This is a genomic window from Paraliomyxa miuraensis (genome assembly GCF_026337845.1).
In the GTDB taxonomy this organism is placed as follows: domain Bacteria; phylum Myxococcota_A; class Polyangia; order Nannocystales; family Nannocystaceae; genus Paraliomyxa; species Paraliomyxa miuraensis.
In genome coordinates this window covers 1-57,671 of sequence record NZ_JAOVZF010000153.1, presented here as the reverse complement: position 1 = coordinate 57,671, position 57,671 = coordinate 1, and the positions used below count along the sequence as shown (strand labels likewise).

The following is a 57,671-nucleotide window of genomic DNA, read 5'->3' as shown; positions in this document are numbered from 1 at the left end:
GCCTGGGCCAGGTGGCCGCGTGGTCGAGCGACTCGGGGCCGCGCTGGTCGGAGGACTGGCTGGCCTGGGAGGGCTACGGCAAGCAGTGGACGCAGATCGCCCGCTGGGCCCTGCGCAGCCGAGCCGGTGACGAGACCGCGATCGAGGTCGACTTCGAGGGCGGGCGCGCCCAGGTCCGCGTGGCACGGCGCGGCAAGGACGGGCTCACCCTCGACGAGGGCGGGCTGCGAGCGCGCATCGACGACGGCACCGACACCACCGAGGTGGCCTTGCGCTCGGGCGAGCCCGGCATGTGGACCTCGCAGATCCGAACGCGCAGCGACCGGACCTATCGCGTGGAGGTGGTCGACGACAAGGGCACGGTGCTGGCGTCGGACACGTTTGCGCCCCCGCCCTCGCCCGAGCGACGCCACCGCACGATCGACGCCGCGTGGCTGGCCGGGCTCACCGAGCAGACCGGAGGGCAGCAGGAGCCGACCGCACTGCACCCCACGCCGAGCGCCAGCCTCACCACCAGCGTGCAGCGACTTTGGCCGTGGCTGTTGCTCCTGGCCCTGTGCCTGCTGCCACTGGACGCATTCCTGCGACGTCCGGGGCGGGTCGTGTGAGGCGAACCGGCCATCGACGATTCCCCATCGCCGGCCCGGGGCGGTATGCTCGGGTGCGGTGATGCACGAGCGCGACTCGAGCCTTCGATGGAGCTCCTCGTGGGTGCTCCTCGTCGCGGTGCTCTGCGGCTGTGCCAGCGGGGTCGAGGGACCCGAGACCACCACCTTCGGACCAGCGCCCCACAGCGGCCCCGGCAGCGCCGCCAATGACGAGAGCGTGGGCGACGACGAGCCCGCGGACGACGACGATCCACCGCCGCCCGATCCCGACACCGGCTCGGTCGACATCACCGGGCCGCCGTGGGACGAGACCACCACCGGCTTCGAGGAGACCACCGGCCCCAGCGACACCAGCGGCGACGACGGCCCGCCTCCGCCCATGGGCAACTGCATGGCCGCCGGAACCTGCCAGGCCGCCATGTCGATCGGGGCGGTCAGCGGCGACTCCGGCTCGCCGAGCGTGGGCGAGAGCGGCACCGATCCCACCTGGCTGCGCTTCCACGTCACCGAGGACGACGACTCGCTGGTCGGCGCGCCGCTCTCGTTCACCGCCACCCTGGTCAGCCCCGCCGGAGCCAACTTCGATCTCTACGTGTATCGCGGGGTCGAGGGCGGTGCGACCGGCTGCAACGGCTTCCTCATGCAGTCGACCAGCGCGGGCACCCAGGACGCGGTCTCCATGCAGTGGGGCGAGGGCCTGGTGCCCAACGGCCTCGACGACAGCGCATGGATCGCGGTGGAGATCCGCGCCAAGGACGACCTGTGCGCGCCGCCGCAGGAGTGGACGCTGACGGTCACCGGGAACTCGTAGGCGCTCACCCGTCGAGGTGCTCGACGGCCACGCTCGGTCGCTGCCCGTCTCGCACGGCCTCGACCAGCTCCGGCCAGGCCCGCAGCAGCCGGCCGTAGCGGGCCACGATCGTGCGCACGAGCTGCCGCGCCCGGGGCAGGGAGTGACGCTCGCGCAGCTCGAGGGGCACACAGAGCGCGTCGCTCTCCAGCGAGCGCCGCAGCAGCTGCAGGTGTCGGCGCACGTCGTCGGCCCACCACCGGGGCCGTCCGTCGTGGCGCCGCAGCAGCTGCTGCAGGTGATCGGCGTAGCGCTGCTTCTGCGTGCGCGTCTCGGCCTCGATCACATCGAACAGCGCCGCCACGGGCAGCTCGCCCAGCGACACCAGGTGCTGGCCCAGCGCCCGCATTCGTGCGGCCCGATCGCCCAAGACCTCGGACGCCGGGGCCCGCAGCAAGAGCCGCACCAGCAGCTCGCCCATGCGGGTCCAGGCCGCCGTCTTCCACACGCTCCCCTCGGCCCACGGCGTCGCCCCCGGGCGGTCGTGCAGCGCCGTCCAGGGGAGGTGCGCGCACATGGCATCGGGCAGGCAGCGGTGCACGACGATGCGGAACACGCCGTCCTCGTAGCGCATCACCGGGATCGTGGGCGGCAGCAATCGGCGGTTGTCCAGGCCGATCATGGTGCCCTGATACCAGCGCCCATCGGTCAGCGTCGGGCACGGGACGCAGCGCAGGAGCTCACGCGAGGCCAGGGCACGGCGATAGCCGTCCTCGGTGGCCACCAGGCGCTGCCGGCTCGCCCCGGTCTTGAGCAGGTGCCAGGTGGGCGCGTACATCCCCGCGTCGCCGCGCAGGCCGAGGAAGGTGATCGGCACGTGGGCCCGCCCCGCCGCGATGTGCTGGCGCAGCGCCGGATCGCGCAGCTCGGTGTCGTCGATCGCCTCGGGCTCGAACTGCGCGAGGATCTCGTCCACCCGGCGGCCCAGCTGGCGCTCGTGCAACCCCAGCAGATCGATCGCGACCGCGGGCTGGCTGGCGAGCACCTGCGCCCGATCGTCGAAGAACCAGTAGTCGTGGGGATCGTAGTTGTCGTAGCCGGGCCCATGACCGGTGAACAACGCGAGGCCCGGACGCTGGTGCGGCGCCGCAGCGATCGAGCACCGCACGTCGTCGTCGACCGAGAGCACCAGCTGGCCCAGCGTGTCGAGCAGCACGCGGTTGCGGGCCGCCCCGTAGGCCTGCCCCGTTCCCATGGGATCGCTGCCCGCGAACCGCACGAGCTCGGGATCGAGCCCGGCCCGCTCCACCCGGGCGGCCAGCGCCTCCCACTGCTCCGGGCCCAGGTAGCGCAGGCGGGCCGTGGTGCGCCGGCGAAGCGCCCGCAGCCCCTCGCGATACGCCCGGCGATCGTCGGGGTCCGCCGACGTGTCGACCAGCACCACCTCGACCCGTCGCCCGAACGCCTCGAACGCCTCGAGGTAGCCGTGCAAGGTCGAGATCGCGAGGCCGGGGCGCCCCCCGCTGGGGATCGCGAGCGTCGAGATCTTCGCCCCCATGCTCACGCGTCGGCCCGGGTCGCGTCGTCGGGAAGGATGTGCTTGGACGAGCGCCCGCTGCTGTCGGGACGCGTCGCACGCAGGGACACCGCGAGCTGCGTGGTCACCATGAGCAGCAGATCCAGCAGGCCCGGGGTGAAGTGGGCATAGCTGTCGCGGCTCTCGAGGTAGAGCAGCCCGAAGCGGCGGCCGTGGGCTCGCAGCGGCAGGCACAGGATCGAGCGCGGGCGATGCCGCTGCAGATAGGTGTCGTTGGCGAAGCGCGCGTTGTCGACGATGTCGTCGACCAGCAGCATCTCACCGGTCCAGAACGCGCGCTTGAGCGGCAGCATCGGTGCATCACCGCTGGCGTCGAGCGGCCACGGCGTGCAGTGCGAGCGATCCGAGTCGCCGGACGCGTAGCTCGCCTCGATGCGGATCATGCCGCCGCGCTCGATGGCCAGCATGCCTCGATCGGTCTTGGTGGCCTTGACCACGTGCTCGAGCAAGCGATGCGCGAGCCGGTCGACGTCGTCCTCGTCGGCGAGCATCCGCGACAGCGCGATCGCTCGCGCGAACAGATCGGCCCCGACCGGGGATCCCGCGGCCTCCTCGCGAGCCTCCGCGGGCCCTTGCTCGGCCCGGGGCCAGCCCGAGCCCTCGATGTGGCCGAGGTAGCGGGCCCGCACCGCGCCCGCCCGGCCGACCGCGCCCCATCGCAGGTAGGCGGCCTCGGCCAGGCCCGCGAACATGCCCGTCATCCCGTCGTACCCCAGCCCCTGGCAGCATGCCGCCGCGCGCTCGGCCGCGAGCGCCTCGGTCGAGGTGAAGCCGTCGGCCCGTGCCCTCACCACCGCGTGGTCGTACAGCCGCAGCGCCTCGTCGGGCCGACCCTCGAGCGCGGCGAGTTCGGCCCGCACCAGCAGCTCCTTGTGCACGTAGCCCTGCGGGCACAGCTCGGCGAGGCGCTGGATCGGCCGCAGCGCCTCCCGCAGCGCGTCCACCTGCTGGGGCCGCCCGGGCGGCTCGGACGAGTCGGCCTCCGCCCGTGCTCGCGCCGCGAGCAGCATGCAGCGATAGAACGACAGCTCGGTCGACAGGAACCACGCGCTGTTGGTCCGGCGGCGCTCGGCTCGCTCGAGGGCCTGGGTGGCGCCCTCGAGGTCCCCTTCGAGGGTGAGGAGCTGGAGCTTGATCACGTCGTACCACAGGCACGAAAACCCCAGGCTGGCGCCCTCGATCTCCTCGACGAACGCGGCCTCGTCGAAGCTCGCATCGGACAGCGAGGCCGGGCCCTCGGTCTCGCCCTGCAGGCACGCCACCACCCGCAGCGCCAGCTTGACCACGGCGGTCGACGAGGCCACGCGCGTCCGCCCCGTCACCTGCAGGTACTGGCGCGCCCGCTCGCGCACGTCGGGCAGCGGGACCCCGAGCCCGATGAGCGCGATCAGGGTGTGACTGCATGCATACGAGGCGAACACGTGGTCGCCCGACTCGAGGCCCACCACCAGCGCGCGCTCGAAGTGCCGCAGCGCCGCGCTCAGGGGCTCGAAGCAGTGCAGGATCGAGCCGAACACGAAGTGCAGGCGGCTGTCCTGGCTGGGATCGCCCAGGCGCTCGTTGAGCGCGAGGGCCAGCTGGCCGAACGCGTGCGCCGTGGGGTCGGGGCGTCGCGTGGCCAGGAAGAACGCGAACAGCACGTAGCCGTAGGCCGAGGCCTCCGAGCTCCCGCGCGAGAGCGACAGCTCCACCAGCGTGCAGATCAGCAGATCGGCCAGCTCGTTCTCGGTCAGGTGCGCCGGCGCGATGAGCTCGGTGAGCAGCCGCAGCAGTGCGCGACTGACCGGGTCGTCGCACGGCGGCTCGTCGACGAGCTCGGCGATCGAGCGCCCCTCGAGCGCCCGCAGGATCCGCTCCAGGGTGCGCTCGCACGCCTCGGCGCGCTCGCGCGGCGAGGCCGGCACCTCCAGCCCGTGACGCGCCAGCGCCCGCAGCCCGATCGCGATGCTCTGCTGCGGCGCGCCGCGGCTGAGGTCGAGCGTGACCCGCTGGATCTCGAGCTCGAGGGCCTCCACCGGCGCGACCACGCGGGATGCGAGCGCCCGGTAGCACGCATCCGCCGCGTCGAAGTCGCCCGCGAGATAGGCATGCTCGGCTTGCTCGAGGTGCAGCGCGAACGCCAGCGGGTGGTCGTCGTGCCAGCACGCCGCGTCGATCAGCGAGACCCCCGCGTCGAGGAAGCGGCGCGCGCCCTCGTAGTCGGTGGTGCTGCGAGCCCGGCGTCCGGCCTCGAGGCACTGGCGAGCGAGCGAGCGACGCTCGTGCTCGTCGTGGACGAGCGGGATCCCGCGGATCATGTGCACCACCGCGGACGACGACGCGGCCCCCGTGCCCTGGGCGGCCAGCCAGCGACCGATGCGAAGGTGCAGCCCGGGCAGCGCCGCGGGGTCGGCCCGCGAGAGCGCCGCATGGCGGATGCGGTCGTGCACGAAGCGATGGCGCCCGTCGGAACGACCGCCGAGCCCGGAGTGCGGCTCGACCAGCTCGAGCGCGACCGCGGGTCGCAGCCGCTCCTCGAGCGTCGCGAGCTCCACCTCCAGGACGGCCGTCAGCAGCGCGGGCTCGAGCTCCGGCCCCACGCACGCGGCCACGGCCAGCAGCGCTCGCGTGGCCTCGGGCAGCCGATCGAGCTGGCTGCCGATGAGCTCGGACACGTCCGCGTAGCGATCGTCGCCGAGCCCCTCGGAGCGCCATCGCCAGCACTGCGCCTGCCCGTCGTAGGCCAGGATCTCGGCGTCGTGCGCCTCCCGCAGCAGCTTGTGCACGAACAGCGGGTTGCCCTCGGTGCGGCGCAGGATCTCGCGGGCCAGGCCCTCGACCTCGCCGGGGCTCGTCCCCAGCGTGTCGGCCACCAGCGTGGCCACGTCCTCGAGGTGCAGCGGACCCACGGGCACCGTCTCCACCGCCGGTGCGCGCTGCAGCTCGTGCAGCGCGAGCCCCAGGCCGCTCGCCGGATCGACGGCGTCGTCGCGAACCGTGGCCACCACCATCAGGTGCTCCAGGTCCGGCTCCCCTGCAGCCGCGGCCAGCAGCTCCACCGAGGCCGGGTTGGCCCACTGCAGATCGTCGAGGAACAGCACCAGCGGTCGCTCGAGCCGAGCGAACACCCGCAGCGCCCGCAATAGCGCCGCGTGCAGGCGATTGCGTGACGCCGTGGGCCCCACCGGAGCGGGCGCGGGCTGGGGCCCCACCACCGCCCGCAGCTCCGGGACCAGCTCGACCAGCACGCGAAGACCCAGACCCAGCTCGGCCTCGAAGTCCTGGCGCAGCGCCATCACGACCTCGCGATCGTGGGTCACCACCCGCGCGGCGAGCTGTCGAAACACGCCCAGCAGCGCCGTCGCGCGTGCGTCGGGATCGTGCTGATCGAACTTGGCGTAGGCCACCCGCGCGCGCGAGCCGATCACATCGGCGACCACGGCCGACTTGCCCACGCCGGCCTCGCCCGTCAGCAGCACGCACGCGCGGCCGCCGGCCACCGCCTTGGCGAACGCCTCGAGTAGGGCCGTGCGCTCGGGGCCACGACCGTAGAGCCGCTCGGGGCGACGAAAGGTGCCCGCGGGAAGCTCGTGGCGACGGGCCTGGCTCAGCACGTCCTGCAGGGCCTCGGCGAGCTCCGCCGCGCGCTCGAAGCGATCTGCGGGGCGCTTGGCCAGCGCCCTGAGCACGATGCGCTCGAGCTCGGGGCTGATGTCGGCCTCGGGCGCGAGCTGTCGCGGTCGCGGCGGCTCCTCGTTGATGTGCCGCGACAGCACTCCCATGGGGCTCGACGACGTGAACGGCACCTGACCCGTGAGCAGCTCGAACAGGATCACGCCGGCCGAGTAGATGTCGGCCCGCGGATCGACCTGGCCTCCCACCGCCTGCTCGGGCGACATGTAGCTGGGCGTGCCGAGCACCGAGCCCGTGCGGGTGAGGTTGGTCTCCGGCGAGTCCTCGCCCGACACCTTGGCGATGCCGAAGTCGAGCAGCTTGATGGTCTCGCTGCCCGGCGTGCCGAGCCGCAGACAGTTGCTGGGCTTGAGGTCGCGATGGATCACCCCACGCTGGTGGGCCGCCTCGAGCGCTTGCAGGATCTGAATGGTGAGTGCGCAGGCGCGTTGGGGCGGCAGCGCACCTTCGCGCGCCACCGTCGCGGCGAGGCTCTCGCCGTCGAGGTACTCCATCACGTAGAACGACATCCCCGCCTTCGTCCGCCCCACGTCGAGGAACTCGACCACGTTGGGGTGTCGGATGCGGGCCGCCGCGCGGACCTCTCGATCGAAGCGCTCGGGCTCCGCATCGGAGCGACCGTTCAGCACCTTGACCGCGACCTTGGCTCCGGTGGACTGCGAGCGTGCGAGCAACACCTCGCCCATGCCGCCGGCCCCGATCTTCTCGAGGATCTCGTAGCCGCCGGGGAGCACGACTCCCGGCTGCAAGAGCATGCTCTGCACGCTCACCGAGCCGCGACCGGAAGGTCGATCACGCTCGTGCACCACCCGGGGAGGGTAACCGATCCGTTCGCCTCCGAGCGCCCATCGCACCGCGAAATTCCTGCGACGAGGGCTCGCCACCCCGCGGCGTTGGGGGTACGCTCCATCACGAGATCGGCGAGCCTGGCCGGTCGGCCCCGGCGGCCCGCGGTCTCCCTCGGTCTGAGGGGGTTGGACATGGGGCTACGCTCGCTTCCCTGGCGCGATCCGGGCTTCACATCCTTCTTCCTGGCCGCGAGCCTCGGACCCATGTGCTCGATGGCCCTGCGCTTCGTGCCCGGGCACCTCCAGGCGCAAGGGGCCTCCCCCGCGGTCATCGGCGACGTGATGGCGCTCTCCACTCTGGGTGGCGTGGTCGCCCTGCCCCTGGCGGGCATCCTGACCGCACGCCGCCCTCGCCTCGTGATGGTGGTGGGCGCACTGCTGCAAGGGGCCGGCCTCGGCCTCGCCAGCCGTGGCGATCCCTCCGCGGGTGCGCTCGCGAGCGCGGTGGCGTTGATGAGCACGGGCACCGCCGCCCTCGACGTGGCGGTGGTGAGCACGATCGTCTCCACCGTCGCCCAGGGGCGCCGCGCCGAGCTGCTCGCCTACTACTTCGCCTTCGTCAACCTCGCCCGCAACGTGCTCGGGTCCACCCTGGCCGAGCAGCTCGTGCTGCACCACGGCTTCTCGACCATGACCCGCTGGCTGGCGCTCGGCGCCCTGGCCCACGCCGGCCTGCGCCTGCTGCTGCCGGTCCCCCACCCCCCCGCCGCTCCCGCCCGCGCGTCGCTGCGCACGTTCGTGCTCACCCTCGCGCGTCCCCGGATCGCCCTGCTGCTGCTGGTGTTCGTGCTCCTGGGCACCAACTTCGCCGCGCAGGAGTCGTTCCTCGGCGCGCTGGCGGTCAGCCGCGAGCTGGGGGCGATCACGCCGTTCTTCGGCGCCTACTTCGTGGTGATCGCGCTCGGCCGCGCGCTCGTCGGCGATCGCATCGACCGCCTCGGTCGCGGGCTCATCGTGGCGATGAGCGGCCTGTTGCTCGCCGGACTGGGCGCGGGCCTGGCCGTGGTGAGCACCCCGGTGCAGCTGTGGGGCCTGGGGCTCGTGTCGGGCCTGGGGCACCTGCTGCTGTGGCCCGCGCTCTACGCCACGTTCTACGATCGCGTGGAGGATCGCGGGCTGGTCAGCGCACTGCTGGCCGGAGCACTGGCGGCCTCGGGCTTTCTCGCCGAGCTGGGGCTCGGCCGGCTGCCGAGCTACGCGGCGATCTACGCGGCCGCGAGTGCGTGCGCGCTCGCGGCCGGCCTGCTGGTCCTGCCCCTGCGCCGCTCCATGGAATCCACGCGACCAACCGAGCCGACATGAGCGCCCCCGATGGCTCGCATCCTGATCCACATGCTGCGCGAGCACGGGCACCTGCTGCCCACGATCCCGCTGGCCCATGCGCTGGTGCGAGCCGGGCACGAGGTCGCGTTCCTGCTGACCCCGTCGTGGGTGGAGTGGGCGCGCGCGCGTGGGCTCGGCGTCTGCGAGTACCTCGGCGACGTGTACCCCCGGGGCACGGAGACGGCATGGGAGCGGATGTCGGCCGACCAGCGACGCACCGACTTCGAGGCTCGAAACCAGCGACGCATCGAGTGGTTGCTCGCGGGCGGCCTGGTCCGGACCTACCGCGCGGCGCAGCCCGATCTGGTGCTCGGCGACGCATTCGACGTGTCGATCCCGCTGGCCGCGCGGCGGGCCGGCGTGGCGGTGGCTCAGCTGTCGACCTCGGTGTACCAGGGACGTGAGCCCGGCGTGCCGCCGCTGACCAGCGCGCTGCCGTGGGGCACGGGCGAGGCCGCACGGCGGGCGGCCGACGAGGCCTGGGCGCGGCTCGGCGCACGGCGGCGCGCACGGGCCGAGCACGACGAGTACCTCGCCTACGTGGAGCGCATGATCGATGCGCACGCCTTCCCTCGCGCGCTGATCACCTGGAACGGAGCCATCGCCCCCGACTTTCCCGCCTTGCCGATGCTCGTGCTCTGCCCGCGCGCATTCGAATTCCCGCGGACCCTGCCCAGCCGCTGCGAGTACGACGTGCCCAGCCTCGCCCCGCGCACCGAGGCGCTCGACGACGCCACGCTCGCATGGCTGGGAGATCACCCCCTGCTCTACGGTGCGTTCGGAACCCAGGTGCAGTGGCGACCGGGGTATCGCCGGCTCTACGACGAGGTGCTCGCGCTCGCCCAACGGCGCCCCGAGCTGCGCGTGCTGCTGGCCACGGGCGCGGCGTGGCAGCCGGAGTATGCCGCCAAGGCCCCCGCCAGCGTACGCGTGGTGGCCTCGGCACCGCAGCACGCCGTGCTCCGCCGCGCTCGCGCGATGCTGTCGGTGGGCGGCCTGGGGACCATCAAGGAGTGCGTGTGGTTTCGCGTGCCGATGGTGCTGCTGCCCAGCCGCGAGGGCTACGATCCGCCGGGGAACGCCGCGCGAGCCCGACACCACGGGATCGCGAGCGTGGTCGCGGTCGAGTCCGAGTCCGAGTCCGAGCTGGTCCTCGAGGAAGCGGTCGACGTCGCGCTCCGCGGTGAGCTCGACGCCGCCGTGGAGCGCATGCACACCGCGTTCGCCGCGGTCGAGAATGACACGGAGAGCGGCGTCGCGCGGGTCGAGCGATTGATCGATCGACCCGCGACGATCTGATCACCTCTCGTGCGCCGACGCGCCCGATCGCGCGACGATCACGGCTACGCTGCGGTCCGATGCTCCCCACGCTCGACGAGCTGCAGGCGCTGCCCCCGGAGCTGCTGCACGAGTTCATCGCGCTGACGCTCAACCCGGCCTCGCTCGCGGTGATCGTGCGGCTGGTGGAGCTGGGAATCATCGAGCAGGCCGTCGCCGACGGAGGCACGAGCCTCGCCGCCCTCGGCGACCGCGATCCCGAGCCGCAGACCGACCGACACGAGCGCGCCGCGGTGAGCCTGGAGATGGCGCTCGAGCTCGGCGCGGGGCTGGGCCTGCTCACGGTGCTCGACGGACGGGTCCACGCCACCGCGCTCTCGGCCACGTTCCTCGCCTCCGGCTCACGCCTGCGGCTGCTCGGGCACGTGGAGCACTACGCCAGCTACCTGCCCGCCGCGGCCGCAATCGGGCGCGCCCTGGTGAGCACCCGCCGCTCGCGACGATCCATGTGGTCGACCGGTCGCCCTCGCGAGGAGCACGACGGCTACTTTGCCGCGCGCCAAGCCTACAACGAGAGCCGTCGCGCGTACTTCTGGGACTCGTCCTACCTGCTGCTGCGCGCGCACCTGCGTCGCACGCTCTGCGGTCACCGTCGCGTCTGCGACGTGGGTGCGGGGCCGGCCGGGTTCGCCGCGCTGCTGGCCAAGTGCTTCCCCTCGCTGCACGTGTGCGCGGTCGAGGCCAACCTGGCCCACGACGACTATCGTCGCCGCACCGAGCAGGCGCTGCGCGCCGAGGGCGTCGAGGTCGAGCTGCTCGGCACCAACGCCCTGCTCGACCCGCTGCCCCCCGGGCTCGATCTGGTCACCTTCAACCGGCTGCTCAGCGGGGTGCCCCGCGACGGCGTGGACGCGTGGCTGCAGCGCGCATACGAGGGCCTGGTCGGCGGCGGGGTGCTGGCCGCGGTCGACTACGCGATGACCGGCGATCCCGCCCACGACCGCGCGGTGGCCCTGGTGGTCGCGCACTGGATGGGCAAGGACTGCCACGTGCTGGCCAAGAGCCCCCCCTCGGACCCGCACGACGACAAGCACCAGTGGGGCTGGTCACGGCCCTGGCACGCCCAGGAGCTGTGCGAGGCGCTGCGTCGCGCGGGATTCCAGCACGTGGGCTTCGCGCCCGCCGATGGTCCGTTCACGCTGATCCACGGCACCCGCCCGTGAGCCGCTTCCCTCAAGGACTCGGCAGCGACCAGCGCCGCCCGAGTTCCTCCACCCATGCGTCGAGTCCCAGCGAGCCGTCGACCTCGATCGGCGGGCGCGGACGAGCCGCGGGGACGCTCGGCACCGATGCCCGCACCCCGCCGGTCAGCAGCGACAGCGCCCGCGCCCCCGGAGCCACGTGGCCGCGCTCGATCGCCTCGAGCAAGCCCACCGCGGCCAGCAGCCCCGCCTTCTCGAGCACCTCGTCGCTCTCCGGCCGCCGCGTGAGCACCACCCCGGCGTCGGCGAGCCACTGCACCACGCGCTCGGCGTGACGCTCGTAGTCCCGGCCATCCACGCCCACCAGCGCGCCGCCGAAGCGCTCGAGGTGAGCGTGCAGCCGCGTGTAGTTGGCCCCGGGATCGGTGTTGTAGAGCCCGGGCTCGAGGTAGGCCGCAGGGCGTGGCCGCCGGTGGCGCTGGCCGATCTCCCGCGATCCCTCGCTCCATGCCCGCACCATCGGCGCGTTGGCCTGCTGCTGGATCCCCAGCAGCTTGGGCACGCGCTCGGCCGCCAACAGGCCCCCATCCACCAGCGCGGCGAAGCAATCGTAGATCCCCACCGGGCCGTAGCCGGCGCACATCGCCTGGGCGATCCACTCGACGGGGGCAGGCCCGCTCTGCACCGCCTCGAGCAGGAACATCGCGCGGGCGGCCGAGGCCGCCAGCCGCCACGGCAGCGCCGGCACGTGCAAGAGGCCGAAGCGCTCGGCGAAGCCCCGTGCCAGCGCCTTGATCTCGGGCTCGGGCAGGTCTGCGCTCGCCACGTGCACCCCGGGGAACGCAAGCGTGCTCGCGTCGAGCTTGTAGCCGGTGCTGCGGGGCTGGAAGCAGAACGTCTCGATCCCTCGCGCGTGGCAGTAGCGGGCCAGCGCGTGACCGAGGTTGCCCCCCGACGAGGTCACCACGCGACCAGTCCCCTGGCGCTCGACCATGGCCACGGTCAGGCACGCGTCGAGGGCCTTGTAGGTGCCGCTCGACATCAGGCTGGTCTCGTCGCTCACCGACAGCTCCACGTCGCAGTACGGCGGCAGCGGCAGCACCCGCGCGCCCTCGCCCCGGCTCACCGCCTGCAGCGACTCGAGCGACGGCGCGGGCCGAAGGCCGACCACCTCGAGCGCCTTCCAGTAGCGCAGCAGCAGGCTCTGGTCGGCCCCGTGGCGTTCGTCGATCAGGTCGCGCCACGACCTGGGCACCGTGAGGCTAGGATCGTCCACCCACGCACCTCCCCCTTCGAGCGCGCGCGCGGGCTAGGCCCGCGCCACCACCACCTTCATCGACTGGAACACCGCGTAGGGAGCTCGCGGGGGCTCCCGCACCTCCACCGACGAGAACCCGGCGCGCTGCAGCAGCGCCACGTGCCCGGCCGGCGTGCGATAGCGGGTGCTGCGAGACTTGGCCAGGAAGTACACCGAGCGTAGGTAGAGCGAGCGCGCCTCGGGGCACGGCCGGTCGGGCAGCATGCGCTCCACCACCACCAGCCGCCCCCCCGGCGGCAGGGCCTGCCGCACCCGGCGATAGAGCGGCTCGATGCGCTCGTCCCCCCAGTCCATCGCCGCCCGGCAGATCGTCACCACGTCGAGGCCCTCGGGCAGCGGGGTGGTGAACGCATCGCCGGCGATCGGAGTGATCCGCCCGGCCACCGCGGGCCGCTGCGCGAGCTGCTGCCGCCCCAGCTCCACGCACGCCGGCACGTCGAGGAACGCCCCCCGCAGCCCGGGGGTCGCCTCCACGATCGCCGCGCAGAACGTGCCGGTGCCGCCGCAGAGATCGAGCAGCGAGCGATGCTGGCCGAAGTCGTAGGTCTCGAGCACCACCTTGGCAATCGGGGCGATCGTCTGGTCCATGTAGCGCGAGTACTCGCGGGCCACCTCGGCCTCGACCTGCGCCACGTCGTCCTTGAAGTAGTCGCGCAGGCCAAAGCTCGACGAGGCCCCGTCGCTGCGCACCAGCTCGGCCATGTCGTCGAGCGCCCGGTAGACCTCGGCGTAGTAGTCGAGCAAGTAGGTCGTGGTACGAAACGGGCGATCGGGCGTGCGCACGAGGAACGGCGCGAGCTCGTCGGGCACCCGCAAGGCCTCGCCCTCGAGCTCCAGCAGCCCCAGCGCCACGCAGGCGTCGACGAGGATGGTGGTCGAGCGCTCGGGCCAGCCCAGCGCCGCTCGCAGCTCGGCCGGGGATCGAGGCGCGCGCGCCACCATCGTGAACAGATCGAGCTGGTAGGCGGTGATCAGCACCTTGGTCTGCAAGAACCCATCGAGCAGCTCGAGCAGCAACGGCTCGCCACGGGCGGACACGGTCATGGAGCCTCCTGTCGTTGGATCTCGCGCCAGATCCGATCGAAGTAGCGCAGGCCCAGCGCGCGGTGGTGATCGAGCGAGCACAGCAGCACGTGACGAGCGTGGCGCGTGACCACCAGCCGCTCGATCTGCTGCATGAACGCCTCGGCGTGGGCCGCGTCGCCGAGCATGTGGATGCGATGGAACTCGAGCAGCGGCTCGGGCATCCCCATGCGCTGCAAGAGCGCGTGGATGCTGCCGTGCGTGGCCGGGGTGCCGTGCTCCAGCGAGAACACCACCGCCAGCGCCCACGCCGGCTCGCGGCTGCGGGCACAGCGTACGCGGTTGTTGAGGTACGCCCACGCCTCGGGCCACGCAGGCCGGTGCTCGTGCTCGCAGGGAACGCCCATGTGCCGCAGCAGGCGCTGCAGCAGCTCGGGATGCGCCCGCCCGGGGCGGCCCTCGCCGAGCTCCTCGTGGAGGTTGGCCACCACGCGGCACGCCTCGGCCGGCGGCAGGCTCAGCGACAGCTCGGTGAGCTCGCGGTGGAACCCGCGCGAGCGAAACCAGTGGTGCTCGAGGTACACGAGCACGTCGCGATGCGACGGCCGCCCCTCGAACAGGTGGGCCGACATCGGGTGCCGCAGACCCGAGCGGCGCTCCTGCGCGGCGACGAGGCGCTCGCGCAGCGCCGCGCTCGTCGCCTCGGGCACGTCGAAGCTCGGATCATGGGCCCGCGCGCGGAGGATCCGCGCCTCCTCCACCTCGTAGGCCGGCTGACACAGGAAGCGGCGCACGGCATACGTGGCAGGATCGTGGCGCTCGTGCAGCTCGTAGAGCAGCCCGTGGTAGCCCGCATGGGCGACCGCATCGTCGGGCGTGGCGTGCTCGGCCAGCGCGGCCAGCTCTCGTGCCCCGCTCGCCACCGCGTCCACGGACGCCCCGGCCCGCAGCGCCGCGCCGATCGCCTCGGTCGCTCGATCGACCAGCGCGCGCGAGTGCCCGGGCTCGGTGGTCATGGGATCTCCGTGAGCCAGTCGAGGTGACGAGGGTCGTCACCGCACACGACGTCTCGGTAGGCTCGCACGAGCGCGCGCGTCATCGGCCCCGGCGCATCGAGCGTTCGCCCCTCGAATGCCCCCACGGGCGTGATGCCCAGCGAGCTGTTGGTCAGCAGGATCTCGTCGGCCTCGAGCAGATCGTCGCGACGCAGCGACACCTCGGACGACGGGTGCCCGTGCTCGCGAGCCAGCGTCAGCACGGTATCGCGCGTGATCCCCCGCAGGATCGGGGCCGACGGCGGCGGCGTGCGCAGGTGCCCGCGCTGCACCACCATCACGTTGGCGCCCGTCGCCTCGGCCACCGTGCCATCCGGACCCAGGAACAGCGCATCGTCACAGCCGGTGCGCTCGGCCTCGCCCCGCGCCAGGAACGAGCGCGCGTACTGACCAGCCAGCTTGACCCCGGGCAGCCAGCGCGCGTCGTGCCCGAAGCCCGCGACCCGCAGGCGCACGGGCTCGCGGGCGGCCGGGGGCGGATCCCACGACAACAGCGCCACATGGGCTCGGTTGTGCGCACCGATGCCGATCGCGTCGTCGCCATACCAGGCCAGCATGCGCAGGTAGCCCTCGTCGACGCCGCTGCGGGCGATGGTGGCCACGCACGCGGCACCCAGCGCGTCGCGGTCGTAGGGCAGCGCCATGAACATCGTGCGCGCCCCGGCCACGAAGCGCCCGATGTGCTCGAACAGTCGAAAGGCGACGATCCGGCCCGACGCGGCCCGACGAAACCGGCAGCCGTCGAACACGGCGGTGCCGTAGTGCAGCGAGTGGGTGAACAGCCCCACCGCCGCCTCGGCCGTGGGTACGAAGCGCCCGTCCACCCATAGCGACTCGTGGGCCCTCTCGACCACCCTCACCACGTCCCTTCGTCGCGGGGCTGGTCGTCCGATCGACGCAGCGACGGTCGATGTCGCACCGACCGCTCCAACCACCACGGGTCCATTCGTAGTAACGGGGCATCAGACCCGTGTCAAACCATCATCGCGATCGACGTCGAGCGCGATGCTCCACGACCCATGCCCACCGACTCATCGATCACTCGAAGGGCTCGACGACGCGCGCGCACGCGCGACCAGCCCGAGCACCAGCAGCGGCGCGAGCACCAGGCCTTGGCCCGGCACGGTCGACATCGCACCGCCCCTGACCTCCATCCGCTGGGCCCACGCCAGGTAGCGAAAGCCCAGCGCGTGCCAGCGCGTGCGGCTCACCGCTGCCATCCCATCGAGCACCAGCGTGCCCAGGTGCCCCGCGATCGCGTGGGCGGGCGCATGGGGGAGCGCGTCGAGCTTGCGGCAGTAGTCGGAGTGCAAGCCGCTGCGGCGCGCGCCCTCGCGAATGAGCGCGAGGTAGCGACGCGACGGCGGCCGCTCGGCGACCACCAGCTCGGGCCGCGCCTTGAAGGCGACCGCGCGGATTCGTTCGCCTGCGTAGGACCGCGCGTGCACCTGCACCGTCTCGTAGAAGAGACCGCCGCCCTCGCTGCGCTCGAGCGTCGCGAGCTGCTCGGGGGAGAAGCGCAGCAGCAGGCCATGGACCTCGTGACCGGGCGCGGGCACGATGCTCGCCATCGCCGGCTCGACGAGCGGCAGCCCGGGGAGTTCGAACGAGAGCCGCCAGTCGGACAGCACCGCGGGCACGACCGCCGAGGGCAGCAGGCCGCGACGGCGCTCACGAACCTCGGGGTGGAGGTTCGAGCCGTAGGCGAAATTCCACACCGCGTCCTCGGCCATCGCTCGCTCCCGGCGAGCCGGGAGCCCCGAGCATACGAGAACGTCGACCGCCGCGGATCCGGGCCGATGTCCGAGTTCGCGTTGATCGCATGTGACCCTACCCAGTACCATTCGAGCGCGTCTCGCAAGGCCCCTCTCGACGATGCGGTCGTGGCGAGATGCGACCAAGGAAGACCAAGATGGCGGCTCGCGCAATTCACCACGTATCGATCACGGTCAACGACTTCGAGCGCTCCCGAGCGTTCTACACCAAGCTGTTCGAGGCCCTGGGCGCCGGCCCGGCGTTCGAGGCCACCGGAGCCCCGCACAAGCACGAAGGCTGCCGCATGATGCTGTTCGCCGGCGCCGGCGTGATGTTCGGCGTGTGGGAGGCCGCACCCGAGCACCGCGGCAGTGCCTTCGATCGCTACCGCGTGGGCCTGCACCACGTCGCCTTCGCGCTCGAGTCGCGCGAGCAGATCGACGCTCTGCATCAGAGGCTCGTGGCCGATGGCGTGACCATCCTCGACGCGCCGGCCGAGTACCCGTATGCACCCGGGTACTACGCGATGTTCTTCAGCGACCCCGACGGCATCAAGCTCGAGGTCGTGCACCTGCCCGGCTAGATCCGGCCCAAGGAACCGAGCGATGGCGAGCGTGCCGGGGGTGAGTGACGACGAGCTCGTCCTCGGCACGCACACCTCGCTGTCCGGGCCGCTGGCGGCCTACGGCCAGGTCGCCGTGGCCGCCCAGGCGGTGTTCCACGAGGTCAACGCCCACGGCGGCGTGCATGGGCGCAGGATCCGACTCGAGCTGCGCGACGATCGCTACGAGCCCGAGCGTGCCCAGCAGGCCGTGCGCACGCTCGTGCACGAGGTGGGGGTGCTGGCGATCGTGCTGGGCAGCGGCACGCCCACCCACGCCACGGTGGCCGACGAGCTGCAGGCGCTGGGCGTCCCCGACCTGTGGGTCATCAGTGGATCGCGCCAAATCGGCGAGCCACGGCGCACCACCCTGTTCCCGGGCAACGTCTCCTACGCCCGCATGGCCGCATGCCTGGTGCAGCACCTGCGAGCATGGCCGGTCTCGAGGGTCGCCGTGCTGGTCCAGCGCTCGGCGGTGGGCGACGAGCTGCTCGAGGGGCTCCGCGCGGCCTACGGGGGGACCCCGGCGTGGCTCGAGCTGCGGCACGAGCTGTCGGGCTCGCTGCACGCCGATGTGGAGCGAGCCATGGCCGCGGGGACCCGGGCCTTGCTGTGCATGGCCACGCCGTCGCAGGTCGCCGACGCGATCACGCATGCCCATGGACTGCACGGTGGGCTGGGCCCTCGCCCACGCTGGTCCACCGTGTTCACCGACGGGCTCGTCGACGCCCTCGGACCCGACGCCGAGGGACTGGTCTCGTGCCACTGGCTGCGGCTGCCCGAGGGGCACGACGATCCAGCCATTCGCGAGCATGCGGCCCTGATCCAGCGACGCGCCCCCCAGGTGGCCGTCACCGGCACCAGCGTGGGAGGCCAGGTGCTGGCCGAGGCCACGGTGGAGGTGCTGCGCCGCGCCGGTCCCCACCCCACCCGCGAAGGGGTGATCGCGGCCGCGGAATCCATGGCCGGCTGGCGTAGCCCGCTGGCCCTGGTGCCCGCCGCCTGCACCCCCGACGAGCACGCGCTGTTCGCCGAGGCCTCGCTGCTCGAGGTTCGACGGGGGCGGTGGGTCTGCCCGACACCGCCCCCGCGCGAGCGCTGATCAGCGCCCGCGCTTCTTCTTCCACTTCTCCGCGTCGGCCATGCGTGCCTCGCTGTACGCCTGCGAGGCCTTCATGTGGCGCTCCCACGCCTCGTCGAGCGCCTTGGCGTCGGCCGGGTCGAGCCCGGGCCCCTCGCTCATCACCCCCGTCACCAGCGTCTCGATCACCGCGCCGAGGCTCGGCGCGCGCAGGAACTGGCCGCCCGAGAGCACGAACCCGCGATCGTCCTCCGTCAGCGCGCCGATCAGCATCCCCAGGCCATCGGTCATCGCCAGCGCCTGCTTCATCTGGGCCTCGTTGCGCTTGCGCTCGAGCCGGTCGACGTCGGCCTGGGCCTTGTCGAGCGCCTTGCGGGCCTTCTTGGTCGCGGCCGACATCGGCACCTTCTCCATCTCCTCGGGCGTCAGGCCCGGCGCGAGCACCACGGGGTCCATCGACCCCGAGCGCCCCACCATGAGGAACAGCATGCCCGTCGAGAGATCGAACGCCTGGGTGGCCGCGGTGCCGCCCAGATCGAGCGCCCCGCGAGCCCCCGGCGGGCGGATCTTGCTGGGCATCGAGCCCGGATCGCCCGCGGCGATGCGCTTGCCCAGCTCGGGATCGGTGCTCACCACGATGCGGCTGCCCACCGGCTGCACGTGCACCGGCCGCCAGTCGGGCGCATCGACCACGTAGCCCTCGCCCTGCTTGCGCATGCGCTTGCCCAGCGCGCTGCCCGAATTGGCCATCTTGGCCACCAGGTACTTGGCCTTGGCCTGATCGGTCACCTGCACGAACGCGCCCATCCCGAGCCTCTCCTTGGCCTCCACCCCCATCAGCTCCTCGAGCGAGCCGTCGACCGTCATGCAGAGCTCGGCGTGTCCCTCGAACACCGGCTCGAGGTCGGCCTTCAGGTCGATCCCCAGCTCGGCCTTGGCCTCGGCGAGCAGCTCCGCGTAGTCCTTGCCGTCGGACTCGGCCATCGCCTCGAGCAGCTCGAACGCCGCCTTCGGGTCCATGCGGCCCGACCCGCACCACAGCGGGGCCCCGTTCATGGCCGTGGGCAGCACGGGCGAGCCCTCGCGATTGATCATCAACCGCCGCAGGAACGCCTCGGGTCCGGCGACCACGCGCCCGTCGAACACCGGACCGCTGCGCTTGACGGTGGTGGAGAAGCCCACGCCCTCGATGCCCGAGACCAGCAGCTCTCCGAGCGCACGCTCGCCCTCCTGACGTCGCTCCCATCGCTCCTGCCACTGCTCCTGCTCCTGCACCTGGCGCTCGAGCGCGGCCACCTGCTCGGGCGTCCCCTCCTCCTTGGCCCGCGCCAGCTCCTCCTCCGCCCAGCTCGTGTCGGGCTTGGACGCGTGGATCCGGGCCTCCGCGTGGGCTCGAGCCACCATGCCGGCCAGATCGAAGTACACCGAGAGGTCGGCCGCCCGCATGCCGCCGGTGGCCTTGCGGTAGCCCACCTGTGCCGCGAGCGAGACGTTGGGATCCATCGTCACCAGGCGCTCGGCCAGGTCGACCTTCGGATCGCCATCGTCGAGCACCAGCGCCACCCACTGGTCGCGCAGCACCACCGCCCCGCCGCCCTCCCCCTTGGCCCGCAGCACCGACGCGCTGGGGCCATACGACTGCTCGACGATCTCCACCTGGGCCTTGCCCGCGACCCGTCGCACCAGCTCGACCACCTTGGTGCGATTGGCGATGGTCGCGAACAGCACCACGCGCCCGCTCGCCAGATCGGACACGGCCAAGCCGGCCGCGCCGTCGGGATCGAGCCCGGCCTCGCGCCACTGCCCGGGGTCGAGCAGATCGTAGCCCAGCGTGCTCGTGATGATCGATCGGATCGACGTGTACTGGGGCCCGAACGCCTTCACCAAGCGGTCGCGCTCGAACACCTCCGCCGCACGGGTGACGCTGCTGCCCACCACCAGCACCGAGGTGTCGCGCGGCATCATCTGCGAGGGATGCTCGATCGGGGCGAGCTCCGGCGCCGCCACCACCGCCGTGCCCCCTCCTCCCGCATCCGGCGCGGTCACCGGCTGGGTCTGCTTGCCGCACCCCGCCCCGGTGCCGGCCAGGGCCAGGGCGGCGCCCAGACCTACGGGCAGCCAGCCCGGCAGCCAGGCAGGCAGGACGACGCGACGACGGCGGACGAACGTGAGCATGCGGCGGTTATAGACGACCCTCGCCGTGACGTGGAATCCCCCGCGACGGGGGAGGCCGGCGGAACGGCCTCCCTCCTTGCTAGTATCGTGGGGCACCCAAAGGAGGAGCCCGCCGTGCCCATCGCCTATCTGTTCGATGCCGTCCGCACCCCGCGAGGCCGGGGCAAGGAGACCGGCAGCCTGTACACCGTTCGCCCCGTCGATCTGCTCGCGCAATCGCTCGCCGCGCTGCGCGATCGCAATGCGCTGCCCACCGCCGAGGTCGACGACGTGGTCGTCGGCTGCGTGACCCAGGCCGGCGATCAGGGCGCCTGCATCGCGCGCTTTGCCGCGCTCGCGGCCGGCTACGACATCGACGCCCCCGGCGTCACGCTCAACCGATTCTGCGGCTCGGGCCTGCAGGCCATCAACGACGCCGCTGCGATGGTCGCCTCGGGCTACTACGACCTCGTGGTCGCCGGCGGCGTCGAGAGCATGTCGCGCGTGAAGATGGGCAGCGACGGCGGCGCGATCTGGGACCCCCGCATCCAGTGGGAGGTGGGCTCGGTCCCGCAGGGCGTCAGCGCCGATCTGCTGGCCACGCTGCGCGGCATCACGCGCGACGACGTCGATCGCTTCGCCCTCGAGAGCCAGCGGCGAGCCGTCGACGCCATCGAGCACCACCGCTTCGATCGCAGCATCGTGCCCGTGGTCGACGAGAACGGCCTGACCATCCTCGCCCGCGACGAGTACCCGCGCCCCGACAGCACGCTCGAGGGCCTGGCCAAGCTCTCGCCCTCGTTCGAGATGATGGGCCGCCAGTTCGGGCTCGACGCCCTCACCCGCGGACGCTACCCGCAGGTCGAGCGCATCGAGCACATCCACCACGCCGGCAACTCCTCGGGCATCGTCGACGGTGCCGCGGCGCAGATCGTGGCCACCAGGGACAAGGGCCAGGCCCTGGGCCTGCGCCCCCGCGCCATGGTGCGCGCGGTGTCGGTGGTCGGCACCGACCCCATCCTCATGCTCGCCGGACCCATGCCCGCCACCCAGCGCGCGCTCAAGAAGGCCGGCATGGAGGTGGGCGACATCGATCTGTTCGAGGTCAACGAGGCGTTCGCCGCCGTGCCCCTGGCCTTCATGCAGGAGCTCGGCGTCCCGCACGACAAGGTCAACGTCAACGGCGGTGCGATCGCGCTGGGGCATCCGCTGGGGGCCACCGGGGCCATGCTCATGAGCACGCTCCTCGACGAGCTCGAGGCCCGCGATCTGAGCACGGGCCTCGTCACCCTCTGCATCGGCGGCGGCATGGGCATCGCCACCATCGTCGAGCGGGTCTAGCCCCGCCGCGCCCACTGGCCAGATCACTCCCACGAGGACCCCAATGAGCACCGACACCGCTGCCACCACCGACAACGGCCAGGCCCTCCTCGCGCTCGACCCGAGCACCGGGGTGGCCACCGTCACCCTCCAGATGACGGGCCGGGCCAACAAGATCAACGACGACTTCGGGCACACCTTGCTGCAAGCGATCGACTGGGTGCAGGCCCAGGAGGCCGTCAAGGGCCTCGTGCTCGCCTCCGGTCACAAGGACTTCTGCGTGGGCGCCGACATCGACCGGCTCTACCGCGAGCGCGACCCCGCCGATCTCATGCGGCGCCTGCGAGAGCTGCACGGCCTGTTCCGACGCATCGAGCAGCTCCCGTTCCCCGTCGTCGCGGCGCTGACCGGCTCGGCCCTCGGCGGCGGCTTCGAGCTCGCGCTCGCCTGTCACCACCGCATCGCGGTCGACGACCCCCGCATCCAGCTCGGCCTGCCCGAGGTGAGCCTGGGCGTCATTCCCGGCGCGGGCGGTACCCAGCGCCTGCCGCGGCTCATCGGGATCCAGCCCGCGCTCGAGCACATCGCCCAGGGCAAGATCCTCCGCGCCCCCCAGGCCAAGAAGGTCGGCTTCGTCGACGCGCTCGCGCCCGATCGTAGTGCGCTGCTCGCTGCCGCCCAGGCCTGGATCGCCGAGCACCCCAAGGCCAGGCAGCCCTGGGACGACAAGAAGTTCCGCTTCCCCGGCCCCCGGCCGGGTAGCGACGACGCCCGCAACCTGTTCATGGCCGGCTCCGCCATGCTCTACAAGAAGACCGCCGGCGCGTTCCCGGCCGCCGAGGCCGTGATGAGCGTGGTGCAGGAGGGCTGCGCCGTCACGTTCGACGCGGCGCTGGTGATCGAGATGCGGGCCTTTGCCAAGCTCGCCACCTCCGACCAGGCCAAGGACATGATCCGCACGCTCTGGTACCACCGCACCGCCGCCGAGAAGCACGAGGGCCTGCCCTCCGCCGCCGAGCACGGGCTGGCCAAGGTCGCGATCCTGGGCGCGGGCATGATGGGCGCGGGCCTGGGCTTCGTGTGCGCCAAGGCGGGCCTGCAGGTGGTGCTCAAGGACGTCAAGCAGGAGGCGCTCGACCGGGGCCTGGCCCACGTCGACCAGCAGGTGGCCGCGCAGCGGCATCTCTCGGCCGACGACAAGCATACGCTGCGCGGGCGGCTCACCGGCACCCTCGAGGCCGCCGAGCTCGAGGGCTGCGATCTCATCATCGAGGCCGTGTTCGAGAGCCTCGCGCTCAAGCACGCGGTCACCAGGGAGGCCGAGCCCATGCTCGCGGAGAGCGGCATCTGGGCCTCCAACACCTCGGCGATTCCCATCACCGATCTGGCCAAGGCCTCGGCGCACCCCGATCGCTTCATCGGCATGCACTTCTTCTCGCCCGTCGAGAAGATGCAGCTGCTCGAGATCATCACGCCCGAGGCCACCTCGGAGCAGACGCTGGCGCGCTCGCTGGCGTTCTGCCGCGCGATCAAGAAGCTCCCGATCGTGGTCGGCGACGGCTACGGCTTCTACACCACGCGGGTGTTCTCGGCCTACATCCTCGAGGGCGCTCAACTGGTCGCCGAGGGTCACGACCCGGCCACCATCGAGTGGGCCGCACGCGCGGCCGGCATGGTGGTTCCGCCGCTGCAGGTGTTCGACGAGGTCACGCTGACCCTCGCGGCCAAGGGCTTCGAGCAAGGGCGGGCCTACGGCAAGACCCTCGACATCCCCGGGGTCGCACTGGTGGAGCGCATGGTCGAGTTGGGTCGCCATGGCAAGGCCGCGGGCCAGGGCTTCTACGACTACGCCAAGGACGGCCGCCGGCTGTGGAAGGGGCTCTCCGAGCTGGTCACCGCCAGGCCCGAGGCGACGGGCGTCGACCTCGTCGGGCGGCGCCTGCTGGGCTTGCAGGCGCTCGAGGCCGCGCGCTGCGTGGCCGATGGCGTGATCAAGAAGCACCGCGACGCCGAGGTCGGTGCGATCTTCGGGATCGGGTTCGCGCCGAACACGGGCGGGCCGCTGTCGTACATCGATCGACGCGGGGTCTCGGCGTTCGTCGAGGAGATGGACGGCTTCGCCAAGGCGTACGGCGCGCGCTACGAGGCCCCGCCGCTGCTGCGCGACATGGCGCGCAAGGGCGAGCGGTTCTTCGAAGCGGTCTAGACCACGGTCGCCTCGGGCTCCGGCCCTGACCCACGACCCTCGCCGTCCCCTCGACGGCGAGGGTCGTGTCGATTTCCGCGTCAGATCCACGCCGGCCACCGCAGAGGGTCTGCTACCGGCCACGACGACTGCGGCCGGACACGGAGTCTTCCACCATGAGCAACGAAGCCGCCACCCTCGCCCTTCTCACCCTGGTCCTCGCGCCGCTGGCCTGCGATCCGGTCGACGACCTCGATCCGATCCAGCACGACCGCATCGGCCTCGAAGGCCAGCCCACCAAGGCCCTGCCCACCGCCTCCCTCACCTGCGATCCCGATCTGGAGGCGTCCGTGGGCGGGCTCTACTACCCGTCCACCTGGAACTGCGCCCAGGCCATCGCCGACGCCGAGTCCAACTTCGGCTCGTGGCACTACCGCAACGCCTGCAACCAGCAGGTCGGCAGCGACATCGCCGATCCCGTCGACGACGCGGTCGTGACCAGCTGCCAGGTCGACCCCTCGGGCCAGCTCCTCGTCACCGTGGATCTCTGCTGCACCGAGCCCACCCTCGCCTGCGACCCGGACCTCCAGGCGGCCGTGGGCGGGCTCTACTACCCCGGCTGGACCTGCAACGACGCCATCGCCAACGCCGAGTCCACCCTCGGCTCGTGGCACTACCGCAACGCCTGCAACCAGCAGGTCGGCAGCGACATCGACGATCCGGCCGCCGCCGCCGTGGTCACCGACTGCCACGTGGAAGCCGGCTCGGGTCAGACCGTCGTCACCGTGGACCTTTGCTGCGCCGAGCCCACCCTCGCCTGCGATCCCGACGATCAGGCCACCGTCGGCGGGCTCTACTACCCCGGCTGGACCTGCAACGACGCCATCGCCAACGCCGAGTCCAACCTCGGCTCGTGGCACTACCGCAACGCCTGCAACCAGCAGGTCGGCAGCAACATCGCCACCCCGGCCCAGCAGGCCGTCGTGACCGACTGCCACGTCGAGGCCGGCTCGGGCCAGACCGTCGTCACCGTGGATCTGTGCTGCGGCTAGCGTAGGCCGAGCGCGCCAAGCCCCCGCGCGTCTCCGACCGTGAATGCGCGCGAGGGCTCGGGCCCGCGACCGTGCCGAGCTCGTCGGCGCGATCGCGGGCCGAACCTCGTGTCGGCCCCGTGTCGGCCCCGTGTGCATCGATTGCTCGCCCTCGAACCCCCGTGCTACACGGTGGATTGGGACGAGATGGACCTGCTCGGCAAATCCGTGGTGCGGTGGTCACTCGTGCTCGCCCTGGGCTCACCGGGGTGTGACAAGAAGGAAGACCGTGCGGATGAGGCACCGGCCGAGGCCTCGACCAAGCCCGCCGACGCGCCTCCTCAGCCCCAGCCGATCGATCCCTCGACCGACCCGATCACGCCGCCACCTCCCGGGGACGAGGGCGCGACCGCTCCCCCGCCTCCCGATCCCGAGACCAAGGACCCCGCTTCGGACCCGCGTCCCGGCGAGCCCGATGCCGACGCCGAGCCCAAGGTCGGCGGCGCCGACGAGGGCCTGGGCGGCGATCCACCCCGGCCCATGCGACCGGACGACGAGGACGACGAGGTCGACTGGGGCGTCTCGTTCGCCCCCGATCAGGGCACGCTGATCCTCAGCTTCGAGGCCGACGCGGCCGTCCCGGGCACCCCCTCGTGGTGCATGGATCCCGAGCGGGTGCTCGATCGGATCGAGGCCGCCGTCAAGGATCACGAGCGCTGCTCGATCGAGAAGAAGTTCTCGCTGCAGCAGGGCGGCGGCTTCTCCTACGTGTGCCGCTCGCCCGTGCCCGACAAGCCCAGCTGCGCGCTGTCGTTCGCCGCGCGGCTCAAGATCAAGCGCCGCGGCAACTCGGAGGTCGACTACCGGATCTTCGGCACGGCCGACATCACCCGCGAGTGCAGCGGCTCGGAGGCCCCATTCGAGCCGCGGCGCGAGGACATCGTGGCCGCCTCGACCAAGGGCGCCACCGGGCGCCTCGAGGAGATCGTGGAGCAGTGCAGCAAGAGGGGCACGCTGTAGTGGTGCCGGGGGCAGCCTCGCGCGCGGCCCTCGTGGGGGCCCTCGCCGTGCTCGTGACCGGCGCCTGTGCCCCCACCTCGTTCGCCAGCTTCGTGGCCCAGGACCCCGAGTTCGGCCACGCGTGGGCCGGCAAGGCGCCCGTGTCCTCGCAGTCCGATCTGGGCAAGCGCGTGGCCTCCGAGCAGGAGATCCGCCACGGTCGCGTGCTCGAGGCGCGCGAGCCGGTGTGCTTCTTCCTCAAGGTCGACCGCGGGCGCAGCCTCGACCACAAGCGCATCAAGTACGGCAGCCTCGCCGACATCGAGGCCGAGCTCGAGGCGGTCGTCGCCACCGCCAACGTCAAGGGCAGCCGTGGCAGCACGGTGCAGGTGACCGTGCGCGACCTCGTCGAGCACACCATGGTCGGCATCCCCAACGCGGGCTGCTTGCAGGACGAGGACAGCACGAGCCTGCGGGTGATCACCGCCGAGCTCGTTGCGGGGCACGCTCGCCTGGAGCTGTCGACCCGGTCCGGCCTGACGCTCGCGGGTGACGTACCCGTGGCGCAGGGCGTGGCGATCGAGCCCAAGGCGGGATGGACCCGAACCGCCGACGGACTCGCCGAGGGCCGGGACCTGGTGATTGCCGTCATGGACGAGACCTTGCGGATCGACGCGACCACCGAGCGGATCTCGCTGGGGTTCACGCCCAAGCCAGGGCACTCGATCCCCCTGCCCAAGCAGCTCGATCGCTTCGCCTCGGTGATCATCGAGGGCTACGACGCCGAGGTCAGCCAGCTCGGGCTGCGCATCGCCACCACGGCCGGCACCAGCGTCACCGAGGAGGAGCATGCCGCCCGCTACCCCGCGGGCCCGGGAGGCATCTGCGGCCCCGGCACGTGGTCGCTGGCCGCGGGACAGCCCTGCACGGTGTGGCTGCAGCCCGGCAACCGCGGCTTTGCGATCAGCTGGGAGAAGGGACCGCAGGGCGAGATCCTCGCCAAGCTCAGCACCTACGCGACCAGCTGAGTCGAACCGCGTACGTTCACGCTCGATCGAGCTCGACCGACTCGAAGCAAGTGGAAAGACACGAGCCCGATTGTCGCGTGAAATCCACTGAAATCGCCTCGTCGCGTTTTTTACTATGCTCGGTCCGCGTCGCCCGCTAGGTTGGGGCGTCGAGCAACCGCCGCCGCCCCGCTCTGCCCAATCCGACGGATCTGCTGGTGCGTTTCGTCCTACTGGCAGAGTCGTCGCTCGGTTCGTGTGAACGACGACACGTGCTGCATGAGCACCTCGACCATCGGCCTCGACGGCACCGCATGCGAGCGCTGGGCGACCTCGTCGCTGGCCGAGCACAGCCACCGGCTGTGGCACGGCGGCCATGCGAGCGAGCGCCCGCCTCGTGATGCGCGATTGCTCGCCGCGTTCGCCACCGAGCTCGCGCGCGTGGATGGGCCCGGGCCGCGGGTCGACGCGGCGATCGAGTCGCTCGCGCGACATCGCGTGCTCGCGACGAAGGCCCACGTCTGCCCCGCCAACGGGCCCGTGTTCTTGGCCGCCGACCTCCTGCTGGTCGCCGCGCGGCCGCGCGACGCGGTCGTCGTCGTCGGCGCCTGGTCGGGGCTGCCATTCAACGGCAACGCGCGCCCGAGCTGTCTCGGGTTCGGGCTCGAGCCCGAGGCGCTGATCCGTCCGGCAACGCCGACCTGGACCCGCTTCCTCCGCTCGCGCCGCGATCGCGCTCGCGCGGGCGCAGACGAGCCCGGCCAGCACTGGCTGACGCTGGTTCCGAGCCGATACCAGCACGCGCTCGTCTACCGCCACCCGATCGCGCCGGAGCTCGCGCGGCTGCTCTCCGACCTTCGACCGGAGCTCGCGCGGCGACTCGCCGATCCCGATCGTTGCGACGACTACCCGAGCTGGGCGCTGCGAAGCTGCGTCGCGCTCGAGCGAGCGGCGCTGGCCGAGCCGGCGATCGTCTACGTCGACCTCAACCGCGTGCTCGCCCGCTACCTCGCCGAGGTCCTTCGCGACGCTCGGCACCCCCTGGGCGAGCTGCTGCGCGAGCCTGCCCGCGCCCGCCTCCTCGGCGACGCGGTCCATGAGCCATGGTTCTTCGATCGCGACGAGTCCGGCCACGCCCGGCCGCTGTGGCTCGTCGACGCCGAGCTGCGCGACCGCCGGGCCAGCGCGCGGCTCCCCGCAGCCGCGATCGCCGACGAGCTCGAGCGCGGCCGGCTGTGTCCGGGACTGTTCCCGACCTACTCGGCGCTGATCGTGTTCGGAGGGCTCCGCTGCCTCGGGGGCCAGCGTCAGCTCGAGTACCTCGAGCGTTTCGCTCGGTGCTGGCGGGCGCTCGGGTGGACGTTCGCCGACGAAGGCGCTCTGCTCCTGGCCGGCAGGCTCGTCGATGCCGACGGGCGGCCGATCCATGCCGTCGATCTCGCCCTGCGCGGGGAGACCGTGGCCGACTACGTCCACCCCGATCAGCCGGCCACCACACTGTGGCGCGCGACGCCCCAGGGAGATCTCGTTCGATGAACCCAAAGACCCCGCCAAACCCGGAATTTCCCGAACGAATCGCCACCGAGCGGCTCGATCTGCGCCGGCTGGCTCTGGCCGACGTGGACGCGCTGTTCGAAGCGTACGAGGACCCCGAGCATCTGCGTTTCTTGGGCTCTGCGGCCCACCGCTCCCCCGCGGACACCCTGCGCTACATCGAGGATTCGATCGCGCGCTGGGACGCGGGCGATCGCAAGGAGTATGCGATGGTGTGGCGCGAGACCGGCGAGATTTGCGGCTCGATCGGCGCATTCCTGGGCAACGGCCGGGCCTCCCTCGGCATCGTCGTGGCGCCCAGGTGGGGGCGCCACCGGATCGCCCACGAAGCCACTCGAGCGCTCGGCGCCGTGGCCTACGCCGTGCCGGGGATCTTCCGGGTCTGGGCCTTCTGCCACGCCTCGAACGAGGTGTCCCGGGCCGTCCTCCTGCGCTGCGGATTCATCGAAGAAGGCGTGATACGAGCGTGGGCTCGCTTCGCCAACCTCGGACCCGATGCCCAGGACTGCCGCTTCCTGTGGCTGCCCAAGCCCGAGGATCCAGGGAGGCACGGTTGATCCCTTCGAGCCCCTCGGGTCGCTCCCCCTCGTCCATCGAACCCGAGCCAGGCGGGGTCCAGCGCTGGCGCCTCACGAACTCGCTGTCGGGGCAGCCCGATCGCCGGGCTCGCCAGCTCGAGCTCGCGCGAACGCTCGGACTCGACATCGACACCGAGCTCCCGATCGTCCGGAAGACCACCCCGATGCGCTCGCCCGCGGGGGCTCGCGGCGCTCTGGTCATCTACGCGTTTCGTGACACCGAGCCGTCAGCCGACGCGCCGCTGCTGCTGTTCTCGCACGGCGGCCGCATCCAGGCGAGGCCGGCGCTGGCCAGCTTCAGCTTCTTCGTCCTGGTCGCGGCGCTGGCCAAAGCCGGGCTGCCGATCATTCCGGCGGCCGTCGATCACCGCGGGGCGAGCTGCCACGTCGCCAAGCTCGGCTACTGCCTCGCCGACCGGGTCGTCGACCTTCGGGTCGCGCACGCACGCCTGCTCGAGCACTTCGGCGGGCGCCCGCGTGCGCTCGCGTTGATGGGCATCAGCATGGGCGGGCACGTCAGCGCGATGGCGGCCGAGCGGCTCGGGGCCCGCACCTTGATCTTGTCATGCCCTGCGGCCTACTCCGAGCGGGCTCACTTTGCGCCGCTGGGGCCGAGCTTCACGGCAGCGCTGCGGCGGCCGGGCTCCTGGCGGCAGTCTCCTGCGTTCGCGGCCATCGAGCGCCACCTCCTCGGCGGCGGCTCGTTCGCGCTCCGATTCTCGCGCTTCGATCAGGTCATTCCCGAGGATCTGACACGCCGCTACGTCGCGCTTGCCCGGCAGGCGCCGCGGTCGAGTCGGGTGATCGACAGCGATCCCGATCACTGGTCGACGACCGCGGCTGGGACCGCTGCGCTCGTCGAGCACCTGCGGGAGTTCGTGGTCGAGAGTGCCCGCCGTCCTGCCGAGCGATCCGAGCCGATCCTCGGATCGCTCAGCGAAACCCGATGAAGCTGAGCTGCTGGCCGATGCCAGCGCCATCTCGCCGGTAGGAAAAGTAGAGGTCGGGCCGCGCGTGGGTGCATGCTCCCACGCGCTCGACTTGGGCGGCCGGCACCCCGGCGCCCTCGAGCTGGGCGCGGACGCACGCGACGAGGTCGACGTGGGGTTTGGCATGGCCGGCGCGGGCGACGAAGCGCTCGTCGAACTGCGCCGCAACCTCCTCTCCAACCTCGAATGCGTCGAGCTCGATGCACGGGCCGATCGCCGCGAGCAGGTGTCGAGGATCGGCCCCAGCCTCGCGCAGCACCTCGATGGCCCGCGTCGTGATGTTCGCAACGGTTCCCTTCCAGCCACTGTGGACCGCCGCGACCATCGTGCCCCGGCGATCGCACAACAAGATCGGCACGCAGTCGGCTGTCATGACCCCGACCACCCGGCGCGACCCCGGGTGATCTCGATGCCGCCACAGCGCATCGGCCTCGCTCTGCTCGCCGACTTCGTGTGCCGCCCGCACGGCGTTGCCGTGGACCTGCTTGACCCGCACAAGCTCCTTGGGCGCAAAGCCACCGGCCTCGGCGACACGGCGGAGGTTCTCGGCGACCGCCTCGGGATCGTCCCCGCGACTGCCGAGGTTGAGCGAGGCGTGGCGGCCCTGGCTGACCCCGCCCTCGCGGGTGGTGAAGCCATGGGTGATCGCGGACGGAAACAGCTCGGCGCGCTGGAGCATCGGCGGGCAGTCTAGCAGTCGAGCAGGCCATCACCCGCCACCTACGCGACCCGCTGAGAAGTGTGGATCTGGAAACGGTTCCTCGCCAACCAAGGGGGCTCGGTCCGCAAGATCCCACTGATCATCCCGGTGGTCCTGGCTCAGTGTGAGAATGGTTGGACCGCACCGTACCGCTTGTCGGAGATGCTGGACCTGCCCGAGGAACTGCAGGAAGGATTCATCAGCCCGGTGGAAGTCGCGCTGATCATCGATGACGTTCGTGATCCCATCGTCCAGGACCAGCAAGCCCGAGACGAGATCCTCACGCTGGTTCGGGTGACACGGCTGCTCCTCCTGGCCCACCACGAAGGGGACCGGTTCACCGAGGAACAGATGATCGCCATCGCGGACATGCTCACGACGGTGAAGCGCGAGCTGGGCGGGGAGATCATTTGTACGCTATGGTTCTACGTGGTCAGCGTGTTCGGGCCGGAGTCTCGGTTTCGACGCACGCTGCTGGACGTCATCGACGAGGAGCAGCGACGGATGCACGACGCGGCGAGGCAAAAGTGGCTGGCCGAGGGCGGCGAGCAATGGCTCGAAGAGCAAATGGAGCAGCGGAAGGCCGCGCTGCTGGCCGAAGGGCACAAGGCAGGGCGCGCCGCCGCGAAGGCCGAGATGCTCCTCGCACTGCTCGAGCAACGAGGCTTCAAGGTTCCTTCGAAGGTTCGCGAGCGCGTCCTGGCCACGAATGACGAGGTCCAGCTCCAGCGCTGGTTCCAGCGTGCGGTCGTGGCAAGCTCGGTGGACGAGGTCTTCCTGCCCGTGCCCTGAGGCGTGGAGTCCGGCTCCTCCGCGCGGAGCGGGCTACGTGGCCGTGCGGGTTGCCGCGTTGGCGACGAGCACCTGGCTCAGGTTCGCCACGAACTCGCGCAGCGCGTGGTCGCCGAGCTTCTTGATCACGAGCGTATAGCGCTGGGTCTTCGACTCGAGGTGCACCGCGCGAGAGTGGATGCAGCACCACTGCGTCTCGCGGCCCCAGCCGCACTCGGCCAGCGAGCTGAGCGCGATGGCCTGCACGCCCTTGACCCGGCGAAAGCCGCAGAACGCCTGCCGCGACTCGACCAGCACGATGCGGTGGTTGGTCACCACCACGAAGATCCGCACGTGCCCGCCGGTGAGGGCAACGAGCGTGGCCTGGAGCGCGGCGATGGCCTTGGCCGCCGGGTTGGCGCCCAAGAAGAACCCGTCGCCCTGGATCGTGTAGACGATCTGCTCGCCCGGCAGCAGGTCGAACTCGCCGAGCATGGCCTGCTGCTTGGGGTTGAGGTTGAGCTGGGGATTGGGCGCGCCACCGGGCACGGCATGAGCGGGGCCGGCGGTGCCGTAACCGGGCTGGGGCGAAGGATACTGTCCGGGATACTGGGGTTGCATGGGAACTAGGACGTGGTCGTGGAGGGTGGCAGGGTGGTGGTCACGGTCACGTCGCCCTCCACCCGAAGGAGCGTGCCGCGTTGGTGATCGACGATGAGAAGTGCATGCGACTTGGCCTCGTGCTGGGCGCGGAGCTGGGCGAGCAGCTCGCGTCGCCGCGCTCGCGGCATGCCCGTGCGCCGCAGGATCTCGGCCGCGACCACGCGCCAGCACGGGTCGCCGCAGTAGCCCTCGAGCGCCACCGGGCGGAACGTGCCGGCCGCGATCCGCCGGGTGGCGAGCTGCGTGGCTCGCCACTTGCGCGGGAACTCGCGCCACACGTGCACCACGAGCGGCAGGAGGGCGGCGGTGACCAGCACCACCCCGAGCCACGCCCAAAAGGCGTGCTCGAGCGCCACGGCTCCGAGCCCGAGCCCGGCGATCGCCGCCAGCCCAAGGAGCGCGTAACGCTGGTAGCTCAGCCACAGGAGCACGGGTGGCATGCATGCCACCTTTCGGCACGCGGGGAAAGGCCTACGCGCCGAAAGGCGCCATATCGCTACCATGGAAGGCGCGCGCGACCTCCGAGCAGGGCGCCTCGCTCATGCGCGCGCCCGAGGCGAAGACCTCGGCCACGTGCGCGCGGATCTCGAGGCCGACCTCGACCTCGACGAGCCCCGTACACCCCGCACCCGAGCAAGCACGACTCGCGAGTGACCAACCCTCCGGGTCGATCGGCCAGAAGTGTCATTCGTCGCCGCACGCAATCGACGAGCGTTGCGATTCCGAGGCCTCATTGTTAATGTGGTGCTCGAAGTGGTGTTGCGATGCGCGGGCTCCGGCCCCTGCGAGGTGCGAGATCGTGCTGCTCCAGCAGCAGGGTAGGTCTTCTGCGGTCGCGGTGCCGGAGCCGAGGGCCTTCGTGCAACAGCTTGCGTCCATTCCCACGACCGCTCAGCAACTCGAACTCTGGGAGCGCTTCACCCATGTGAAGGCTCGGCGGTTCATCTACGGCTTCCTCGCAACGGCCTCCTTCGCGGTGGTACCACTCGAGCTCGCCATGGGCGATCTCCCGCCGGCCGTGAACGCCGCCCTGGCCGGCCTCGTGCACGTCATGGGGTATCGCATGGCGGACTCGCGATACCGCAACCTGATGGGCTTGGTCGTGCTGCTGCTCATCAACGTCGCCGTGTTCGTGGCGGCCGCCCATCACGAGGCATCATTCGCGGTGTATCACAGCCTGATGCTGTGCCTGACGTTCGTGCTCATCGACCGCACGCACGTCGTCAAGCACTGGATCTCCGTCGGGTTCGCGATAGTGCTGCTGACCCTCGAATCGCTGCTGTGGCCCGCCTACGGAAGCTCCTGGATCAACACACTGACCATCGGCCTCGCGCACCTGGCCATGGGGATCGCCACCCTGGCGGTGATGATGTGGTTCACCCGCACCCGCCACGACATGGTGAGGATGGCGAACCGAGCCAACGTGGCCAAGAGCAACTTCCTCGCCAACATGAGCCATGAGATCCGCACGCCCATGAACGGAGTCATGGGCATGCTCGGCCTGCTGCGGGACACCCCCCTGGCGGAGATGCAGCGCGACTACCTGGACACGGCAGTGTCCTCGTCGGAGGCGCTCTTGAGCCTCGTCGACGACATCCTCGACCTGTCTCGCGTGGAGGCAGGGCAGCTGGAGCTCGAGTTGCTTCCGCTGGATCTGCGGGTGGTGCTCGAAGACGCACTCGACGGTCTGGCCCCGCTGGCCGCCACCAAGGGCGTCGAGCTGATGATGCGCTACCTGTCCGACACCCCGAGCCGAGTGGAGGGCGATGCCGCGCGATTGCGCCAAGTGATGGTCAACCTGGCCGGCAACGCGGTGAAGTTCACCGAGCGAGGGCACGTGCTGATCACGGTGGACTACGATCGGACCGTAGAGCCACCGTGCTTCGTCATCGCAGTGGAGGACACCGGCCCCGGGATCCCGAGAGACCAGCAGCCCCTGGTATTCGAGAAGTTCCATCAAGTCGATGCCTCGTCGACCCGCGCGCACATGGGGACGGGGCTCGGGCTTGCGATCACGGCCGAGCTCGTGGGGCGCATGGGCGGTGGGATCGAGCTCCTCAGCGAGGTGGGACGCGGCAGCGTGTTCACCGTGCGGCTGCCGCTGCCGCTGCAGCACGAGCAGGAGGGCGCACGACCGCTGCCCCGCGCCGAGCTCGGCAATCTCCGCGTGCTCGTGGTGGACGACCATCCGGTCAATCGCCGCATCCTGGACGAGCAGCTCTGCCGCTGGGGAATGCGGGTGAGCTGCGCGGCGGGAGCCCACGAAGGCCTGCAGATGCTGCAGCAAGCCGAGCACGACCGAGAGCCGTTCGACCTCGCCTTGCTCGACTACCAGATGCCGCACCTCGACGGCATCGGACTGGCCCGGCGTTCGATCGCCACGCTCGAGCGGCCGCCGAAGCTCGTGCTGCTGACCTCGCTGAGCAAGGAGCTGAATGCATTCGCCATCGCGAGCGCCGGCTTTCGCGGGTATTTGGTCAAGCCGCTGCACATGGCGGACCTATGGGACGTCTTGACCCTGGTGTGGGCACAACGAGACAGTGGAACGCACCGTCTCATCACCCGTCAGACCGCGCAGCACCAGCAGTCGCTCGAGGCCCAAGTGCCACGGCAGGGCCGGGTGTGCGTGCTGGTGGTGGAGGACAATCCGATCAATCTCCAGGTGGCGTCGCGGAACCTGGAGAAGCTGGGCTGCGACGTACGTGCTGCCAAGAACGGTGCAGAAGCGGTGGCCATGCTGCAGCAGCATGAAGTGGCCGTGGTGTTCATGGACATCCAAATGCCGGTGATGGACGGATTCGAGGCCACACGGGTGATTCGCAGCCAGGAGGTCGACACGGGAAGGCACATCCCGATCGTGGCGATGACCGCCCATGCGATGGCAGGCTACCGGGAGCAGTGTCTGCAAGCTGGGATGGATGGCTACATCACCAAGCCCCTGCGGTTGGCCGACATGGGCCGAGCGCTCAGCCGCTGGGTTCGCGACGTCGACGAGAGCGAGCCGAGCGAGCCTTCCGAGACCTCGGCTGCGTTCGAGCCCCAACCTGCCTCCGCCGCGCTCGCCGCCCCCTCGCCCGGGGAGCTCGACTCGCCGGTGCTCGACCAGGCGCAGCTCGACGAGGCGAGCGGCGGTGATCCGGACATGCAGCGAGAGTTGTTGGACATGCTGCTCGAGGGCGGGGGAACCAACGTAGACCACGCCACCGAGGCGCTGCGCGACGGGGACGAGGAGCGGGTGCGCCGCTCGCTTCACTCGCTCAAGGGCGCGGCGGCAACCGTGGGCGCGGCACGCCTGGCCCAGGCATGCCGACGGTCAGAAGGCCTTGGCATGGAGCAGCTCGCTGCAACCGTCGAGGAAGCACGCGCGCAGCTGGCCGCGCTACGCGAGCTCATCCGCAGCCGACCCGACTCCACACGCACCTGACGCTCGTCTCCACGCGGCTCAGTACCCCGCGATCTGCACGTACGGCGCGCTCGCGACGTCATGGTCCTCCGTCGAGAGCGCGTAGTTCTCCCAACCCGTCTCGCTCGTGGTCGTACCGACGCGATAGTAGAGCGCGGTCTCGGGCTGCAGCCGCCTCCAAGCCGCATCCGGCAGGGCGTAGCTGCTGCCGGTCAGCAGACCGCCGTCCTGCCAGGTTGCGTAGAACTTGTCCGCCGTACGCTCGGACTCCGGCACGTTGCCGTCGAGTAGCCGCGCCTCCGTCGCCACCTCGACGATGAAATACGGCGCGCCGACCGTATCGATCGTGAAGCTGGGTGGCGGGTCGGTGGAGGCGATGGACACGGGCCCCCGGATCGATGGACCACCGGGCGCAGCAGCGGCACCACTGATCTTGATGGAGGGCGCATTGGCATGTTGCTGGTCGGGCGTCGAGATCATGTAGTCGGCCCACCCTTGCGACATCGACGTGGAGCCCATGCGGTAGTAGAGCGCATCCGCCCACCTGAGCAGCTGCCACTTCTCGTCGGGGAGCGTGTACTCGATGCCCGTGAAATGCGAACTGTCCTGCCAGGACCCGTAGAAATTCTGGGAGGTGCGCCGATCCCTGGCGTTACCCGTGTCGAACAAAGTGGGGTCGCTGGTGATCTCGAAGACCCAGTAGCTGTTCGTGCCCGGGTTGACCCGGAACGACGGTGCCGGATCGCTGCGGGACAGGGCCACCGGCCCGGTCACCCACAGCGAGGATGCGACCGGCTCGTTCGACGCATTCGTGGTCACGGTGAACGGTCGCTGCTTCTCGAACACGGAATCGTCCCCGACCTTGACGTAGTTCGGAGTCTGCGAGACCGGCATCTGCGCGGCAATGGCCTTGTGGAAGGTCGGATGGTCGCCGTTGAAGCCCCCGTTGTGCCACGCATCCTTGAGCTTCTCCGTGAACAGGCCGTTGTCCGAGCCGTCGGCCGAGAGCTGATCGTCTTGACACCCGGAAATCAGGATCACGGACGCCTTCACCGTCTCCCTCACGCTGCGTCCGACCACGCGCTGCAGAGAATCGTAGAGTGACTTCGACTTCGCATACGCGTGCGCCGTGGCCTCGGCCGGCAGGAAGCGGAACCTGATCGTCGCTGGCGATGCACCGCCGACCGCTCGCGGGAGGCCGCGGAACTGGCCCTCGAAGCTCTTCGAGCGCATCAGCTCCCGCGTCTGCACCATGCGAGCGACCGTGCCGCTGTGGCAGCTGTCCGAGAGCACGAAGATGCGTACGCCTGCCTCGAACTGGGCCCAGAGCGAGTAGAGCTCGTCGTCGAGGAGCATGCGGTCGTAGAGGCACCAGGTCTCGTCCTGGCCGTCTGGTTCGTCCCCGTTCGTGTCGGGCACCTGGCTGCCATGGCCGGAGTACGTGATCAGCAGGATGTCGCCCGCGCGCAGACTGTGCGCCGCCCCGGAGATCGCCCGGATCACGGCCTCGGACGTGGCGCCCTCGTCGGTCATGAGCCACGTCTGGAAGCCCTGCGCGACCGCGAGGGCCTGCATGTCCCGCGCGTCGTTGATGCAGCCGTAGAGTTCGTTGCCCGGACCGTAGTGATCGACGTCGATATTGTTCAGCCCGATGTGGATTGAGATGCCCTGTGCCATGATCCCTCTCTCCTCGTGTTCGGCTCGAAATCAGCGAATCAGCGCCCACGTCAGGCTCACCACGTTGCCGCGCTCCACCAGCGGCCATGGAAGCCACGCCGTCGTGGCGGTCGTGCCGTCGGTCATCGTCTTGGTCACCGCGAACTCCAGCACGGGGCTCCCGAGATAGATCGTGAGCGGCAGTACGAAGTCGAGCGCAGCGACGGGCGTGCTCTCCAGTAACACCAGCTCCTGTACATGATCGGCGCCGCGCAGGCGCGCCTGCAGCGACATCGTGGCCAGTCCGTGATTCGCATGATTGACGAGATTCACGAATGCCACGTTGGTGTGGATGTCCTCGACGAAGCTGCGGATCTCCGTCAGCGTCGTCGCGTCTCCCGGCGCCATCGTGATCACCGGCGTCGCATGCACGACGCCCGCGGGAATGCTCACCTCGAGCGAAGCGGCCGCATCCAGCCGCTGCTCCACGCGTACCGTCTCGATGCGTGCATCCGCGGACTCGACGACGAGATCGCTCACGTTCACCGCCCTCTCGATGCGGTTGGTCAGCGTGGCACGCATGGACTGGAGCTCGACCTCGACTGGTCCACCGGGCGCCGGACCCACGACGCGGTTCAGGTCCAGCGCCAGCACGCACTCGAGGGCACTCCCATCGGGCAGCCGGTACCGTACGCTTCCCGTCACGCCGGAGGTCTGCAACATCGCCTGCAGTTGCGGCATCGCGTCGAGGCCCGTGCCGAGCGTCACCTGGAACGAATCGAACAACCTGACCACACGCACGTCGATGCCGAGACTCGACGGCAGCGACCATGCATATTCGAACACGGCGTCGATCTCGTTGATCAGGGTGACGATGGGCTCCCGTGCGAGCGACGCCAGCGATCGCATCAAGCCGCGGCGCTTGCTCGGTGAGATGTCTGGTATCAACGAGGCCAGCACGGCGCATCGGTTGTTCTCCGGCACGTCGGGGTCGAGCGTCGAATAGACCAGGATCGACGGCCGGTAGGCACGCTCCACGTCGTCGGCCCCAAAGCGCGCGATGCTCCACCGCACCGGTACGAGCAAGAATCGCCCGGGTTGCTGCAGCGATCGCCAGACGCTGAATTCCGGATCATCCAGTGCATCGATCCGCAGGTACTGACGATACTCGGTCTGGCCCAGCTGCAGCGCGTCGCGGCAGCCGATGGCAACCGAGCCTGCATCCGTGTCCTCCTGCACGTAGAGCGAACCGAGCGTGGCGCACGGCACCAGGGTGGTCTGCGAGGCGTCTCGACCCAGCCGCTGGATGCCGTAGCGCCAGCGCCCGACGAATTCCGGGAGTGCGATCGATTGGGTCAGCTCGGGCCGAATGGCGAACATGGGCGCGGCGATCCGTGTATCGATGGACTGCGCCCCGTCCCGCTCGCGTGTGAAGCGAAGCACCTCGTGGGGAGTGCGGTAGCTGAGCCCTCGGGCGTCGAGATAGGCCGAGCCGGGCGGCACGCCGCCGCGGGCCTGCACCATCGACACCGGCGTGAGCGCTTGCTTGAGCTCGAACGAGAGCTCGAGGTTGCTGTCGCTCAGCGGTACGTATGCCTCGTAGGTGTATGCGACGCTCAGTGTCGCCGGCCGGTTCTGGAACCCGGGCGTCGATAGTGCGCCATAGGCCAGCCGCACCCAGTCGTCGAGGAGGCTGACCTCCGCGACGATCGTGTCCCCCTCCGTGGTGACGGTGGCCGGGAATGCCTCGGTGAGCGTGGAGCCCGTCTGGTCGCGGAACGGCACCGCCAGAGCGACTGACAGGCTCCCGAGCTCCACCGGTCTCGCGCTCGGCTTGCCCGCGCCTTCCCAGGCCGAGCGGGTCTCGTCGCTCATCCGCGAGCGCAGGCGAAACCGGATCCGCGCTTCGAAGCCCGGTGCTCCGGACATCGTGTGTCCCACCGTGCGAAACGAGAACAGGAACGAGCTCGCGTCCGCACCGATGTCGGGGGCCGGCGCCTCGACCAGGAACACCGGCGCATACCACCACAGGCTCGCATCGATGCGATCGGTCCACAGGGGTGCTGCCGGGTCGTCCACGACGGGCAACGAGCGCTCGGCCAGCGGAGCATCCGTCTGCGTCGCAATCACCAGATCGTCCAGCGCCCAGTGATGGATCCAGGACGAGTCGATGCGGGTGGGCTGAACGGTGGCGTCCATCAGCAGGGTGTGCGCATCCACTGCCGTCATCGCGTTCGGCCTGGCCGCCGCGCTCAACGCCAGCACCGACGTTCCCACGCGAGCGAGCGAGGTCGCCCCCTGCGCGCGGACCGGACGAGCTCCACGGGCAGGCCGTTGAACGACGCGCATCGGCACCGGAGCCAGCACGCCCCCGGCGTCCGGCCCAACGAGGTGGATGAACGCGGACGAATCCTGCCCCTCGAGGCACCCGCGGAACAGCTCGTCGAGACCCGCCGCGATCTCGAGCACGGCCTGGCCGCTTCCACCGGGAGATGCGACCCCCACCGCGTGCTCGATGGCACACCGAAGGCGGAGACCCGTCGGCCCGCCGCGAATGGCCTCCAGCACCGAGAGCGCGGCCTCGCGTCCCAACATGACGGACACGGCCGCCGTCGCCCCCGGTCCGAAGGCCTCGACATGCTGCAGCTCCGCGCCCTCGTACCACAGCGAGAATCTCGCGGCCCGTACGAACAGCGGTCGCATGGATCCGTGCAGCCCCTCGGCGGTCGCGGCACCGGGCAGGGCGAGCGTCGCGGTGAAGGCGAGCATTCCCTGGGTGACCAGCGCGGTGATCGAGGGCTCGTCGATCGACGGCTGCCTCGACAGCACCAACGTGAGGCTCAGCTTCGGTCGCGCCATCGCGTCCCTGGCCAGTAGCGGGCGCGCGGGCACGGCAACGACGTGATCGGCATCCTCCCGCACCAGGAGCGGGACCGAGTCGGCCCCGCTCCCCAGCGGGCGTTGCGTCCAACCCTGTGGGGTCTGCATGCTCGCGCTCCGCTCGGCTCGCACTTCCTACTCGGACTTCCCGGAGCTGCCGCTCCCGGACTTGGGCTGCGGCCGCAACGGTGACCACGACGCTTCCTCGGTCGTGGGCGCCGACACGAGCTCGCGCGTCCTGGTCGCGGGCGTCGAGGTCGTCGTCGTGGCTGGGCCGCTTCCCGGCGGCTCGATGGACCAGCCATCCACACGCAGCGGCGGCGTGCCGATGCCTCGCGGGGGCGTCGCCGGCGGCGCCGTCCTGCCCGCGGGTGGACGACCGATGCTGGGCCTCGCCTCGGCCGCGGGCTGCGACGGCGTCATCGGGATGACGAGCTCGCGCGTCGTCACCCCCTGCTCTTCCGGCGTCGGCACCGAGACCATGAGCGGTCCGTTGCCGCTCGCTTCCTGCCACGGCCCGATCCACTCCTTGCCCTTGGTGAAGATGCCGCCCTTCACCAGCACGCGAACCTGGTACTTGAACTTCGGCAGATGGTCCGGGTCGCCCGTGAACACCATCCAGTACCGGGGCTCGTTCTGGTCCGCGAACCGCCAGCTGAATCTCACGGGGGCGCGGTCGCGACCTTCGAGCGTCTTGCCCTCGGCCTGGAACGTCACCTCGACGATCTGCTTGTCGTTCTCGAGATCGGTGTTGAGGAAGATCGGACCGCAATTGATCGCGCCCACGTTGTCGACGCGCACCTCGAGGTTGAGGTCGCTCAGCGGCACACCGTTGTCACCGGGATCGAGCTCCACCACGTTTTTCTCGACGGACACGCGGACGAACGGGTTCTCGGCCTCGCTCGGCGGCTCGCTGAAGTGCACGGTGCGCTTGACGAACGTCCTGTCGGGCTCCCAGCCTGCAGGAGGGTTGGTGACCTCGTCCTTCTTCTTGAACGCGGTCCCCATGCTCCAGCTCGCATCCGGCGGATCCGAGGGCTGGAACACGTGGCCGGTCCACTGTAGGGCGCCGTTCTTGTCCGGATAGCCGATCTGGGCCGACAGGAACGCCACGGGCTCGCCGACCCACTTCCTCGCGGGGTCCGGCCAGTTGACCACCGGCTTGACGACGCGGCTGACCTTGCGCTCCCAGTCGCCGAGATCCACCGTCATGAAGTACTTGCTCTCGGCCGCCGGATCGGCCTCGAGTTGGTCGTAGAGTCCCTCGAGCTGCCCCGAGATCGGCACGAGCTGCAGGTACCCGACCTGACGCTTCTCGTGATAGTAGAACGAGGCATCCACGCGATCGCGACGCAGCTTCACGGCACCACCCCCGCCCAGACCCAAGAAGCCGCTGCTCGCCTGCGCCGCCTCCTGCTTGAAGGGAGCTGGCTCGAAGATCATCTTCTGTGCCTGCTCCATGAACTTCTGGAACACGAGGTCCGATCGCTTCTCCATCGCCTCCGTCAGCTTGTCGGCGTTCGGAAGCGCCGAGTCGACCCGGATCTTGACGTCGATGACGTTGTTCACGCGCATCGAGTTGAACTCGGCCTTCAGATCGGCCGACCAGAACCATCCGCCCGCATGCACCGCGGCAGAGAAGTGATCCTGAATACGTGACCAATCGCCGGAGATCTCGACCTCGCAGTACGGACTCCACACCTTCACCTGCAGGAATTGCGACACGGTGATCGGCGAATTCGAGCCATGGAAGCTGCCGTAGATGATGGCGGCCGGATAGCTGCCGACGAGGCCGGAGAACGCGTTCTCGGCGAACGGAGTCACCGATCCGGGCCCCTTGCCCTCGAGGTTGCAGTACCACGCATCGAGGTTCGAGGTCCGCGCGGCCCGATGCGTCGGGAACGTGCGCGGCGAGACGACGAGCGGTGGCCGCTGTCCCACTCGGACGAGCGGTGCACGGCTCGGCGGGCCACCTGCCGGGGTGGGGGCACCGCCCGCCGCGGGTGTCGTCGTCGGCATCGAGCCGTCGGGAAGCGGTGCGATCGGCGTGATCGACACCGTGTTCGACACGATGGGCGCCGGCCGGAACATCGGCGTTGCACCGGATCGCCAGCCCCAGTAGTGATCGTCATTGCCGCGGAATCGTTCGATCAACTCGCTCTCGGCTTCCTTCAGAACGTCTGGTGGTGGCGCGGACGTGGTCGAGAGGCCGACGAGCGCGCCCGCGACTTCCTGCGTGCCAGTGACGCCCACGTTCGTGCTCTCGTTGCGAACGCCGACGAAGTGCAGGAACGAGAATTTGTAGTCGCCATTGTCCTTTTGCGCCAATCGCACCGTGTTCGGCAACCAGTGATACACCGGCGGCTTTCCCTCGCGTTGTAGCGCGTCGTTGTTGGCATCGGGCAGGAACAGCAACGGATACCCACGCTTCGTCACCAGTTGAAATCCCGCCGCAAAGATGGGGCCAATGGCATCCGTCATGAATCGTTCTCCTGTGATCCGGGCAGGCGCAGGCACGAGTCGAACCCGTTCGGCTCCACACCACCTCGCGCATCTCGACCGCTCCCATGTTCCTCTGGCTCGCAACCGAGGGCGCGTCAAACGACCCCATGCGGTCGATCACCTGGGCGCAACGAACGAACACGAGCCGCGAGTTCGAGAGGCCCAGCGGAATTCCGTTTCATCGAGATCACGGGCCGATCTCGTTGCGCTCGACGACGCCATCGGACGGACACGGGGCGACGTGTCCGCCGGGTGCGGCTCGCACTCATTGGGGTTGGAGGGCGGAAGGCCCGCCTCCGGCGAGCGTGCCGCGGCCTCACGGGGTGCTGGCACCGGAATCGAAGCCGCACGCCAGTCCGGACGGCTGACACGGTCAGCACCGTCCCGCATGTCTGGCACGTGAGGACCTACACACCAGACTCCGGGTCCTCCCCAATTGTCCACCCTCTGGTGAGGGCTATGCCGAGGCCATGCCTCCTCCCCCACACTCCCAAGTCTCCATGTTCAGCGTCCTTCTGGTCTGTGCCATCGCATGGGCCGCTGCCGGCAACGAAGCGGCTGCGGTCTCCTTGAATGCGACCTACCACGAGGACACGGACAGCTGCACCCCTCCCACCAAGGACTGCGTGATCATCAAGGTTCCCGACGAGTCCACCCCCACGGTGTCGGTTTCCTGTAGCTTCATCAAGGAGCACTCGGAGGCCGACCTCGCGCGCATGGGTGCCAAGCAGTGGGTCGTGAACGGACCCTGCGAGTAGACATGCGCGCGGCCGAGTTCCTCGTTGGATCCCTTGCTTGTCTTGGGTCCTTCCTGACGTCCTTCGAGCAACGTGCGCCGTTCGAGTTGCCCGTCCGTTCGCTCTCGCCACCGGTCGGAGACTCACCCGTATCACTGGAGTGGTCCGCGCCTCGCAGACCCGGCGACCTCCAACGGTGGCGAGAGTCGAGCCAGATCCAGAGCACCGAACCACGCGCTCGTACGCTCGAAGGCGACTGGTCCTGGCTCGACACCGCAGCGCTCCTGCAAGACCCATACTTCGTCGCGGAGCAACGGCGAGCATGCGATGCCACGCATGGCGCGGCGATCGAGGGTCGGTGCTGGTACACGTTCCACTACGTCCTTGCCCAGGTCGATGACGGTCACGGCAAGGTCGTCCACGTGAAGGCCGAGCTGCGCGGTCGCGACGATTTCCCGGCCGCAGACGCAGCCAACGACCCTCATTGCCACGACTACGTCGGCTGCCTGGCCCGCGCCAGACTCGGAGCGACGATCCCCCTGCCTGCTGCGCCGACCGGCACCGAAGTCGCCATTCACGAGCACATGCAGTCGGCCTGGGGAGTTCCTTCTCTGTATGACCCCAAGCAAATTCCAGCCCTCATCGAGCTCTGGGACCGCACGAAGAGACGCCTGGCCCGGCAGGATGCCGCCGGTGAGATCCAAGATCCCAAATCCGCCCTTCATCACCGATTCATCACCTCGCTCGTCCCCTACCTCCATGAACACCTCCAACGAGTCGAGCAAGGCCAGGAGCAAGGCCCGTAGCAGCCTCCTCTTCGCCGGCCTCGTGGGTCTTTGCGGTGGACTTGCGCTTGCCTGGGCCTTTCGTCCCGAGCAGCATCTTCCCGCGTCGAGCTTGACCCTGCTGACGGGCAACTGGTGTGCAAGGAGTCAGCGCCTCGTCCAGCAGATCGAGCAGGACCCACGGCTCGCCCGGCGAGTCTCGATCCTCGACATCACGGAGCCCGGGCCCCATGACTGTGGCGCCGCCGCCGATGCGGTTCTCGAGCAAGCGCCATGGCTCCACGTGGTGAGCCGTGGATGGATCTGCAAGCGGCTGGCTCGTCATGCGGCACTGCTCCACGAGGATCACTTCACGGGCCTTCCCGCCTGGCTCGAGGGTGGTCGCCCCATCGCGGCGGAGAACGAGCAGGCGGTGCTCGCCCGGTTCGACCTGACGCTGTGCCCGGGACCCGTCCTCCTCGATGGCGAGCAGACCTGTCCCATCCCGGAGGAGAGCAGCAACCCATCGATCGATGCCGCGGAGCACGGCCAAGACATCGGCTTCTAGCCTTGACCATCTGGCCGTTCTGGGCGATCTGCCCAAGCGCCGAGCGAATTGCACAATCTCGTTTCCCCGCGCTCATCGCTCGGAAGGATCGCGACGACGCGGTGTCCGACTGCACATGGGATCGATCTCGGGACGCGCGGGATGGGGGTGCTCGATCGTGCTGGCGGCTTGCACGGCCGCGGGCGGAAGCGAGGGCTCGGACGGTAGCTTCGGAACCGGGGAACCCACGCCCCCCGGCTCGGAGAGCACGGCCGACGGCGGCTCGTCGGAGGGCGGCTCGACCACGAGTCCGGGGTGCGCGTGCGAGCCCGGGGCGATCGGCGGGTGCGATGGCGACGACGTGCTCGTGTGCGCCGAGGACTGCAGCGACTGGCAGCCCCAGAGCTGCGCTCCGTTCGGCACCTGCGTGGACGGAGCCTGCATGGGCGTGGCCTGCCAGCCGGGCGAGACCGTGTGCAGCGACGACGGGGCCGTGCTCACCTGCGCCGACGATGGAGCGGGCTTTGGCCCCCCCAGCCCTTGCGGGCCCGCCGAGGGCTGCTTGGCCGGCGCCTGCCAGACGCTGTGCGAGCTGGCGACCGCGGCCCCGAGCTCCGTGGGATGCTCGTTCCTCGCGCTCAAGATGGACAACTACTACGCGGGCGTGGCCGATGCGCTGGTGGTGGGCAATCCCTCCGAGGCGCTGACGGCCACCGTGCAGCTCTACGAGAGCCCCGGTGGCATCGAGACGCCGGTGGGTGCCATGGTCATGCTCGCCCCGGGCGAGGTCGTGCAGCTCGAGCTCGACGGCGAGGAGTTCGATGCGGAGTCGGCCCTGCGCACGGGCGGCTCGTTCCGCGTCGAGTCCGACATCCCGGTGGTCGCCTACCAGCACTCGCCGATCGGCGGCCAGGCCACCAACGACGCCAGCATGCTCCTGCCCGAGCACGCGCTGGCGCAGGAGCACGTGATCGCCTCGTATCCCGGCTCGTACTATGCCGGGCACCTCTCCTACTTCGACGTGATCGCCACCGTCGACGGCACCACCGTGACCTGGGTGAGCCCGGTCGCCACGCTCGCGGGCGACGGCGTGGCCGCGGTGCCCGCGGGAGGGATGGGCATGGTGACGCTCGATCGCCACGACACGCTGCAGGTCGCGGCCGCGTTCGGGGTCGACGTCTCGGGCACGATCGTGGTGGCCGACCACCCGGTGTGGGTCATGGGAGCGTCGGCCTGCCCCAGCGTTCCGGTGGGCGCCAACACCTGCGATCACATCGAGGAGCAGATGCTCCCCATCACCTACTGGGGGCAGACCTACGTGGCCGCGCATGCGCCGACCCGCGGCTCGGAGGACTACCACTGGCGGATCTTCGCCGGCGAGGACGGCGTGCAGATCACCACCACCCCCGACCAGACCGGCGGTCCCGTGGTGGTCGACCGGGGGCAGTGGGTCGAGCTGATCACCACCGAGAGCTTCGTCATCGAGGCCGATGGACCCGTGCTGCCGGTGCAGTACCTCGAGTCGCAGAACCAGGGGGCGGGTACCGGCGATCCCGCGATGATCCAGCTCGTGCCGGCCGAGCAGTTCCTCGACCGCTATGCGTTCGCCACCGGCACCGACTATGACGTGCACTACGTGCAGGTGACGCGCCCGATCGGTGGCCCCGCGGTGCGAGTCGATGGCACGATGGTCGAGGGCTTCTCGGCCGTGGGCGCGGGGTACGAGGTCGCCGACTGGGAGATCGGCGAGGGCAGCCACGTGGCCGAGAGCGACGGACCCTTCGGGATCGTGAGCGTCGGCTACACCACCATCACGTCCTACGGGTATCCCGGCGGCATGCGCCTGATGGCGCTCAACCCGGAGGGGTAGGGTTCCATCGCGACCACAATCGTCGGGTAGCCGCGCCGGCTGGTCGAGCGCCTCGAGGCGCCGGGTGATCCATGAATCCGCGAAGCCGTGGTTGCGACGTGTCGCCACCGGCGAATCCTCGCCGGCATGCTCAACGATCGATTGCCTGCTGCCTGGTCTCTGTTTCCGCTCCTCGGCATTGTCTCGTGTGGCGATCCGACGCCCAGCGATCAGGAGTTCGAATCACTGTCCGGCAGTGCGACCGACGGCGGGGGCGAGGGCACGGGCAACCAGCCCGACGAGGGGGTCGACGAAACGGGAGCAGGGCCGACACCCGTCGACGACTACTGCCTCTTCGACCCGCAGGCCGATAGACATGGGTACCGTTACCAATGCGGCGGTCTCGTGTCGGTCGACGTCGTGGTCGAGCATGCGTTCGAGGGCTCCCCGGAGACGGCGTTCCTCGATTTCGATTTTGGCCCCATCGCGGACGGCGACAGCTACAGCGACCCGCTCGTGATGGCGTGCTGTCCGTTGTGGGATCCCAGCTCGCCCAACTGCGCCCAGCCGCACGAGCGCGCGTGCTGGATCGACGTCATCGAGCAGGGCTGCAGTTCGATGGTCGACGAGATCGAGATGTTCGCCCACGACACGTTCCCCGGCGTGCTCAACACCGCCAAGCGTAACGCGGTCCTGAAGGTCGCCGAATACGTCGCAGAGAACCAGGGCGCCTGCATCGCGGCCTTCCGCGACGACACCGATATCGCCTCGACGCTGCAGGAATGCGACGCAGATGACAACGGGAGCTTCGACTTTGGCGACATGCTCGAAACCGGCATGTGGACCTTCGATCCCCCAGGGGCGGTGCAGAACGTCGAGATCTCGGTGCACTCCGCATGGATATCGAAGATCTATCCGATCGGCGCCGACGAGCCTGCGCCGATGACCTGCTCGTCGGCGGACGAGAACGACGCGACGCGATTCGTCGAGGTCGACCCGCCTCCCGAGGCCGTGGTGTTGGGCCTTGCGTCCGGTGGCGCGTCGCTGGTCGGGCCCGCCGCGGATGGATTCTCCGCGCTCGACACGACGAGCACCCTCGCGATCACGAGCGGCGCGCTCGAGAACCTCGCGCTGCACTCGGGCGGCACGACGATCGTCGCGCATGGTATGACGATCCCCGTCGACGGTCTCCACTTGCAGCTTCGGGAGCGGGCGCCCGCCGTCGCGGAGGGGGCGACGTTGACGATCGCACCGGGCGCCGCCCGATTCGGCGCTGGTGTTTCGGCCCTAGGGGAGAGCCGCCACCGCTGGGTGACGAACGCGACGCCGATCGTCGTGACGCACGATGCAGATGGGTGGGCCTCTTCGGGGTTCGAGATCAAGGAAACGGTCGACGGCGAACCTTGGACAATTGCCATTGCTCCCGCGCGGTGGCATGGGGAGGGGTGATCATGACGCGTGCCCTCCTTTTGTGTGTCGTGTGCGCCGGGGCGTGTTCCCCCGGCGAGGAGCTCCCGCCGATCGTGTGGAGCGGAGACCATCTCGACTTCGCACCGGTCGCACACGACGTCGAGCTGTGCGCCGGCACGCTCCCCTACATGGATCGATACCTGGCTCTCGCCGGTGCTGCGATGGATCTCCCGATCGGCCGCACGACCTACGTGCTCTACCCGGAAGGGGGGTCGAATCCGTGCGATTTCGATGCCTATGCCTGCGAGGTCGAGGGCACGATCTACACGCGCCGCGCTCCGCATGAGCACGAGCTCATCCACGCCGTACGAGGCGAGACCCGGTTCCGCTTCTTCGAAGAGGGTGCTGCACAGGCCTTCGGCGGCGACGATGAGGTGAACCCCGATCGCCTCGTCGCTTTGGGAACCCTGCGCGACGGGATCGAGGCGAGCGCCGACGGGCCGCTCCCGGATCCGTGGTACCCACGCGCGGGGCACTTCTTCTCGTATCTCCACCGCTACCACGGGCCCGACGTCACCTCCGCGCTTCGTGAAGCCGCACCGATCGACGCGACCGCCGACGAGGCGATCGCTGCGCTCGAGGCCGCGACGGCGATGCGATTCGACGAGCTGGTCACCGACTACGAGAGCACCGAGCGGTTCTGCGATCGGGCGCGCCTCTATCGGTACCCGCTGTTCCCGTGCGACGCTCCCGAGGCACTGCGCCCACGATGCGACGGCGACGTGGCGATTCCCGTCGAGGTCTCGCTCGGTTGCGACGCCGCGACGGCGCTCGGTCCGCGCGACGGCAAGGTGTTCGGCTACGTCGCGATCGACATCCCTGCCGATGGCCGCTACCGGATCACGGCCGCTCCGAGCGAGGGCTATCGCGGCTCGGTGGAGTTCAAGCAATGTGCGCTGGGGTGCCAGTCGCACTTCGTCGGGGCCCCATACCATGAGCTCGACCATGATCTCCATCTGCGCGCCGGCCGGTACTCCCTCCGATTCACGCGCTTTGCCGATGCGACCGAGATCTCGCGAATGGCGGTGACGATTGCCGGCGACGATTGCCGGTGACGTCCCGTTGCCCGGAGGCTCACGCCTCGTCGACGACCTCACGGGCGCAAACCAGCCGGGCTCGCCTCGATCGGCGCGCAGTCACCCTACACTCGAGACCAAGCGCCACGAGCTGCGCGACACGCGGGTGCCACCTCCCCTCGGTTGCGGTGACAGATCGCTAGAGCGGCGGTGTTCGACGGGCGATGACCGACGTTGCCCCCGGAGCCGGGCTCGCGAGCGTCCGCACCGGGATCGCTCTGCTCGTCCCTGGATGCCCCGCGGGTCCGGTGCTCGTGTCGATGCTCGCCGGGCTCGTCGCGGGCTGCGAGCTGCTCGATCCATCCGCGCCGGACACCCTCGTGCCGGGCACCGTCGACGAGGACGACACCCTGCCGTTCATCGACCTGAACGGGAGCCGCTTCCACGTGCGTACGTTCGGAGACCCGGACGATCCAGTGATCGTGTTCCTGCACGGTGGCCCCGGCAGCTCGCTCTTCGGGTTGCTGCCGTACCACGAGGTCTACGACGGCCATGGCCTCGCCGAGGATCACTTCCTGGTGTTCTGGGACCAGCGCGGCGCAGGTTTGTCGCGGCGACACGATCCGAGCGACGTCACCTGGGACCTCTACCTCGAGGATCTGCACGCGCTCGTCGAGCACTACTCTCCGGAGGCGAAGGTCGACTTGGTCGCGTTCTCGTTTGGTGGGACCTACGCGGCGGCCTATGTCGATCGCTACCCCGAGGATGTCGACGGTCTGGTGCTGATCTCCCCCGCCCCGCTCAGCGGGGCGCTGTACGCCAAGGCCGACTTCATCGGGAGCGGCCTGTGGGAGGGCACCGCCGACGTGCTGTGGAGTCACCAGATCTTCGCGCAGGACGACCATGCTCGCATGGACTATTTGCTGGCGGCATCGATGCTGGACGCGCTCCATCCCGGGTTTCACATCGACCCGGCCCGGATCCCGGAGTATCGGCGCTTCGGCGCGGTCTGCCAGTCGGCGCTCTACGCCGAGCTGAGGCTGATCCCGCCGAACGATCCGCCCGTCTTCAACTTCACGGGGGGCCTGCGTCGCCTGCCGCGTCCCGTGCTCGGCTTCGCTGGCGCTGACGACGAGCTGTTTACCGAGGCGTTCGAGCGCGAGCAGCTCGGGTACTTCGCCGAGCACGAGCTCGTGGTCGTCCCCGGCTACGGACACGACGTTGCATTCGCCTACGCGGAGGTCCAGCCGCGCATCGTCGAGTATCTGGAGGGCTCGTGATCGGGTGGCGCAGGGCGGGGCCCGGACTGGCGCTGGTGGTGACGCTGTCGTCGGCCGGCGGAGCCGCGGCTGCGCCTGCAGGGCTGGAGCACGAGCGCATCGTTCATCGGGTCTCGGCGCTCGGTGGCCTCGATGCCGCGCCCGTCGTGGGTGTGGGCTACGACCTGCGGATCGTCGACGTGCGGCCCGGCCACGACCTCGACGTCTTCGTCGATCATCGGATCCCGCTCCCAGGCTTCGACCTCGCCGACTTCCGCACGGACCTCGGCGGCGAGGTGGATGTACTGCGGCGCGGCCTCCTGCGCTGGACGCTGCGTTCCTCGGTGGGGCTCGTGCGACAGCGACGGGCGGCCTACGTCGCCCACGCCGTACAGGTGGGCGGGGGCACGAGGCTCGGCGTGTACTGGAGGATCCCCGGCGTGCGACTCGACGTCGACTGGGACCCCAACGTCGCGACCCACCTGGCCCAGTCCGCGGCGACGCGACGCTTCAACCCCGAGGCGCAGGACGGGTGGTACTCGAGCCTCGGCATGGCCTACCGACTCGGGGCGGCCGTCGTCGCTTCGGTGAACCGCTTCGACATCGAGCTCCACGGAGGCTTCCGCTCGACGACACGCACGTCGCTCTTCGCCGCGCGCGGCTGGCTCGTCTCCTATATCCCATTCTACGTGGGGTTGCGAGCCTCCTGCAGATTCTGAGTGGAATTTCCCCGAAAAAAGGGGTCCGTCTGGATCCGCCACGACTCAACCCCGTTTGGGTCGTAATTCGTGGTCGCGGGTGACTGGGAGGGCAGATCACGGACATCTACGCAGACCGAGCAGGCCCAAGAACACGAGCACCATCGTCCACCCCCGGTCGGACGGTGCAGTGGAACACCCGCAGCCCGGTTCTTCGCCGTCGAAGTGCGTCGCGTCGACGTCGTAGACCGCCGTCCACGCGGAGCCACTGTAGTCGAAGTCCAGGAGCACCTGCTGGCGATCCGCGGGGACGGTGACCACTGGATCTTCGATGATGGCCGAGCCGTCACCGCCCCCCCAGTCACGGGAGAAGACGTAGATACCGGGCCTTACCACCTCGAGGGGAACACCGGGACACAGCGCACCACCTCGGGTGGACTTGCCGTCGATCTCGTCGATGTGAGCCTGTACCGCGTCCGTGGGGGTGATCGTCGAATCGAGCGCATAGAACTTCGCAAGGCTCTTGTCGTCTCCTTCAACCTTCAGGAGAACGCCCTCGCCGTCCTGGGACACCGTGCTGTCCATCTCCCGAATCTCACCGAGACCAACTGGATCCTCTGTGGCCGTGCCGTCCCGTGTGATCTCCCGAAACGTCAGCTCGAAGATCTCCGGTTGATACGTGATGCACGTTGTCGCACCGGCGTTGCCGGTCGCAAACACAGCAATCGCACCGCAGATCAACAACCCCAGCGGGGCGGGGACGCGCAGGAGACTCGACATCACGAACCCATTGAGTATATCCCCCCTCGAGCGAAAAGTCAGTCGGGCGACACCATCCCCCAAACAGATAGTACGCCAGACACGCCCTGCCGCAGGGCGCCCCCGCTCCCGACGCCCCGATGCTCGCGCTGCCGGAAGAGTATGCGCTCGTGCAAGCCGGACGCAGCCTAGTTGCGTCCCCCACCCTCGGCCGGCAGCCCGGGCAGCCACCGTCTCCCGGCCTCGATCACCATCGACGACGCCGCGAGCTCCGCTTCGTCGATCGGCTCGTACCCACCGCCGAGGTGCACCGAGAGGAACGTCTCGGCGATCGCGAAGAACGCCTGATTGTTCTCGGGGCGTTCGAACCCGTGCCCCTCGTCGGGGAACACGACATAGCCGACGGGGATCCCCTTGGCCTTCATCGCAGCGACGATCTGATCCGACTCGGACTTCCTCACGCGCTGCTCATTGGCCCCCTGACCAATGAGCAGCGGCTTGGTGATCCTCGCCGCGTGGGTGAGCGGTGAGACCTCGAGGAGCGCCTGCTTGCCCTCGGGCGTGCGCGGGTCACCGACCCGCTCGTAGAACATGCTCATCCCCGGCCGCCGGGCTCACCTGCACGGCAGTGTGCTCGGGATTGCCGAAGATCACCGCGCGCGGACTGAGGTCGCTCCCGGGCTCGGCGACAACATCTGCCGCAGGCTCGCCCGCACCCGCGGCCGGGCTCGCGCTCGCCTCGGGCACCTCGGCGGTCTTGGCGACGCAGCCGCCAGCGACGAACACCGCCAGGAGTCCCACACACGCCAGCGCTCGCATCACCGTCGACGACAACAGCTCGCGAGCGCCTCAGGTGGGAATGATGGCGAAACCCACTCGATCGATCGGGCTTGGCCAGTTGCGGCCAGCGAGCACGGGCAGGCGCTACGGCCGGCGTGAAATGTGTGAAGTGATCGAATCGACGGCTCGGTGTTGCACGGGTTCCCCGGGGTGTCAGCCCGGAAAGCGTGGGTAATGGTCGATCTGCGGTGATGGTCGCGTGCGTGCTGGCCGGTTGTGTGGCCGAGGAGCCAGCCGAGGAAGGGCGCGGCCGAGACCGAAACCGCTGGCGTGGAGACGGATCCCAACGGCTGCGACTGCCGAGCCCGAGCCTCGCGCGGCGGCTGGCTACCCCTCGTCACGTTGTTCCTACTCGGCGCGAGGCGCCGAAGGAGAGCTACATGACTCCTCGCTCGATCACCACGCTCATCCTGTCGCTCATCTGGCCCGCCAGCTGCCAGTGCGCCGATTCAGTCCCCGTCGAGCTGGGCTCGGACGCCTCCTCGAGCTCGACCGGCGAGTCATCCGCCTCGGGCAGCGGGAGTGGCGGGAGCAGCGGCGACCCCTTCGACGCCTCGCGCTGGATCGGTCGCTATCACGCGGAGAATCCCTACCTTGTCTTCGGCGAACGAGGTGATCCGCTCGGCACCCCCGTTCTCTTCAACTTCGAGATCCTGCCCAACGGGATGGCAACGAGCTTCTATGATAGTTGCTCGCTCGCCGCAGGCATCAGCTCCACTTACGAGTGGACCCCTGGGGAGGATGGATGGCTCGAGTTGCAACCTGGCGTCGGCCAGAGCTCGCTGCACTTCTTTGCCAACATGGGCGTCGAGCACCTTCGCGTGCAGCTCATCGAGCCATGTCGAGAGCTGAGGTTCGAGGTCGATGGAGAGCTCAGCACGTTCTTCACCTTCCTTCCCGGCGAGTCGTGCTGGGTCGACCGCTGCACCACACCCGGGATCATGCAGGTCGACTACTGCGACGGCGAAGAGCCGGAGGAGGCATGCCAGTGATGGAGAGCTGCATGACCCCTCGTTCACTCACCCCGCTCCTCCTGGCGCTCGTCTCACCCGTCGGTTGCCAGTGCGCCGACACGGACCTCGTCGAGCTGAGTTCCGACGTCTCCTCGGGTTCGCCTGACAGGCTGCATGACCCCGTGCTCGATCACCTCACTCCCGCCGCGGTACCACCACCGGCAAGGCCAGCGCGCTGCCGGACTCGAACGACTACGCCCTGCCGCACGGCGCCCCCGCTCCCGACGCTTCGATGCCCGCACTACCGGAAGAGTAGGCGCTCGTGCCGGCCAGGCCGGGCCAAGGCCAGGCCAAATTCACTCGCGTCCCCCACCCTCGGCCGGCAGCCCGGGCAGCCACCGTCTCCCGGCCTCGATCACCATCGACGACGCCGCGAGCTCCGCCTCGTCGATCGGCTGATACCCACCGCCGAGGTGCACCGAGAGGAACGCCTCGGCGATCGCGAAGAACGCCTGATTGTTCTCGGGGCGCTCGAACCCGTGCCCCTCGTCGGGGAACACGACGTAGCCGACGGGGATCCCATTGGCCTTCATCGCGGCGACGATCTGATCCGACTCGGACTTCCTCACGCGCGGATCGTTGGCCCCCTGACCAATGAGCAGCGGCTTGGTGATCCTCGCCGCGTGGGTGAGCGGTGAGACCTCGAGGAGCGCCTGCTTGCCCTCGGGCGTGCGCGGGTCACCGACCCGCTCGTAGAACATGCTCATCCCCGGTCGCCAGTACGGCGGGAGCTGCTCGAACAGCGTCACCAGGCTCGAGGGACCCACGATGTCGACCCCACACGCAAATGCATCGGGCGTGAGCGTGAGCCCCACCAGCGTCGCGTATCCGCCGTAGCTCATGCCCCCGATGCACACCCGATCCTTCTCGGCGATGCCGTGCTCGACCGCCCACGCCACGGCGTCGAGCAGATCATCGTGCATCTCCTTGCCCCATTGCCCGTTGCCCGCGTTCGTGAACGCCTTGCCGAAGCCGGTGGACCCGCGGTAGTTGACCGAGAGCACGGCGTAGCCGCGATTGGCGAGCAGCTGGTGGAGGTCGTAGAAGCGCCAGCGGTCGCGAACCCACGGGCCGCCGTGCACGAGCAGCACCATCGGCGTACGCCGCTCGGGCTTCCCGTCGCCGTCGGGATCCGCATGCTCGGGCAGGCTCAGGTAGCTCACCAGCGGCAGCCCGTCGCGGGCGTCGATCGTGACGGCATGCATCGGCACGAGCGCGTGCCGATCGAGCGCGGGCCGCTCCGCGAACAGGAACTCGCCCTCCTGCGTCCGCCGATCCCAGCGGTAGAACCGGTCCGAGCGCACGTCGCTCTCGAATCCGACGATCCAGGTCTGGTCGTCGAGCGTGCGCGAAGTGACGTAGGGGAAGCCGGAGTCGAGCCCTGCGAGCGCGTCGAAGTCCTCCGCGACGCGCGGATCGAGCACGACCCAGCGCGGCTCCTCGCGATCGACCACGATCGCCTGCACCGTCGCCTCCGTCGGGTGCACGAGCACCCTGGGGCCGAGCCCGAACCAGGGATGGAGCCAGGGCTCGAGGTCGGCTCGCTCGTCGGCGTGAACGAGGCGCTTGGTCTTGGTCTTCGCGTCCACGAGCACCAGTGCGGCGGTGTCGCGCCCTCGGCTGTCGAACATGTAGTAGGAGCGCCCGGTCGCGTCGAAGCCGAGCATGCCGGTGCTGCCCGTGTCCTCCGCAGGGATCTCGTCGTAGTGTCGCCAGCCGTTGCCGCGCTTCACCATCCACACGAGCGCGCCGGTCTCCGTCATCGTCTGGGCCAAGCGCACCTCGAGGTCGTGGTCGACGATCCAGCCCGTGAACTTCCGATCGTTGCGCGCCACCAGCCGCCGCTGCCCGGTCGCGAGGTCGATCGCATGGAGGTCGAACACCCCGGGATCGCGATCGTTGAGCCCAACCAGCATCGTGTCCGGCTTGCGGGACGAGAGCCACGGACCCTGGGCACGCACCCCGTCGATCGGAGTCAGATCGACGACCTCGCCGGTCTCCACCGCGACGCGGTACCAGTGGAAGTTCTCGTCGCCGTCCTCGTCCTGCTCGTAGACGAGGTGCTTGCCATCGAACGTCCACTCCATGAGGGTGATCGGCCGCGTCTTCGCGGCGGTGACGGGCCTGCCCTTGGCGAGATCGCCGGCCGGTGCCACCCACACGTTGAGCACGCCGTCGCGAGGCGCCAGCCACGAGATCCACTTGCCGTCCGGGCTCACCTGCACGGCAGTGCGCTCGGGATTGCCGAAGATCACCGCGCGCGGGATGAGCTCGCTTTGGGCCTCGGCGACCGCATCTTCAGCAGGCTCGCCCGCCCCCGCGACCGGGCTCGCGCTCGCCTCGGGTGGGGCGGCCGTCTTGGCGACGCAGCCGCTCGCGACGAACACCATCAGCAGTCCCACACACGCCAGTGCTCGCATCACCGTCGATGATAACAGCCCATCGGAGCCGCTTCGATCGGGCTCGACTCATTGCGGCCAGCGAGCACGGACAGGCGCTGCGGCCGGCGTGAATTGTGTGAAGTGATCGAAATCGACGCCTCCGTGTTGCACGGGTTCCCCGGGGTGTCAGCCCGGGTGACGTGGGTAATGGTCGATCTGCGGTGATGGTCGCGTGCGTGCTGGCCGGTTGCGTGGACGAGGAGCTGGCGGATGAACGTCGAGAGGGACGCTCGAGCACGGTCATCGAACGGCTGGATTCGGTGACTCCTCGGGTCGAGCGGGCGAACGAAGACTGCGATGGAACACCGCTGCCCGCCTGCGAGGGGCCGTTCACCGGAGCTGCGTGCGATCTACCGTGTTCGTTCGCGCCGCCTGGTCTCGATCCGCTCGACTGCGGGATCGATCGTACCTGCCACTCCGACGGCAGCACGTACGGCCTCGCCGCGCGCAACGCCGTCTTGTATCCCGCATCGGCCGATGATCCCGACGAGGCGATCCAGGCGAATTTCGAGGCGTGGATCGTCGAGCACCCCGCGGATCTCGGTCTCTCTGCGGGACTGACGGCGGATGATCTCGAGCTCCACCGCATGAGCGACTTTCGCTCGTCGGCCGGAGCGCTGACGATCGTTCGCTTCTCGCAGACGTACCGCGGGATCCCGGTGCTGGCGCCGGATGGGATCGTGACGCTGGTCTACGGGCCGGAGGGAGCCGTGTCGATCACGGGCGCGATCATCGATGGGCGCACGCCGTACGAGCACGCGGAGGCCCGGGTCCATGCCGCCAAGGCGATTCACTCGATGAAGGTCCACGCGGGCGCGCAGCTGAACGAGGCATCCGCACAAGGGCTGGAGGTCGTGCACGCCACGCCCGTGGCGATGCCCATGACGCAGGCGATCGGCTGGGCGGGCTTCGTGCGACGGCCCCAGGGGTCGATGCTGGCGCGGGTGATCGTGGACGCGGATCCGACGTTCCCGGGGGCGGTGCAGCCGCTCCTGAGCCTGCGGGAGCTGGCCGTGTCCGGGCTCCCGGACACGCAGGGGATCACGGTGCGCACGGTGGACGGCGGCGGCGATTTCGTGTCGCCGGAGTACACCGACCTGGACGTGCTGACGACCGGGACGGCGCTGTTGGGATCGGTGGAGGACGCGACGCTGGAGATCCAGCTCGCAACGGAGCGGGTGGTACTGCTGGCGCTCGGCGGGGAGTCGATGAAGGGCCAGAGTCTGGTCGCCCACGCCGCGCGTGTGCTCGAGGCCACCGGTACCTTCGCGGAGAACACCGAGCCGGAGCTCGCCGCTCAGTCGGCGTATCACCTGGTGCAGAGCTGGTACGACTTCATCGACGGCTTCATGACCGATCCGGTGACGGGGTCCAAACGCTGGCACTCGGCGAATCTGGTGTACTCGAACGGGATGTACCCGAGCGACACGCCGCCGGGGACGTACTCACCGCGGGTGCTCGTGTTCTCGAACACGAGCTCGGCCGACTGTTCGTTCTTGGGGGTGGCCTGCGCGGAGCCGTCCGACTACTTGGTCGGAGATGAGCCAGTCTTGACCTTCCCCGAGCTCGCCCATGTCCCCATGGGCGCTTCCAACCAGGAGACGACCGGCAGCATGATCCTCCCCGGCGAAGGGACCAGCCCGATCACCTCCGCCCACGAGTTCGGCCACATCGTCGACCTCTTCACGGGCGGTGGCATCACCGCAAAATTCACCCCCGACTGCGGCGACCTGTG

Annotated in this window: 46 protein-coding genes (1 of these 46 running past the window's edge); 28 read left to right on the top strand and 18 right to left on the bottom strand. The window is 69.9% G+C overall.

The genetic code is table 11. The features are described 5' to 3' along the window. Positions 1 to 608: the 3' end of a VWA domain-containing protein gene (locus OEB96_RS20925; protein WP_266218156.1), read on the top strand. Its footprint begins 2,056 nt before the window's first position; only the last 608 of its 2,664 coding nucleotides appear in the window; the start codon falls outside the window, past its left edge; the stop codon is at positions 606 to 608. Positions 609 to 669: 61 nt separating this feature from the next. Further along, positions 670 to 1,419: a hypothetical protein gene (locus tag OEB96_RS20920; protein ID WP_266218154.1), complete on the top strand. Its 750-nt coding sequence runs from the start codon at positions 670 to 672 to the stop codon at positions 1,417 to 1,419. 4 nt (positions 1,420 to 1,423) lie between these two features. Here the strand turns inward: OEB96_RS20920 and OEB96_RS20915 are convergent, their stop codons facing one another. After that, positions 1,424 to 2,962: a hypothetical protein gene (locus OEB96_RS20915; RefSeq protein WP_266218153.1), complete on the bottom strand. Its 1,539-nt coding sequence runs from the start codon at positions 2,960 to 2,962 to the stop codon at positions 1,424 to 1,426. Then, positions 2,959 to 7,473 carry a protein kinase domain-containing protein gene (locus OEB96_RS20910; protein ID WP_266218151.1) on the bottom strand — a complete coding sequence of 1,505 codons (4,515 nt, stop codon included), beginning with the start codon at positions 7,471 to 7,473 and terminating at the stop codon, positions 2,959 to 2,961. The genes OEB96_RS20915 and OEB96_RS20910 overlap by 4 nt, the downstream gene beginning before the upstream one ends. Positions 7,474 to 7,647: 174 nt before the next feature. Here OEB96_RS20910 and OEB96_RS20905 point away from each other — a divergent pair, with 174 nt between their 5' ends. Genes OEB96_RS20905 through OEB96_RS20895 form a run of 3 tightly spaced genes read left to right on the top strand, consistent with a single transcriptional unit; the run spans position 7,648 to position 11,339 of the window. Then, complete coding sequence (locus tag OEB96_RS20905) at positions 7,648 to 8,817, top strand: MFS transporter (protein ID WP_266218149.1); 1,170 nt, start codon at positions 7,648 to 7,650, stop codon at positions 8,815 to 8,817. Between the two features lie 9 nt (positions 8,818 to 8,826). Then, the gene (locus OEB96_RS20900) at positions 8,827 to 10,137 is read left to right on the top strand and encodes a glycosyltransferase (protein WP_266218148.1); all 1,311 of its coding nucleotides are present in this window, start codon (positions 8,827 to 8,829) and stop codon (positions 10,135 to 10,137) included. A 59-nt stretch (positions 10,138 to 10,196) separates the two neighbouring features. Then, complete coding sequence (locus OEB96_RS20895) at positions 10,197 to 11,339, top strand: class I SAM-dependent methyltransferase (protein WP_266218147.1); 1,143 nt, start codon at positions 10,197 to 10,199, stop codon at positions 11,337 to 11,339. Between the two features lie 10 nt (positions 11,340 to 11,349). On the opposite strand, the gene OEB96_RS20890 is transcribed toward OEB96_RS20895, so the two are convergent. From OEB96_RS20890 to OEB96_RS20870, 5 genes are all read right to left on the bottom strand, one after another. Beyond that, positions 11,350 to 12,573, bottom strand: a complete 1,224-nt coding sequence (locus OEB96_RS20890) for a pyridoxal-phosphate dependent enzyme (RefSeq protein WP_266218145.1) — start codon at positions 12,571 to 12,573, stop codon at positions 11,350 to 11,352. A 54-nt stretch (positions 12,574 to 12,627) separates the two neighbouring features. Beyond that, positions 12,628 to 13,680, bottom strand: coding sequence for a methyltransferase (locus OEB96_RS20885; RefSeq protein ID WP_266218144.1), 1,053 nt, complete (start codon positions 13,678 to 13,680; stop codon positions 12,628 to 12,630). Continuing rightward, positions 13,677 to 14,675, bottom strand: coding sequence for an iron-containing redox enzyme family protein (locus OEB96_RS20880; RefSeq protein ID WP_266218142.1), 999 nt, complete (start codon positions 14,673 to 14,675; stop codon positions 13,677 to 13,679). Before OEB96_RS20880 ends, OEB96_RS20885 begins: the two co-directional genes overlap by 4 nt. Further along, positions 14,672 to 15,568 (bottom strand): aminotransferase class IV, encoded by an 897-nt coding sequence (locus OEB96_RS20875; RefSeq protein WP_266218141.1) that lies wholly within the window; start codon positions 15,566 to 15,568, stop codon positions 14,672 to 14,674. The genes OEB96_RS20880 and OEB96_RS20875 overlap by 4 nt, the downstream gene beginning before the upstream one ends. Before the next feature lie 177 nt (positions 15,569 to 15,745). Beyond that, a complete protein-coding gene (locus OEB96_RS20870; RefSeq protein WP_266218140.1) occupies positions 15,746 to 16,447 on the bottom strand; it encodes a gamma-glutamylcyclotransferase family protein in 702 nt (233 codons plus the stop codon). A 179-nt stretch (positions 16,448 to 16,626) separates the two neighbouring features. On the opposite strand from OEB96_RS20870, the gene OEB96_RS20865 reads away from it, so the two are divergent. Together OEB96_RS20865 and OEB96_RS20860 are read left to right on the top strand one after the other, a co-directional pair. Further along, positions 16,627 to 17,052, top strand: coding sequence for a VOC family protein (locus OEB96_RS20865; protein WP_266218139.1), 426 nt, complete (start codon positions 16,627 to 16,629; stop codon positions 17,050 to 17,052). 22 nt (positions 17,053 to 17,074) lie between these two features. After that, entirely contained in the window at positions 17,075 to 18,172 is a 1,098-nt protein-coding gene (locus OEB96_RS20860; protein WP_266218137.1) for an ABC transporter substrate-binding protein, read from the top strand. Here the strand turns inward: OEB96_RS20860 and OEB96_RS20855 are convergent, their stop codons facing one another. Further along, entirely contained in the window at positions 18,173 to 20,326 is a 2,154-nt protein-coding gene (locus OEB96_RS20855) for a hypothetical protein (RefSeq protein ID WP_266218136.1), read from the bottom strand. 30 nt (positions 20,327 to 20,356) lie between these two features. On the opposite strand from OEB96_RS20855, the gene OEB96_RS20850 reads away from it, so the two are divergent. From OEB96_RS20850 to OEB96_RS20815, 8 genes are all read left to right on the top strand, one after another. Further along, on the top strand, positions 20,357 to 21,646 hold the full coding sequence (locus OEB96_RS20850; RefSeq protein ID WP_323137418.1) for an acetyl-CoA C-acetyltransferase: 1,290 nt from the start codon (positions 20,357 to 20,359) through the stop codon (positions 21,644 to 21,646). Positions 21,647 to 21,689: 43 nt separating this feature from the next. Next, complete coding sequence (locus OEB96_RS20845; protein ID WP_266218135.1) at positions 21,690 to 23,831, top strand: 3-hydroxyacyl-CoA dehydrogenase NAD-binding domain-containing protein; 2,142 nt, start codon at positions 21,690 to 21,692, stop codon at positions 23,829 to 23,831. 155 nt (positions 23,832 to 23,986) lie between these two features. Then, positions 23,987 to 24,862, top strand: a complete 876-nt coding sequence (locus tag OEB96_RS20840) for a hypothetical protein (protein ID WP_266218133.1) — start codon at positions 23,987 to 23,989, stop codon at positions 24,860 to 24,862. A gap of 171 nt (positions 24,863 to 25,033) precedes the next feature. After that, positions 25,034 to 25,861 carry a hypothetical protein gene (locus OEB96_RS20835; protein ID WP_266218132.1) on the top strand — a complete coding sequence of 276 codons (828 nt, stop codon included), beginning with the start codon at positions 25,034 to 25,036 and terminating at the stop codon, positions 25,859 to 25,861. 2 nt (positions 25,862 to 25,863) lie between these two features. Continuing rightward, on the top strand, positions 25,864 to 26,868 hold the full coding sequence (locus tag OEB96_RS20830; RefSeq protein ID WP_266218131.1) for a hypothetical protein: 1,005 nt from the start codon (positions 25,864 to 25,866) through the stop codon (positions 26,866 to 26,868). Positions 26,869 to 27,126: 258 nt separating this feature from the next. Then, positions 27,127 to 28,383, top strand: coding sequence for a hypothetical protein (locus tag OEB96_RS20825; protein WP_266218130.1), 1,257 nt, complete (start codon positions 27,127 to 27,129; stop codon positions 28,381 to 28,383). Further along, positions 28,380 to 28,958, top strand: a complete 579-nt coding sequence (locus OEB96_RS20820) for a GNAT family N-acetyltransferase (RefSeq protein ID WP_266218129.1) — start codon at positions 28,380 to 28,382, stop codon at positions 28,956 to 28,958. Before OEB96_RS20825 ends, OEB96_RS20820 begins: the two co-directional genes overlap by 4 nt. Beyond that, positions 28,955 to 29,929, top strand: coding sequence for an alpha/beta fold hydrolase (locus tag OEB96_RS20815; protein WP_266218128.1), 975 nt, complete (start codon positions 28,955 to 28,957; stop codon positions 29,927 to 29,929). The genes OEB96_RS20820 and OEB96_RS20815 overlap by 4 nt, the downstream gene beginning before the upstream one ends. On the opposite strand, the gene pgeF is transcribed toward OEB96_RS20815, so the two are convergent. After that, positions 29,913 to 30,647, bottom strand: a complete 735-nt coding sequence (gene pgeF / locus OEB96_RS20810; protein ID WP_266218127.1) for a peptidoglycan editing factor PgeF — start codon at positions 30,645 to 30,647, stop codon at positions 29,913 to 29,915. The two genes, OEB96_RS20815 and pgeF, sit on opposite strands and share 17 nt — an antisense overlap. Before the next feature lie 174 nt (positions 30,648 to 30,821). On the opposite strand from pgeF, the gene OEB96_RS20805 reads away from it, so the two are divergent. Continuing rightward, entirely contained in the window at positions 30,822 to 31,460 is a 639-nt protein-coding gene (locus OEB96_RS20805; RefSeq protein ID WP_266218125.1) for an RpnC/YadD family protein, read from the top strand. Between the two features lie 33 nt (positions 31,461 to 31,493). On the opposite strand, the gene OEB96_RS20800 is transcribed toward OEB96_RS20805, so the two are convergent. Further along, positions 31,494 to 32,060 (bottom strand): hypothetical protein, encoded by a 567-nt coding sequence (locus OEB96_RS20800; RefSeq protein WP_266218124.1) that lies wholly within the window; start codon positions 32,058 to 32,060, stop codon positions 31,494 to 31,496. A gap of 5 nt (positions 32,061 to 32,065) precedes the next feature. Continuing rightward, entirely contained in the window at positions 32,066 to 32,542 is a 477-nt protein-coding gene (locus OEB96_RS20795; protein WP_266218123.1) for a hypothetical protein, read from the bottom strand. A gap of 101 nt (positions 32,543 to 32,643) precedes the next feature. Here OEB96_RS20795 and OEB96_RS20790 point away from each other — a divergent pair, with 101 nt between their 5' ends. Continuing rightward, positions 32,644 to 35,526, top strand: coding sequence for a response regulator (locus OEB96_RS20790; protein ID WP_266218122.1), 2,883 nt, complete (start codon positions 32,644 to 32,646; stop codon positions 35,524 to 35,526). Between the two features lie 18 nt (positions 35,527 to 35,544). Here the strand turns inward: OEB96_RS20790 and OEB96_RS20785 are convergent, their stop codons facing one another. The 3 genes from OEB96_RS20785 to OEB96_RS20775 are packed head-to-tail and all read right to left on the bottom strand — an operon-like array spanning position 35,545 to position 42,477. Further along, a complete protein-coding gene (locus OEB96_RS20785) occupies positions 35,545 to 37,182 on the bottom strand; it encodes a caspase family protein (protein ID WP_266218121.1) in 1,638 nt (545 codons plus the stop codon). Between the two features lie 30 nt (positions 37,183 to 37,212). Further along, positions 37,213 to 40,149, bottom strand: a complete 2,937-nt coding sequence (locus OEB96_RS20780) for a hypothetical protein (protein ID WP_266218120.1) — start codon at positions 40,147 to 40,149, stop codon at positions 37,213 to 37,215. 27 nt (positions 40,150 to 40,176) lie between these two features. After that, positions 40,177 to 42,477: a hypothetical protein gene (locus OEB96_RS20775; RefSeq protein WP_266218119.1), complete on the bottom strand. Its 2,301-nt coding sequence runs from the start codon at positions 42,475 to 42,477 to the stop codon at positions 40,177 to 40,179. Positions 42,478 to 43,043: 566 nt separating this feature from the next. On the opposite strand from OEB96_RS20775, the gene OEB96_RS20770 reads away from it, so the two are divergent. The 8 genes from OEB96_RS20770 to OEB96_RS20735 all read left to right on the top strand — a co-directional run bounded on the left by OEB96_RS20770 (position 43,044) and on the right by OEB96_RS20735 (position 50,904). Beyond that, positions 43,044 to 43,301, top strand: coding sequence for a hypothetical protein (locus tag OEB96_RS20770; RefSeq protein WP_266218118.1), 258 nt, complete (start codon positions 43,044 to 43,046; stop codon positions 43,299 to 43,301). A gap of 2 nt (positions 43,302 to 43,303) precedes the next feature. Continuing rightward, positions 43,304 to 44,086 carry a hypothetical protein gene (locus tag OEB96_RS20765; protein WP_266218117.1) on the top strand — a complete coding sequence of 261 codons (783 nt, stop codon included), beginning with the start codon at positions 43,304 to 43,306 and terminating at the stop codon, positions 44,084 to 44,086. Next, positions 44,040 to 44,612 carry a hypothetical protein gene (locus tag OEB96_RS20760; protein WP_266218116.1) on the top strand — a complete coding sequence of 191 codons (573 nt, stop codon included), beginning with the start codon at positions 44,040 to 44,042 and terminating at the stop codon, positions 44,610 to 44,612. The genes OEB96_RS20765 and OEB96_RS20760 overlap by 47 nt, the downstream gene beginning before the upstream one ends. A gap of 115 nt (positions 44,613 to 44,727) precedes the next feature. Next, positions 44,728 to 46,461, top strand: coding sequence for an IgGFc-binding protein (locus OEB96_RS20755; protein WP_266218115.1), 1,734 nt, complete (start codon positions 44,728 to 44,730; stop codon positions 46,459 to 46,461). Positions 46,462 to 46,587: 126 nt separating this feature from the next. Then, the gene (locus tag OEB96_RS20750) at positions 46,588 to 47,889 is read left to right on the top strand and encodes a hypothetical protein (RefSeq protein WP_266218114.1); all 1,302 of its coding nucleotides are present in this window, start codon (positions 46,588 to 46,590) and stop codon (positions 47,887 to 47,889) included. A gap of 2 nt (positions 47,890 to 47,891) precedes the next feature. Beyond that, positions 47,892 to 48,965: a hypothetical protein gene (locus tag OEB96_RS20745; protein WP_266218113.1), complete on the top strand. Its 1,074-nt coding sequence runs from the start codon at positions 47,892 to 47,894 to the stop codon at positions 48,963 to 48,965. Positions 48,966 to 49,150: 185 nt separating this feature from the next. Then, positions 49,151 to 50,206: an alpha/beta fold hydrolase gene (locus OEB96_RS20740; protein WP_266218111.1), complete on the top strand. Its 1,056-nt coding sequence runs from the start codon at positions 49,151 to 49,153 to the stop codon at positions 50,204 to 50,206. After that, complete coding sequence (locus OEB96_RS20735) at positions 50,203 to 50,904, top strand: hypothetical protein (protein WP_266218109.1); 702 nt, start codon at positions 50,203 to 50,205, stop codon at positions 50,902 to 50,904. Before OEB96_RS20740 ends, OEB96_RS20735 begins: the two co-directional genes overlap by 4 nt. A gap of 96 nt (positions 50,905 to 51,000) precedes the next feature. Here OEB96_RS20735 and OEB96_RS20730 read toward each other — a convergent pair whose 3' ends face one another. The 3 genes from OEB96_RS20730 to OEB96_RS20720 all read right to left on the bottom strand — a co-directional run bounded on the left by OEB96_RS20730 (position 51,001) and on the right by OEB96_RS20720 (position 52,476). After that, a complete protein-coding gene (locus tag OEB96_RS20730; protein WP_266218108.1) occupies positions 51,001 to 51,663 on the bottom strand; it encodes an MYXO-CTERM sorting domain-containing protein in 663 nt (220 codons plus the stop codon). A 167-nt stretch (positions 51,664 to 51,830) separates the two neighbouring features. Beyond that, entirely contained in the window at positions 51,831 to 52,241 is a 411-nt protein-coding gene (locus OEB96_RS20725; protein WP_266218107.1) for an alpha/beta hydrolase family protein, read from the bottom strand. Then, on the bottom strand, positions 52,213 to 52,476 hold the full coding sequence (locus tag OEB96_RS20720) for a hypothetical protein (RefSeq protein WP_266218106.1): 264 nt from the start codon (positions 52,474 to 52,476) through the stop codon (positions 52,213 to 52,215). Before OEB96_RS20720 ends, OEB96_RS20725 begins: the two co-directional genes overlap by 29 nt. Before the next feature lie 222 nt (positions 52,477 to 52,698). Here OEB96_RS20720 and OEB96_RS46675 point away from each other — a divergent pair, with 222 nt between their 5' ends. Then, positions 52,699 to 52,866, top strand: a complete 168-nt coding sequence (locus OEB96_RS46675) for an MYXO-CTERM sorting domain-containing protein (protein ID WP_407674666.1) — start codon at positions 52,699 to 52,701, stop codon at positions 52,864 to 52,866. Further along, positions 52,863 to 53,474, top strand: coding sequence for a hypothetical protein (locus tag OEB96_RS20715; RefSeq protein ID WP_266218105.1), 612 nt, complete (start codon positions 52,863 to 52,865; stop codon positions 53,472 to 53,474). Before OEB96_RS46675 ends, OEB96_RS20715 begins: the two co-directional genes overlap by 4 nt. A 317-nt stretch (positions 53,475 to 53,791) precedes the next feature. On the opposite strand, the gene OEB96_RS20710 is transcribed toward OEB96_RS20715, so the two are convergent. Continuing rightward, entirely contained in the window at positions 53,792 to 55,915 is a 2,124-nt protein-coding gene (locus tag OEB96_RS20710) for a S9 family peptidase (protein ID WP_266218104.1), read from the bottom strand. A 281-nt stretch (positions 55,916 to 56,196) separates the two neighbouring features. Between OEB96_RS20710 and OEB96_RS20705 the strand changes: the two genes are divergently transcribed. Continuing rightward, a partial coding sequence (locus tag OEB96_RS20705) for a hypothetical protein (protein WP_266218103.1) occupies positions 56,197 to 57,671 on the top strand: 1,475 nt, incomplete at its 3' end.

What these genes read in the sequence shown, in the direction of transcription:
- pgeF (WP_266218127.1), bottom strand. Translation starts at nt 30,647, where the DNA reads ATGCTCCAGCGCGCCGAGCTGTTTCCGTCCGCGATCACCCATGGCTTC.
- OEB96_RS20715 (WP_266218105.1), top strand. Translation starts at nt 52,863, where the DNA reads ATGACTCCTCGCTCGATCACCACGCTCATCCTGTCGCTCATCTGGCCC.
- OEB96_RS20885 (WP_266218144.1), bottom strand. Translation starts at nt 13,680, where the DNA reads ATGACCGTGTCCGCCCGTGGCGAGCCGTTGCTGCTCGAGCTGCTCGAT.
- OEB96_RS20760 (WP_266218116.1), top strand. Translation starts at nt 44,040, where the DNA reads ATGAACACCTCCAACGAGTCGAGCAAGGCCAGGAGCAAGGCCCGTAGC.
- OEB96_RS20730 (WP_266218108.1), bottom strand. Translation starts at nt 51,663, where the DNA reads ATGTCGAGTCTCCTGCGCGTCCCCGCCCCGCTGGGGTTGTTGATCTGC.
- OEB96_RS20725 (WP_266218107.1), bottom strand. Translation starts at nt 52,241, where the DNA reads ATGAGCATGTTCTACGAGCGGGTCGGTGACCCGCGCACGCCCGAGGGC.
- OEB96_RS20840 (WP_266218133.1), top strand. Translation starts at nt 23,987, where the DNA reads ATGAGCAACGAAGCCGCCACCCTCGCCCTTCTCACCCTGGTCCTCGCG.
- OEB96_RS20820 (WP_266218129.1), top strand. Translation starts at nt 28,380, where the DNA reads ATGAACCCAAAGACCCCGCCAAACCCGGAATTTCCCGAACGAATCGCC.
- OEB96_RS20745 (WP_266218113.1), top strand. Translation starts at nt 47,892, where the DNA reads ATGACGCGTGCCCTCCTTTTGTGTGTCGTGTGCGCCGGGGCGTGTTCC.
- OEB96_RS20750 (WP_266218114.1), top strand. Translation starts at nt 46,588, where the DNA reads ATGCTCAACGATCGATTGCCTGCTGCCTGGTCTCTGTTTCCGCTCCTC.
- OEB96_RS20895 (WP_266218147.1), top strand. Translation starts at nt 10,197, where the DNA reads ATGCTCCCCACGCTCGACGAGCTGCAGGCGCTGCCCCCGGAGCTGCTG.
- OEB96_RS20825 (WP_266218130.1), top strand. Translation starts at nt 27,127, where the DNA reads ATGAGCACCTCGACCATCGGCCTCGACGGCACCGCATGCGAGCGCTGG.
- OEB96_RS20845 (WP_266218135.1), top strand. Translation starts at nt 21,690, where the DNA reads ATGAGCACCGACACCGCTGCCACCACCGACAACGGCCAGGCCCTCCTC.
- OEB96_RS20860 (WP_266218137.1), top strand. Translation starts at nt 17,075, where the DNA reads ATGGCGAGCGTGCCGGGGGTGAGTGACGACGAGCTCGTCCTCGGCACG.
- OEB96_RS20870 (WP_266218140.1), bottom strand. Translation starts at nt 16,447, where the DNA reads ATGGCCGAGGACGCGGTGTGGAATTTCGCCTACGGCTCGAACCTCCAC.
- OEB96_RS20800 (WP_266218124.1), bottom strand. Translation starts at nt 32,060, where the DNA reads ATGCAACCCCAGTATCCCGGACAGTATCCTTCGCCCCAGCCCGGTTAC.
- OEB96_RS20790 (WP_266218122.1), top strand. Translation starts at nt 32,644, where the DNA reads ATGCGCGCGCCCGAGGCGAAGACCTCGGCCACGTGCGCGCGGATCTCG.
- OEB96_RS20780 (WP_266218120.1), bottom strand. Translation starts at nt 40,149, where the DNA reads ATGCAGACCCCACAGGGTTGGACGCAACGCCCGCTGGGGAGCGGGGCC.
- OEB96_RS20905 (WP_266218149.1), top strand. Translation starts at nt 7,648, where the DNA reads ATGGGGCTACGCTCGCTTCCCTGGCGCGATCCGGGCTTCACATCCTTC.
- OEB96_RS20855 (WP_266218136.1), bottom strand. Translation starts at nt 20,326, where the DNA reads ATGCTCACGTTCGTCCGCCGTCGTCGCGTCGTCCTGCCTGCCTGGCTG.
- OEB96_RS20770 (WP_266218118.1), top strand. Translation starts at nt 43,044, where the DNA reads ATGTTCAGCGTCCTTCTGGTCTGTGCCATCGCATGGGCCGCTGCCGGC.
- OEB96_RS20880 (WP_266218142.1), bottom strand. Translation starts at nt 14,675, where the DNA reads ATGACCACCGAGCCCGGGCACTCGCGCGCGCTGGTCGATCGAGCGACC.
- OEB96_RS20740 (WP_266218111.1), top strand. Translation starts at nt 49,151, where the DNA reads ATGACCGACGTTGCCCCCGGAGCCGGGCTCGCGAGCGTCCGCACCGGG.
- OEB96_RS20755 (WP_266218115.1), top strand. Translation starts at nt 44,728, where the DNA reads ATGGGATCGATCTCGGGACGCGCGGGATGGGGGTGCTCGATCGTGCTG.
- OEB96_RS20795 (WP_266218123.1), bottom strand. Translation starts at nt 32,542, where the DNA reads ATGCCACCCGTGCTCCTGTGGCTGAGCTACCAGCGTTACGCGCTCCTT.
- OEB96_RS20765 (WP_266218117.1), top strand. Translation starts at nt 43,304, where the DNA reads ATGCGCGCGGCCGAGTTCCTCGTTGGATCCCTTGCTTGTCTTGGGTCC.
- OEB96_RS20865 (WP_266218139.1), top strand. Translation starts at nt 16,627, where the DNA reads ATGGCGGCTCGCGCAATTCACCACGTATCGATCACGGTCAACGACTTC.
- OEB96_RS20785 (WP_266218121.1), bottom strand. Translation starts at nt 37,182, where the DNA reads ATGGCACAGGGCATCTCAATCCACATCGGGCTGAACAATATCGACGTC.
- OEB96_RS20920 (WP_266218154.1), top strand. Translation starts at nt 670, where the DNA reads ATGCACGAGCGCGACTCGAGCCTTCGATGGAGCTCCTCGTGGGTGCTC.
- OEB96_RS20710 (WP_266218104.1), bottom strand. Translation starts at nt 55,915, where the DNA reads ATGCGAGCACTGGCGTGTGTGGGACTGCTGATGGTGTTCGTCGCGAGC.
- OEB96_RS20900 (WP_266218148.1), top strand. Translation starts at nt 8,827, where the DNA reads ATGGCTCGCATCCTGATCCACATGCTGCGCGAGCACGGGCACCTGCTG.